This is a genomic window from Oceaniovalibus sp. ACAM 378 (assembly GCF_008085915.1).
Lineage (GTDB): Bacteria > Pseudomonadota > Alphaproteobacteria > Rhodobacterales > Rhodobacteraceae > Oceaniglobus.
In genome coordinates this window covers 1-57,671 of sequence record NZ_VSJK01000018.1, presented here as the reverse complement: position 1 = coordinate 57,671, position 57,671 = coordinate 1, and the positions used below count along the sequence as shown (strand labels likewise).

Annotated in this window: 19 protein-coding genes and 2 pseudogenes; 13 read left to right on the top strand and 8 right to left on the bottom strand. The window is 61.4% G+C overall.

The annotated features are described in order from the left end of the window. The first annotated feature begins 12 nt into the window (after positions 1 to 12). Positions 13 to 714 carry an NUDIX domain-containing protein gene (locus FQ320_RS20210; RefSeq protein WP_148475138.1) on the top strand — a complete coding sequence of 234 codons (702 nt, stop codon included), beginning with the start codon at positions 13 to 15 and terminating at the stop codon, positions 712 to 714. 400 nt (positions 715 to 1,114) lie between these two features. On the opposite strand, the gene FQ320_RS20205 is transcribed toward FQ320_RS20210, so the two are convergent. The 6 genes and pseudogenes from FQ320_RS20205 to FQ320_RS20185 all read right to left on the bottom strand — a co-directional run bounded on the left by FQ320_RS20205 (position 1,115) and on the right by FQ320_RS20185 (position 14,001). Continuing rightward, positions 1,115 to 2,002 carry an alpha/beta fold hydrolase gene (locus tag FQ320_RS20205; RefSeq protein WP_148475137.1) on the bottom strand — a complete coding sequence of 296 codons (888 nt, stop codon included), beginning with the start codon at positions 2,000 to 2,002 and terminating at the stop codon, positions 1,115 to 1,117. After that, positions 1,999 to 2,793 (bottom strand): alpha/beta fold hydrolase, encoded by a 795-nt coding sequence (locus FQ320_RS20200; protein ID WP_148475136.1) that lies wholly within the window; start codon positions 2,791 to 2,793, stop codon positions 1,999 to 2,001. The genes FQ320_RS20205 and FQ320_RS20200 overlap by 4 nt, the downstream gene beginning before the upstream one ends. A 15-nt stretch (positions 2,794 to 2,808) precedes the next feature. After that, on the bottom strand, positions 2,809 to 5,901 hold the full coding sequence (locus FQ320_RS20195; protein WP_187394001.1) for a non-ribosomal peptide synthetase: 3,093 nt from the start codon (positions 5,899 to 5,901) through the stop codon (positions 2,809 to 2,811). 39 nt (positions 5,902 to 5,940) lie between these two features. Further along, positions 5,941 to 6,087 (bottom strand): annotated as a pseudogene (locus FQ320_RS26925) (hypothetical protein); the annotation flags it as partial. Further along, on the bottom strand, positions 6,084 to 10,589 hold the full coding sequence (locus FQ320_RS20190; RefSeq protein ID WP_148475134.1) for a type I polyketide synthase: 4,506 nt from the start codon (positions 10,587 to 10,589) through the stop codon (positions 6,084 to 6,086). The pseudogene FQ320_RS26925 and the gene FQ320_RS20190, both read right to left, overlap by 4 nt. After that, a complete protein-coding gene (locus FQ320_RS20185; protein ID WP_148475133.1) occupies positions 10,582 to 14,001 on the bottom strand; it encodes a non-ribosomal peptide synthetase in 3,420 nt (1,139 codons plus the stop codon). Before FQ320_RS20185 ends, FQ320_RS20190 begins: the two co-directional genes overlap by 8 nt. A 285-nt stretch (positions 14,002 to 14,286) precedes the next feature. Between FQ320_RS20185 and FQ320_RS20180 the strand changes: the two genes are divergently transcribed. The 10 genes from FQ320_RS20180 to FQ320_RS20135 all read left to right on the top strand — a co-directional run bounded on the left by FQ320_RS20180 (position 14,287) and on the right by FQ320_RS20135 (position 54,012). Beyond that, positions 14,287 to 14,811: a hypothetical protein gene (locus tag FQ320_RS20180; protein ID WP_148475132.1), complete on the top strand. Its 525-nt coding sequence runs from the start codon at positions 14,287 to 14,289 to the stop codon at positions 14,809 to 14,811. Further along, positions 14,808 to 16,295: an oligosaccharide flippase family protein gene (locus FQ320_RS20175; RefSeq protein WP_148475131.1), complete on the top strand. Its 1,488-nt coding sequence runs from the start codon at positions 14,808 to 14,810 to the stop codon at positions 16,293 to 16,295. The genes FQ320_RS20180 and FQ320_RS20175 overlap by 4 nt, the downstream gene beginning before the upstream one ends. Before the next feature lie 310 nt (positions 16,296 to 16,605). Beyond that, entirely contained in the window at positions 16,606 to 17,475 is an 870-nt protein-coding gene (locus FQ320_RS20170; protein WP_255509639.1) for a thioesterase II family protein, read from the top strand. Then, positions 17,472 to 22,028 (top strand): type I polyketide synthase, encoded by a 4,557-nt coding sequence (locus FQ320_RS20165; RefSeq protein WP_148475129.1) that lies wholly within the window; start codon positions 17,472 to 17,474, stop codon positions 22,026 to 22,028. The genes FQ320_RS20170 and FQ320_RS20165 overlap by 4 nt, the downstream gene beginning before the upstream one ends. Beyond that, positions 22,025 to 28,378, top strand: coding sequence for a type I polyketide synthase (locus tag FQ320_RS20160; RefSeq protein ID WP_148475128.1), 6,354 nt, complete (start codon positions 22,025 to 22,027; stop codon positions 28,376 to 28,378). The genes FQ320_RS20165 and FQ320_RS20160 overlap by 4 nt, the downstream gene beginning before the upstream one ends. Then, positions 28,375 to 32,718: a type I polyketide synthase gene (locus tag FQ320_RS20155; protein WP_148475127.1), complete on the top strand. Its 4,344-nt coding sequence runs from the start codon at positions 28,375 to 28,377 to the stop codon at positions 32,716 to 32,718. Before FQ320_RS20160 ends, FQ320_RS20155 begins: the two co-directional genes overlap by 4 nt. Continuing rightward, positions 32,715 to 40,235, top strand: coding sequence for a type I polyketide synthase (locus FQ320_RS20150; protein WP_148475126.1), 7,521 nt, complete (start codon positions 32,715 to 32,717; stop codon positions 40,233 to 40,235). Before FQ320_RS20155 ends, FQ320_RS20150 begins: the two co-directional genes overlap by 4 nt. Beyond that, complete coding sequence (locus FQ320_RS20145) at positions 40,235 to 46,792, top strand: type I polyketide synthase (protein WP_148475125.1); 6,558 nt, start codon at positions 40,235 to 40,237, stop codon at positions 46,790 to 46,792. The genes FQ320_RS20150 and FQ320_RS20145 overlap by 1 nt, the downstream gene beginning before the upstream one ends. Beyond that, positions 46,789 to 53,142, top strand: a complete 6,354-nt coding sequence (locus tag FQ320_RS20140) for a type I polyketide synthase (protein ID WP_148475124.1) — start codon at positions 46,789 to 46,791, stop codon at positions 53,140 to 53,142. Before FQ320_RS20145 ends, FQ320_RS20140 begins: the two co-directional genes overlap by 4 nt. Continuing rightward, positions 53,143 to 54,012 (top strand): hypothetical protein, encoded by an 870-nt coding sequence (locus FQ320_RS20135; protein WP_148475123.1) that lies wholly within the window; start codon positions 53,143 to 53,145, stop codon positions 54,010 to 54,012. 171 nt (positions 54,013 to 54,183) lie between these two features. On the opposite strand, the gene FQ320_RS20130 is transcribed toward FQ320_RS20135, so the two are convergent. Next, positions 54,184 to 55,119, bottom strand: coding sequence for a LysR substrate-binding domain-containing protein (locus FQ320_RS20130; RefSeq protein ID WP_187393998.1), 936 nt, complete (start codon positions 55,117 to 55,119; stop codon positions 54,184 to 54,186). 109 nt (positions 55,120 to 55,228) lie between these two features. Between FQ320_RS20130 and FQ320_RS20125 the strand changes: the two genes are divergently transcribed. Both FQ320_RS20125 and FQ320_RS20120 read left to right on the top strand, forming a co-directional pair. Continuing rightward, entirely contained in the window at positions 55,229 to 56,131 is a 903-nt protein-coding gene (locus FQ320_RS20125) for a DMT family transporter (protein WP_148475121.1), read from the top strand. A gap of 126 nt (positions 56,132 to 56,257) precedes the next feature. Then, the gene (locus FQ320_RS20120; protein WP_148475120.1) at positions 56,258 to 57,448 is read left to right on the top strand and encodes an NADH:flavin oxidoreductase/NADH oxidase family protein; all 1,191 of its coding nucleotides are present in this window, start codon (positions 56,258 to 56,260) and stop codon (positions 57,446 to 57,448) included. A 26-nt stretch (positions 57,449 to 57,474) separates the two neighbouring features. Here the strand turns inward: FQ320_RS20120 and FQ320_RS20115 are convergent. Then, positions 57,475 to 57,671 (bottom strand): annotated as a pseudogene (locus FQ320_RS20115) (hypothetical protein); the annotation flags it as partial.

The following is a 57,671-nucleotide window of genomic DNA, read 5'->3' as shown; positions in this document are numbered from 1 at the left end:
GAAAGGACCGGCATGGACAAGAGCGCGCTGCGCGACGCAGCTACACTGATATTGGTGCGTGATCCCGGAACGAACCCCAAGGTGCTGATGGGTCAGCGGGGCGACAAGGCCGCCTTCATGCCCAGCAAGTTCGTGTTTCCCGGCGGCGCTGTCGATGGCACCGATGCGGGGATTCCGATGATCCGCGCGATGAACGGGCTGTGCCGCGCCCGCCTGGCAGAAGCCGCAGGCCGTACCGAGCCTCTGTCTCTGGTCGCCGCCGCCATCCGCGAGTTGTGGGAGGAAACCGGCCTGATCCTTGGCCAACCGCACCGCTGGCCCGGCACACCGCCTGAATCGTGGCGCGGCTTTGCCGAAACCGGCCACCTGCCCGCTCCCACCGGAATGCGGTTCGTGTTCCGGGCAATCACCCCACCGGGCCGTCCACGCCGTTTCGACGCGCGGTTCTTTCTGGCCGATGCTGCACGGCTCGCCAACGATCCCGACGATTTCTCGCGCGCCTCGGACGAGTTGTCGCATCTTCAGTGGATCCCATTGTCCAAGGCCCGCTCTTTCGACCTGCCGTTCATTACCGAGGTGGTTCTGGCCGAAGTCGCCGCGCGCCTACCCGCCCTTGACGCGCCGGAAAGCGTTCCGTTCTTCCGCAACAATGACGAGGAAAGCCTGTTCCTGCGGCTGGGTGGCCGCCCCGTCTCATCCCCGCTCCAGCCCTGAGCGTACCGTTGCCGGGTTTCTTCTTTGCCCAAAATACTCCCGCCGGAGGCGTATCCTCCTTATGTCGTGCGTTCTCATGATATCCTGACGCGCTTTAAAGTTCTTTAAACGTCAGTGGCTTGAGGTGTCACAGTGTTCTGGGAAATTTTAGGCAGTGTTAGGTGTTTAGCTCCGGTCTCTTTCGAGCAATGTTTGCTATGAAGGAGAAGAGATCCGTTTCTGGGTCCGCCTTTTGTTGATATGACCTAGACCCTCCAGCACGAAGAAAAAAGGCCGCCCAAAGCGACCCATTCAAAATCCAAGATGCATGATGGTGGCGAAAAGTATCTGTAACCCGCGCGCCAATGCTTTAAATTTCCCTTAAATATCCGTAATTTAATCTATTGAAGCGCTGTAGCTTTTAATCGGATGAGGGAAATTTCTTGTCCAGCCAATCGTCGATTAGAGAGAACAGCCGCTCACGGTGATGGACATACGTGAAGGTATGGTCGCTATCTTTGAAGTAGCGCAGATCCAATTGCTTGCCGAATTTTACATTCGGCAAGGCATCCCAGAGTTGCCGCCGGTAATTGTGTTGAAAACTGTGACCGCCCGTAAAGACAGCAAGCATCTCACCTCCGTTGGTGATTGCCTTCTGATAAGTCTGCTCGAGAAAAGCGATCGCCTCGGGCGATTCGAGCTGTGGTTGCGCAAACTGGCCGTCGCGCGGCTCTGCCGCGTGGCCTCCAAAGCGGTGTCTTAGACGGGCCCAAGTGCTTCCACGCGCCGTCAAGAGATTGAGATAGACCACAGGCCGCATCATTCGGCGGATCGTATCGCGCAGGAAAAATTGAAACGTTCTCGGGATTGTTGGATCGACCAAGACGACACCCGCTACCCGCTTATCCTGTCCAGCGTAAATAACCGAATGATCAGCGCCGGAACAAAGCCCGATCAACACAAACTGTGACTGACCAAGATTGCTCTCGAGCCAGTCGCAGACCTCACCGATACTGATCAGATTGGCATCAAGCGGCGGCAACTCGGCGCTCTGTACCGGGCTGTCGCCAATACCGCCAAAATCAAATCGCACGACGGGATGGCCTTGCGCGGCCCAGCGTCGCGCCAGCGTGACATACATCCGGTGATGCCCGACACGGTGGATGATCCCGGTGTTAAGAACAACGATAGGTATCCGCGGCACTTTGGTCGCCGAATGCGTGACGATACCGCAGAGCGAGTGTTTTGCACCAAACAGCACCACCTGCTCGCGAGGCGGTTTTGCGGTATCTTCCTGCCGCTCGTTCATGTCATCCACGCCCCAATGCGAGCAATAACGTCAGTGGGGACGTTGCCGGCATTCTGCGGCCAGTTCTCGTGCCAGGCGGCGCAGTCTTCAATCTGCTCAAAATGCGGATCGTCTCGGCATTCAGTGCCGCCAAGTGCAGACCGGAGCGCATCATGCGATCCCAGCGGTTGGGTGACAAGCGCGAACCACCGCTTTGGCAGCTTCGGGAGGAAGGGCAGAATGTCGATGCCAGCAATTTCTCTCCGCTGCACCTCGGTCAAAGGAAACCCGCAAATCTCGTGATCGCCGCCTCGCGCGGCGGAGATGGTGCGCGGGTCCGCCAGGCCGATGGGCATGTTCAACGCCGCCTTGAACAGGGCGGTGACGTATTCCGGACCAGTGATTACCGGATCCCAGAGCACAAGCTGGTCGATACGTCCGCGCTCGGTCGCCGCGACCTCAACCGCCAGAGCGGCGCCGAGGCGTAGCCCAATCAGGGACACACGTTCGGCACCGCTCATGTCGAGAAGTTCGTCGATCGCCATGCCGATATCCGCCCGGCAGCCGGCCAGGTCCACGTCGGTCGAATTTCCGCCTGAATCTCCGGTGCCATAATAGTCAAAGCGCAGCACGTGAAAGCCAGCCTCGGCGAGCGTGATGGCCAGCCTTGCCATGGACCGATGAGCATAGATGTACTCATGCCCCCAGGGCGCGCAGAGAACGACGGCCCGTTCGCCCCCCCGCGAGGCGCGCGGCGGGTGATACACACCGAACAGGCGGCGTTTCGACGTTCCGAAGAAAAACGGGCTCATCCTAATTGTTATCTCTCATTTCAATTGCTGCGACAACTCAAGAGCGATCTGCCGAAGGCTCTTGAAAAACAACAGCCGCGGATCCAGAGCAAGACCCAGTTCTGCCTTTACCCTTCTCGCCACTTGAAGTGTAACAATGGAATGGCCGCCGAGTTCAAAAAAATTATCCTCGGCGCCGATTTCGTCTACTCGAAGCACATCGGCCCAGATATCTGCGAGCGCCCTTTCCATTCCAGGGCGGGGCGGCACGGAAACCGCGCGGCTGGCGGCACCGTCGCGGAATGGCGCAGGCAGGGCGCGGCGGTCAAGTTTGCCATTGGGTGTGCGGGGCAGCGTTGTCAGTTCGATAAACACCGACGGGATCATATAACGTGGCAGCGTGGCGCGCAGGTTACGGCGCACTTCGCTGGCTGTCATACCCTCACCCTCCTCGAAGACCAGATAGGCGACGAGCCGAAGGTCGCCCTGCCCCGGATCATGCACAAGCACCACCGCCTGACGAATTTGCGGCGCGGCCAGCAGCGTGGCTTCGATCTCGCCAAGTTCTATGCGCACACCGCGAATTTTGACCTGATTATCGCGTCTCCCCAGATGATACAGCCGGCCATCAGGCGACCAGCGTCCGATATCACCGGTTCGATAGAGCCGCCCGCCTTCTGGCGCAGTGGGATCCCGCACGAGGCACTTTTCCGTTAGTTCGGCCATGCCGACATAGCCGCCAAAGACACCCGCCCCCCCGATACAGATCTCACCCTGCATGCCCACGGGCACAAGCTCACCCGCCTCGTCCAGCAGCAGGACGCGGGTGTTTGCGATGGGTCGCCCGATGCTGATGGCATCCGGACCCGGCGTGATCCATGCACCGGTAGAATAGATCGTCGTCTCGCTGGGCCCGTAGCCATTCCAAAGGCGACCGACGCGTTCAAGCAGGTTATCGGCCAGATCGCGCGTTAGCGGTTCGCCTCCGGTGATGGCGAGTATATCTGGCCCGCCGACCCATCCACCATCAATAAGCAGCCGCCACGCCGAGGGGGTCGCCTGTATGATCGTAGCGGCGCAGGCCACCAGAGCGGCCGAGAGTTCTTCGCCGTTTGTCGCGACCTCACGACTGAGCATTTCAATCGTTGCACCTACGGTCAGCGGCAACTGAAGTTCGACTGCCGCGATGTCGAACGAAACCGTGGTTGTGGCTGCGACGATGTCGTCAGCGCTTATTCCCGGTTCGTGTCGCAGGGATGCCAGAACGTTTGACATCGCGCGGTGGGAGATCTGCACGCCCTTTGGCCGCCCGGTCGAACCGGAGGTATAGATGAGATGCGCGGTCGAGGCCGGATCAATCGCAAAGTCCGAAACATCTGGAGCCAGTCGATCGATAATCTGATGGTCGGCCTGAAGATCTATTTCCATGACCCCGTCAGGCAGCGCAAGCGTTCCAGCCGTGCCCGCGCCGGTCAAAATAGCCGTCGCCTTGCTGTCGGTCAGAATATGATTCAATCGCTCTTCGGGAAATCCCGGATCAAGCGGCAGATGCGCCGCCCCGGTCTTTTGCACAGCGATCATGGACGCGATCAAATCCGGGGTCCGCTCGAGACAGAGCCCCACCACCTGATCCGGCCCGATCCCACGCGATTTCAGATGCTGCGCGATCTTGTTTATGCGTATTGCCAGAGCTCTATAGCTGAGCGAGTGGCCGTCATGCCGGATCGCCACAGCGTCCGGTGTCCGGTCCGCCACCCGCGAAAACTGATCGGGAAACGGTGTCTCGTCGAACGCGACGGTCGGCTGCACGAACTCTGCGGACAACATCCGCCGGTCGCTGTCGGAAAGCAGCGGAATATCTGCCACTTCCGTATCTGGATCATCGAGCATGCGGCGCAGGATGAGTTCCAGCCGCTCGAGCAGACGCTTGACCGTATCATCAAGATAAATGTCAGAACGGTATTCGATGGAACCCATGATCTGCCCGCCGACTTCGTGCACGAACCAGGTCATGTCGTGAATTGCGCCGCCGCCGTAAACCGGCTCGTCTTGAGCGCCCTCTGCGCTTTGCAGGACGACCGCAAACTGGAAGATTGGTGAACGGTTCAGGCGGCGCACCGGCTGAAGCCGGTCTACCACGATCTCGAAGGGCACATGGCGGTGCGGAAACGAGTCGAGCAACGATGCGCGTGCCGAGTCCAATACCTCTGCCACGGATTTGCGCGGCGAAAGTTCCATGCGTAACACTTGGGTGTTCACAAACGGGCCGATGATCCGCTCAAATTCGGCGCGCTCGCGAAGGGCAACGGGGCTGCCCAGCACGATGTCGTCAAGGCCGGTATGGCGATGCATCGCGATGGCTGCTGCCGCAACAAGGCAGATATATAAGCTCAGATTGCGTTCGGTCGCAAAGGCATGCAGCCTCGCCGCGAAATCTTTGTCCCAGATGAACGATCTGCTGGTCCCCTTGGGGTCACGTCCCGGCACGAGATCGGCGGTAAAGGTGCATATCTCGGGATGGCCTCGCAGCGCCGTTTCCCACCAATCCAGATGTTCCTTCAGGCTGGACGGATCAAGTCGCCGCCGTTGCCAGCTTGCATAGTCTGCATATTCCGGCTCGACAGGACGTTCAGAATAGGCCGTGGGCTGTGCCAGCGCCGCGTCCAGCTCGTTGCGCAAGATCGACAGAGACCAGTGATCCATGGCGATGTGATGCACCGCAATCAGCAGAGCTGCGCCATCGTCTGCCAGATCGAGAACCGTAAAGCGCGACGGGGGCGCTTTGTCCAAAACAAAAGGCTGGCGCGTCTCGCGCTCAACCAGTTCAGACACCGCCTGATGTCGCTGGGCGTCGGGCAAATCGGACAGGTCGACATGGACGACGGGTACGGTATCTGGTTCCAGGATAACCGCCTCGGGACCAGTCGGCGTTTCACGAAAGACCGTCCGCAATACGCTGTGCCGCGTCACGACGCAGCGCAAGGCGGCTTCAAGCGCCTCGGCTCTGGTTTGCAGCCCCAAAGGCCAGACCGTCACAATGTTATACTCTGTCGCCGAGGGGTCGAGCTGCTGAATGATCCAGAGCCGTTCTTGAAAATGAGATAGCTGCAGAGGCCCATCCTTGGGCAAGATTGTTGCGCCTTGGTCGCTCTCCAGCCGCAAGAGCTCGATAATTTCCGGCTTACACGCGAGGATTCGTCGGCGCAAATCTTCGCTTAGGCTGCCGACATGTCCAAACAGACGCAGATTTTCTCCCTCCAGCGCGATGCGACCGCCGCGTGCGCGGACTTCTCGCAAAAGCTCTGTCGCCGTCACAGGAGAAACTCCTCGCGATCCGCATCGTCACCTTGTTCGGCCGTTGCCCCGCACTTCATCTCGACTTGCTTGGCGATGGCGCGAATTGTCCGACCGTCAAAGACATCCCGCAGCGAGAGCCGGACCGATGCCGTCGCCTCCAGCCGCGTCAGGAACCGCGTGGCCATGAGTGAGTGACCACCCAGCTCGAAAAAATCCTCGTCCGGACCAGAAAGCTCGGTTTGAAGCAACTCGGCCCAAAGCAGGGCGACGGTAAATTCCTGGTCGCTGTCAAAGCGTTCACGGGAAGCGAAGTCACTGCCGACGGGCTCTGCCACAGCTGCCTCGGCTGACTGTTTGTCCCGATCTGGCGTGAGAAGAGCCCGCTTTGCCTCGACTGCAAGTTTTGCCAGATCATAGGGCGAAATGACAATCTGATGCGCGGAGCCGCCAGAAAGACGCAGAAAGAGGTCTGTCGCCGCCCTTACATCGATCATGCGCAGGTCAGGATCTGGCCGCTCAATCAGGCGGCGGGCGGCCATACCGACTTCAGCCCAGGCGTCCCAGTTGAAGACTGTGACGTTCGACCAGCCGACTGGGCGCTCAGAACTCTGCGGCCAAACGTCAAGAAAGGCATTCGCGGCGGCATAGTCGACCGCTCCGGCGAGCGGCACCACTGAATTGATCGAACTCATCAAAACAACGAGGTCGAGCGGATCTTTGCCAAAGACTCGCGCCAGTGCGCGCAGTCCATCGACCTTGGGCACAAGTGTGTTCGTTACGTCTTCAGGCGTCTGAAGCAACGCCAGGGCTCCGCCTCCGGGTTCACCTGCGGCATGGATGATGGCATCCAGGTTTCCCCAACGCTCGACTATGTCGTTCCGCAGCCTGGCAAGCCCCTCTTCGTCCCCCATGTCACAGGCGGCAAGCATAACTTCGGAGCCGCGCTGCTCGATCTCCAAAAGGTCCGCGAGAACGCCGGCGGTGGGATCCGCCTCGGCAATCAGTCGCGCCCATTCGGTTCGCGGCGGCAGAGTTTTGCGTGAGGTGAGGATCAGCCGGACAGAGCCGACCTCTGCCAAGGCCAAAGCCACCCGCCGTCCCAAAGCACCAAGCCCGCCGGTGATCAGACAGACCGCATTTTCGCGCAATGGTGGGCCTGCATCCGGGGCCGCCGCCGGGTCGAACCGGCGATGGAACCGGATTCCGGCGCGGCGCGCGCAGGTCAGTTCCACTTCCTTACAGCACGCTTCGTCTGCGATAACCTCTGCAAGACTTGCGGCACCCTTTTCTGTCTCGGTTGGCAACAAATCCAGATGGCGCATGCGAAAGCGCGGCTCTTCGGCCGAGAGCGCCAGCACCGGCCCGGTGATCAGTGCCATATCCGGCCGCTCCACCGGCTCGCCCAGAACCGATTGCGCGCCGGCAGTGACGCAGATCACCTGAACTGGCGCGGCGAGCGGCGTCTCCTGCGCCACATGCGCCAGAGAAAGTCCTGCATCAAACGCCGCGCGTCCGTCGATTGTGTGGTCCACCAACCCCCAAGCTGCGACAATACCGGCAATCGGCATCCCGCCGACACCGATGGCCGCCAACAGATCCTCGGGATGGCCGGGCCGTGCTTTGGCGACGGCGCCGGACTGCGGTGCGTCACCCGGCAACACTGCCACAACGTCCTGCGCGCCACGCCTCCTGAGCGCGTCGGTTAAAGCCTCGGCCAGTTCGATCGTATCGACCAAAACCAGCCAGCGACCGTCCAACTTGCTGCGCAGGGCAGCCGGTGCTGTCGTCCAGACGGGCAGGCTGAGGAATGGATCGGAGGTCACGCGCGGCGGCTGGACATCCGGACCGGCTGCAAAGCCCGGTGCGGTGCCAGGAGCGGGATCGACCCAGTGCCGTGATCGCTCGAAAGGATAAGTTGGCAGTGGCACCCGGCGTGGTGCCCGCGCCGCTCCCCCTTCGATCTCGGTCTGCGTGATCGGAACGCCAGCGGCCCAGAGCCTGCCGGTTGCCTCAAGCACCGCTGCGCTGTCAGGCTTGCGATCATTCGGATGCGACAGCGAAGCACAGATTCGCCCCCGCGAGGCGGGCAGCGTCATCTGCGCCAGCGTGGCCAATGTCGTGCCCGGTCCGACCTCGAGCAGGAAATTCCTTGCATCCTCACCCAATACGCGAACCCCTGGTTCGAATTTGACGGTATTACGCAGATGCCGCGCATAATAATCCGCCGATGTCGCTTCTTGCCGGGTGATCCAGGTGCCACTCACATTCGAAACATAGTCGATCGTCGGATCGGAAAGCCGCACCTTTTCGACCGCCGAGACAAACCGGTCGAGAGCGGGCTCCATCATGCAGGAGTGAAAAGCGTGCGATGTTCGCAGCAATCTGGCGGTCACTCCCTCGCGGCTCAGTTCCGCCACAAACTCGGCAATCACGTCGCTTTGTCCTGAGATGACATTGAGATCGAGAGCGTTTTCTGCTGCAATCTCGGCCCGGCCAGCCAGACGTCGACGCAGGTCGCCAACAGGCAGTGGCACGGCGGCCATGCTCCCCGGCACCATGTCTTGCATGAGCTGGCCGCGCAGCGCCACCAGGTTCAGAGCATCTTCAAGCGACATCACTCCGGCAAGATGGGCCGCGACATATTCACCGATGCTGTGCCCGATCATCGCAGCCGGGACAATGCCCCGGGCTATCCACAACCTTGCCAGCGCATATTCCACAGCGAAAAGCGCAGGCTGCGTCAGCCAGGTTTCGTCAAGGCGGGCGTCCTTGCCCTGCAGCACCACAGCACGAAGATCGCACCCCAGAGGCATTTCCAGTATCTCGGAACAGGTATCGAAAGCTTCCCGGAAGGCGGCATTCTCGGCGTAAAGCCCCGCGCCCATTTCAGCATGTTGGCTGCCTTGCCCGCTGAACATGAAAGCAACGCGGCGCGCGCCTCCGTCATGCACGCTGCTGCGGCTTTGCAGTCGCAGTTCAGCTGCAGCCTCGACCGCATCGGAAGCAACCACGAAACGTCTGTGGCGAAAAGCTCGGCGGCCATTAAGCAGCGTATGCGCGACATCGCCCAGCGCCGGCTCGTCGGGCCCGGTCAACCTGTCTGCAAGCCGCGTGGATGCGACGGTCAGGGCCGCTTGTGTCCGGGCGGACAAGACCAAGGCTTGCGGCCCGCTCGGGGGTGGTGCCACTTGGGCTGGTCCGGCCTCTTCAAGAATAAGATGTGCATTTGTTCCACCAATTCCGAACGAGCTAACCGCAGCGCGGCGCGGTCCATCGCTGACCCAATCCGTTCCTTCTGCCGAAATGGAAAACGGGCTCTCATCCAGCGCGAGCTTTGGATTGGCCTCGCGAAAATTAACCATTGGCGGGATATAGGCGTTCTTTAGGCAAAGGATCGCCTTGATCAGACCGGCAATCCCCGCGGCGGCATCAAGATGGCCGATGTTGGCCTTGAGCGCGCCGAGCCGACAGAACCCCGTGTCGCTGGTCCGGTCACGGAAGGCCCGTGTCAGTGCCGCGATTTCGATCGGATCGCCAAGCGGCGTGCCGGTGCCGTGTGCCTCCATGTAGCCGATCGTGCGCGGCTCGATCCCTGCGATGGTCTGAGCCATTGCAATCACCTCAGCCTGCCCATCAATGCTGGGCGCGGTATATCCCGCTTTGGCCGCGCCATCGTTGTTCACCGCCGCGCCTCGGATCACCGCGTGGATAGTATCTCCGTCGCGCAGGGCGTCTTCATGGCGCTTGAGCACCACGAGGCCACCACCTGCACCGACACGGGTTCCGCAGGCATCCACATCGAAGGGCCGACAATGACCATCCGGCGAAAAGATCATACCTTCCTGATAGAGATAACCTGACCGGTCCGGAAAATTGATCGACACGCCCCCGGCCAGTGCCATGCCGCATTCGCCGCGCGCCAAGGCCCGGCACGCCATCTCGACTGCAACGAGCGAGGTGGAGCAGGCCGTTTGCACTGTCACGCTCGGCCCCTTCAGGTCCAACTTGTACGAGGCACGAGTGCACAGAAAATCCTTATCGTTCCCCAACATAAGCTGGTATGCGCCCGCTGCCTCGGCCAGCTTCCGGTTGCTGAGGATGTGAAACATCAGATACGTGTTCATGCTGACGCCTGCGTACAGCCCCACTGGCCCGCCGGGCCCTCCAGGTGGGTAGCCAGCGTTCTCAAGCGCCTCCCAGGCACATTCGAGAAACAACCGCTGCTGGGGGTCCAGCATCTGTGCCTCGCCCGGCGAAATCTGGAAAAACTCTGCATCAAACATTTCAGAATCGTCCAAAACCGTACCCTTGCGCACGAAGCGTGGGTTCTTCTGTAGCGCCGCAGGAATACCGGCCGCGCTCATCTCGTCAGTGGTAAAAGTTCGCAGGGATTCGACACCGTCCCTGATATTGCTCCAAAACGTTTCAAGGTCAGGCGCGTCCGGAAACCGGCCGGCAAGGCCAATCACGGCAATCGAGTGAGCTGGCAAGGTGGACTTCTTGGCAGGGAATTCAAACATTGGCGAAACTTTCAGCCCGCCGGCGCGCCTGTGCGACGGATCCACTGTCGGCTACCACCCCGCCATACTCGAACGCCTCCGCCTGAAGCCCGACGGTCGTCAGCCGGAAGAACTCGATCAGCGGCACTGTGCTGCCGAACTCGGAGCAGAGCCGTTCTTGAAGCTTGACGAGTATCATCGAATGTCCACCCACATCGAAAAAGCTTTGCTGCAACCCTACCCCGGTAATCCCCAGCACATCGCACCAAATCCCTGCAACGCGGCGCTCGGCGTCGGACATGACAACATTGCCGGCCGGCAGCGTCCGTTGGATCGCGCCCGCGGTTTCGGGTATCGGAAGCGCCCTGCGGTCAACCTTTCGATTGGGCGTCAGAGGGATCTCGTCCAGCATGACAAAGCGCGTCGGGACCATGTATTCTGGCAGCACCGCGCGTAACTGCGCCTTTGCCGCCTCGATGTCGAAATCCGCGCCGCCGGACGGAACTACATAAGCAACCAGCGCCACCTGCCCGTCTTCAGTTCGATGGCTGTCTACCACGCAATTGACGACGCCGGTGACGGCTGCAAGCCGCGCCTCGATTTCACCCAACTCGATCCGGAAGCCGCGCAACTTTACCTGCGAGTCGTTCCGCCCGATGTAGATGACACTGCCGTCACTGCGTTGCCGGACCAAATCGCCGGTCCGGTAAGCCCGCACCGGTCCAGCACCAGGAAAATTCAAATATACGAAATGCTTGGCCGTCAGATCAGGCCGATTCCGGTATCCCCGTGCCACGCCGTCACCCGCTATACAGAGTTCGCCCACGACGCCCGGCGGCAGGGCGTTGCCGCTGTCATCCATGACGGCGATACGGGTATTTGCGATGGGCCGCCCAATGCAGACGGAATCCTCGTCTGCTTCGACACGCAGACATGTGGACCAGATCGTCGTCTCGGTCGGTCCATACATGTTCCACAGCGATCCGACTCGCGGTAGCAGCGCGCCTGGCAGCGTTCTGGGCATCGCCTCCCCGCCACAAAGCGCCTTGAGCCGCAGCATTCCGGCCCAGCCTGAATCGAGCAGCAATCTCCAGGTTGCCGGCGTCGCCTGCAACATTGTGATGCGCTCGCGGGTCAACAGCCCGGCCAGCGCCCGCCCGTCAAGCCGCTCTGACCTGTCCGCAAGCACGATGGTCGCGCCTGTCGTCAACGGCAGCCACAACTCAAGCCCGGCGATATCAAAAGAAGGGGTCGTGACCGAGAGCAGCCTGTCGTTTCGCGCAAGGCCCGGTTCTTGCCGCATCGCCGCGAGGAACGAGACCAGATTGCGGTGCTCGACTTCAACGCCTTTCGGCCGACCGGTCGAGCCCGACGTATAGATAACATAGGCAAGGTCGCCCGGCACGTTCAGACGGGGCGCCGTATCGCGTTCGACCACCTCTGTGTGGTCCAATTCAAGCCGCGCCGCGCCGATATCCGGCAACGCGGCAGCAAGGTCCGACGTGGTCACGACCATCGTTGGCTTGGCATCCTCCATGATCTCAACCAGCCGTTGCGCCGGGTGGTGCGGATCAAGCGGCACATAGGCCGCCCCGGCTTTCCAGACCGCCAGCAGCGCAACAACGAGGTCGCAGCCGGGCTCCAGCGCCACGGCCACCAGATCGCCTGACGCGACGCCTCTGTCGGCCAGCAGGTGGGCAAGGCCGTTTGCGCGGCGCACCAGACTGCCATAATCCAGCGACGCTTCACCGGCGACAACGGCCTGACGTTCAGGGTCGCTTGTAGCCGCGGCGTCGATCAATTGTTCGGTCGTGGCGTTCGGGTAACCCAGCTCAGAGACCCGAGACAGCTCCTGCATCTGGTCCCTGTCGGTGCTCGCGACGATGCACAGTTGGGAAATCATGCAATCCGGATCCTGAACAATCGAACGCAAAAGCGTCTCATAACGCTCGTGAAGCCTCGCGATGGTCTCAGCATCGAACAGGTCGGAGGAGTATTCATAACTGGTTTTCAGTACGCCGCGATATTCTGCCATCTCGACAGAAAGATCAAAGCGCGTGGCGCCCGTATCGATCGGGATAGGTGTCGTGGTGATGCCTTTCGGCGAACCGTCGTTGTCCGGAAAACTCATAAGTGTGAAAAGCACTTGGAACACCGCCGCGTGGCGGGGCGTGCGCTCGGGGCGCAGGGCTTCAACCACCAGATCGAACGGCGGGGCGCTGTGATCATGCGCTTCAAGCACCGTGCCCTTGACCTGCTTCAGATACTCGCGGAACGGCATGTCGCGTTCCAGAACGCCGCGCAGCACGACATTGTTGATGAGGCAGCCGACCGTATTCTCGAATTTCTGGTTCATCCGGTTGGCCAAGGGAGAACCGATCAGCACGTCTTCCTGCTGCGAGTGGCGATGCAAGAGGACTTGCAGCGCCGCCACCAGCACCATGTAGAGCGTCGCTCCTGAGGCCAATGCCGTCTTGTGCAACGCCGCACGCAACTCGCCCGGCAAGCTCGCCGTCATACGCGCACCGCGATAGCTGGGCCGTTCGGGATGTGGCCGGTCAGTTGGAAGTTCAGTCAGCGCCGACGCGCCGGACAACCGCGTGACCCAGTAGTCGAGATTGCCGCGCCACTCTCCCGACTCTGCCTGGTCGAGTTCCCAGAGCGCGTGATCGACCCAATGCGCCTCGACCTTTGCAAGTACCGGGTCGCGGCCCACACGCAGGGCCTCATAGATCTCCAGCATCTCCCGCGAGATAAGCGCAAGCGACCAGCCGTCAGAGACGATATGGTGAATGCGGCAGAGAAAGACGTGATCGTCCGGCGCAAATCGGATGACCGTTACGGACATCAGCGGTGCCTTCGACAGATCAAAAGGCTTCGGCATTCGAGCGTCGATCAGTCTGCCAATCTCGGCAGGCCGGTCCTCCCAGGCTATGTTCGACGCATCAACCAACTCGAAATCGGGCGTGACCTGCCCAAGTACTTCGGCATGGGGTACACCCGAAATCTCGTCGAAACGGGTACGCAGCGCTTCATGACGGGCCGTGAGAATCGCATGGGCCTTTTGCAACAGCGCCGCCTCAAACGGCCCCTCAAGCCGAGCTGCGCCACCGATCACATAGGCATTCGAGCCGACATTGACCTTATCAAGGAACCAGAGCCGCCTCTGCGCAAAAGAAAGCGGTAAATGCGCGCCTTCCTCACGGTTCTGACCCGGCTCAGCGGCACGTTTGTGCGCCGCCTCGCGCCGCGTAAGTATCTCGATCAGGAGCTCCTTGTGGTCGCGCAGTTGATTTTTAAGCGCATCATCCAGCGTGCCCGAGGGCGCAGAAATTCCTAAGTTGTTACCTCTCAAAGTGACTGTAATACGCCGCCTTTCGAGTTCTTCAAGAAACCGCTTGGCAACTGAAAGCTGCCGTTCATACACTTCCATAAAGGTTCCATCCAAACAACGATAATGAAAAGACTTTAATGGTGACGTTCTTACACAACCCGATTCTGATCAAGGAAAGAATCGCCATGGACCTTTTGGCGGCCGTTGATCTTTCATGACGTACCGACAAAGCCTTAAGCTTGGGAACACTGTTGAAACAATGCCGACGCAACAAGCCGCGACATGTGTTCAGGCCGTTGATCGAAGGCCATCACGCGCGGCGCGGGGCAAAATCAGATGTGTGGCGACCCTGTCATAGAGCATCTCAAAGCACTTCGGGACGGTTTGGCAGCCGATAAGCCAGCGGCGTCAAACAGTATCGCACTATCGCTTGGTATGGGTGAGGTTCATGTTTGGCTGATCAATCTTGATGCACCGGCGCTGCCGGAAGTGGCGATGAAGTCGATGCACTCGCCTGAGAAAACAGCGCGTTGCACAGCTTTTGCCTTGGCGCAATTCCGGTCACGCTACCTGGCCGGACATGGGCAAAGGCGCGTGATCTTGTCGACCTATGCCGCCTGCCCGGCCCGGGCGCTTGTCTTTGAAGTCAGCTCCGCTGCTAGTCTTGATTGCTTTGCTGTGTCGGTCGACCCCGACGCACTGCCAATCCTCACATTTGAACCCGGATGCGCAAAGAGCTCCACCGCAGATTATTCGAGCTGCCGGTCCCCGGAGGCTTTTGCGCCGCGCTTACCGCACCCGCGACGATTGACCCTCTCAGATTCTTTCACCTGCCGCCCCAAGGAGGCCATGATCATGATCGGAACTGATCGCGCAGGACGCGGGCGCATCATGCAGGCCCCGGCATGAGCAGCATCAGATCGGCCGTGCTATATTCCACAGCCGGGAAATACGCGACTACGGTAATCGGACTGGCCACAACGGCAGTCGTCGCGCGCCTTATCTCGCCCCATGAATACGGTATCGCAGTGCTCGGTATGGCCACGCTCGCCGTAGCCAATGCAGTGCGTGAACTTGGCTCTACAGCCTATCTCGTGCAGGTTGAAGAACTGACAGAGGACCGCCTTCGCGGCGTTTTCACCATCAACCTTTGCATTTCGGTCGCACTTGCGCTCGTGGTTGCGCTGGGCGCGCCACTGATCGCGAACCTGTTCGGGCAGCCCGGTCTGGCCCTGTTCCTGCATATATCGCTCGTCGGGTTTCTGACTGGATCGGTGGCCTTTCCCCTGTACGGGCTGCTCTCTCGCGACCTAGCCTATCGGAAACTGTCGGCGGTCGCCATTTGCAGCGCAATTGTCAACTCTGCGGCGCTCATCATCTTCGCCGCGCTGGAGTTCAGTTTCCAGAGCTTTGCTCTGGCCAATGTCATCTCGGGTTTAACCGGAGCGCTGCTGCTGTTCTGGCTCAAGCCCGCCCGGGCAATGTTCAGACCTGGCTTTGCGGCCTGGCGTGATATTTTGTCATTCAGCCTGTTCACCGGCGGCGCATCGTTGCTGCACCGGGCGTCGGACTATCTGGCGGTTGCGGTCCTGGGCGTCGTATTGACGCCCGGCGCAGTGGGCCTTTTGAACCGTGCCACGCAGATCTGCCAGTTCCCGGAACGCACGATTCTCGCTGGCGTCACTGAGGTTGCGCTCCCTGCCTTTTCAGACCTCGCCCGCCGCAAACAGGACCTCGCCGCAACCTATCTCGGCGCGATTGAGAAACTGACTGTCTTCATGTGGCCGTGCCTGGCGCTGACAATCCTTCTGGCGCATCCGCTGGTACGCGGTTTTCTGGGTTCGGACTGGCTGGAGGTAATACCGCTGGTCCAGATCATTGCCGGTGCCTTGATCCTGAACTTTCCGCCCGGCCTGAACTATCCCCTCATCGTCGCTATGGGCAAAACGCGGCGCCTGTTCGTGCTGGCCATCCTCCAGATCTCGATCGCACTTCCGATCGTGCTGATTGCCGCGCAGCTCGGCATGTTCGCAGTGGCCTGGAGTACATATCTCATCGTGCTCGCGGGCGTCATAACCTCGACCGTCGCAGTGCGCGGGCTGATCGACATCCCGCTTTCCAGCCTTTTCGCATCGATGTATCGCAGTCTGGGAGTAACCGCAGTTTCGATCCTGCCGGCAACCGGCCTCGTGATGCTGCTCGGCGGCCCGGTGAGTCTGGGCGCCGCAGACAGTTTGGCCGTTCTCGGCACCGCTGCACTGGGATGGCTGGCCGGAATTGTCGCGCTGTCTCATCCAATCCGTACGGAAATCAAGTCGCTGTTTGCAGGACTCCAACGCAGACTGCGCCGCATAAGAGTTGGAAGCCATCCAGAGGCTCCGAAATCCGACTGACCCGGCCGCACGACGTTGGGTGGTTGAGGGTCTGTAAAAGGGGTTTCCTGGAGGACCAATCCCGTCAAGGAATGCCACTTTGACCCACCGAGCGATCACCGCCCTCCTCGCATCGAGGCTTTCCTCATGGTCCCTGCGAAGGGCCCACGCCGCACGCGAGCACACTCCCGTATAGGATGAAATTCGCGACGTTTGCAGATTAAAATGGACAGGGCAAACCGGCTAAGCTAGCTTTTAATGAATTTAGAACAGCACTTTTTTATTTTTGATCGTTTACGAATTCGGTTTGGAAAAGCATTTCGACAGGAGGATGTCGGTGAGCGATACGCCCAAATCTGCATCCATTGCACAGGCGCGGCCACAAGCACCTGCAAGACGCACGGCACACGAAAAGTCAGATGCGACACATTCAAGGTGGTTTCTGCGCCCCGGCGCACGACCGGGCACAGGTGTGCGATTGTTTTGTTTTCCCTGCGCTGGATACGGTGCCGCAATGTACCGGCAATGGATCAATGCCCATCTGGGAGAACTCGACATTTACCCGGTGCAGACCCCAGGTCGCGGCACCCGACTTTCTGAACCAGCGGTGGCGTCGCTCCCGGATCTCGTCGCCAGATTGGTACCCGTCATCGCGCCGCTGACCGATCGCCCTTACGCCTTTTTCGGCCACAGCTTCGGTGCGGTATTGGCCGCCTTTACCTGCGCAGCGCTGATCCGATCTGGCCACCCGGCACCAGCGCATCTTTTCCTTTCCGCCCGCCAGCCGCCGAACCGTCGCGGCCCGGTGCCGCCGCTGTCGCATCTTTCCGATGCCGACTTCATCACCGAGATCAACAATCGTTATGGCGGCATACCGGCACAAATACTGGACGAGCCGGACATCCTCGCGCTGTTGCTCCCTGCTCTGCGGGCCGACATACGCGCACTTGAGGATCTCGAAGGTCATCAAATCTTGTCATTGCCAGTACCCATCACGGCCTATGGCGGCCAATCGGACGCCATCGTGTCGCCAGAACTGATGGACAGCTGGCAGCACTGGACTTCTGCTGGCTATCGCCGCCGGTTGTTTGAAGGCGGCCATTTTTTCATTGAATCGCAGCGCGACGCATTGCTGAAAGACATGTCCGAAACTCTTGCGCAATCGAAGACGGATTATCTCCGGTGGAGGCAACCCGCTTGACTGCTCATTGCGATCCGACCCGCTCGGCCGCAATCATCGGCATCGGGCTGCGGTTTCCAGGAGGTCTCTCTTCCCTTGGCGACTTCTGGAGTTTCCTTATCGAAGGCGGCGACGCGATCACCGAAATTCCAGCCGATCGTATGGATATGAAGCGGCTGTACGATCCCGAGCCGGCAACTTCCGGTCGCATCATGACCCGCTTTGGCGGCTTTTTGAACGACATTGATCGGTTTGACGCGCGTTTTTTCGGCATAGCCCCCCGCGAGGCCGAGTGCATGGACCCCAGTCAACGGCTCGTGCTTGAAACCGCTTGGGAAGCGATTGAGGATGCAGGCCTTGACGCCGCGCAGTTGCGTGGCCGCCCGATCGGCGTCTTCGTCGGGCAGTGGATCGCCGATTTCGAGTCACGTTTACTTCGCCATCCAGAGGCGCAGGATTTTCTCATGGCGGCGGGCAGTGGTCGCTATGCAACGCCTGGACGCCTGTCCTATTTCCTTGGTCTTCAGGGGCCGAGCCTGTCGCTTGATACGGCCTGCGCCTCGTCCCTGACAGCCGTGCATTTGGCGCTGCAAAGCCTGCGCAGTGGCGAAAGTGAGATGGCCTTCGCGGCAGGCGTCAACGTCATCCTGAGCCCTCATATCACAATCGGCTACTCGCAAAGCAGTATGATGGCGCCCGACGGACACTGCAAATTCGGCGACGCGAAGGGCGACGGTTATGTCCGCAGCGAAGGCGCAGCGATGCTGTTGCTTAAACGGCTTGACCGGGCCCTTGAAGCTGGTGATCAAATCCACGCGATCTTGCGCGGCAGCGCGGTCAACAACGATGGGCGCAGCGGATTGTCCTTTGGCACGCCGGGGCGCGACGGGCAGGAACGGCTGTTGCGCGCCGCACTTGCCGATGCCGGGGCCAAGGCTGAACAGATCGACTATGTCGAGGCGCATGGGACAGGGACGCGCAAGGGCGATCCGGTCGAACTGGGTAGCATCGGAAAAACCCTGGGACGCGGGCGCGAAGGCCTCCTGCCGGTGGGTTCGGTCAAGACCAATATCGGTCATACCGAAGGGGCTGCGGGAATGGCCGGGTTGATCAAGGCCGCGCTGATCCTGAAACACGGGGAAATTCCGCCAAGCTTGCATTTGCGTGACCCGAACCCAGAAGTGGATTGGGACGGGCTGCGCCTGACCATTCCTGCAATCTGCTCGGCTCTCCCGGCAAGGGACGATGGCTGGCTGGCTGGGGTCAATAACTTTGGCATCGCTGGATCGAACAGCCATGTGATCTTGCAATCGGCTCCTTCGCAGCCCGTTGCGCGGCCCGGAAAAATGCGCGCGCTGACTGGATTCGCACCCGTCCTGCCTATCTCGGCCCAGACCGGACCCGGACTACAGGCGCTGGCAGCCTGCTATCTCGAACGCGCAGAGCGCGCGTCTGCGGATGGCTTGTCCGATCTCTGTGCGGCGGCGGCACTGCGCCGTACCGGGCTGCGCGAGCGTGCTGTCCTTGGGGGGGCCCACCCGGACGATCTGCTGCGCCAGCTCCGCGCTCTCAGCTCTGGTGACGAAACCGTCCCCTGCGGAGTGGCACCCGAAGACACACCTAAAATCGTCTTTGTGGCCCCCGGACAGGGCGGACAATGGCAGGGCATGGCGCGGGAATTACTTCGGGACAGCCCGATCTTCCGCGACACGATCAAAGCCTGCTCCGAAGCTCTCTCCGAGGTGGTGGACTGGCGGCTAGAGGATCAATTGACCGCTGCCGACTCTCCGCTGAATGATCGGATCGACGTGATCCAGCCAACACTTGTGGCGCTGGCAATTTCCTATGCCGCACTTCTGCGGGCGATGGGGATTCGCCCGGATATGGTCATTGGTCACAGTATGGGTGAGGTTGCTGCGGCGGCAATTGCCGGGTCGCTTGGGCTGGCAGATGCGATGCGGATTGTCGCCCGGCGCAGCCTGCTGATGGCCGGGATGCGTGGAACCGGCGGTATGGCGTTGGTCGAATTGGCTGGCGATGTGCTTGAGGATCGTCTTCGCCAGATGCCCGGTCTCGGGCTTGCCGCGCGCAACGGACCACGCAGTTCGGTCGTCTCTGGCGAAACCAAAGCGCTGGACAGCTTTCTCGCGACGCTCGAGTCTGAGGGCGTGTTTTGTCGGCGGATCAAGGTCGATGTCGCCTCGCATAGCTCCCAGATGGCTCCGCTTGCGACGCAGCTGACCGCTGACATTGCCTACTTGACCCCGCAGGATGGTGACATCCCTATGATCTCGACCGTCCTTGGGCGTGAAGTGGCCGGGGCCGAACTGGATTGTACCTATTGGGGTCGAAACCTTACGCATCCTGTGCTGTTTGAATCGGCTGTGCGCTCTGCCATTGAGGCAGGCTGCTCCATTTTTGTTGAACTTGGCCCACACCCTGTTCTGCTGCCGTCGATAAAGGATATCGGCCTTGAAATGGGTGACACAGTCCATGCCGTTGCCTGCGGCAAGCGTGATGTCAGCGATTGCAACTCGTTTGTTGCTGCTGCCGCAAAGCTTTGGACCGTTGGCGCGCCACTGGATTGGCAGACACTTTATGAGCGAAGCGATGCGACACAGGACCTGCCCAGCTACCCTTGGCAACGTGAACGGCATTGGGTTCAGGAAGCAGAGATCGGTTTCGGCGCAGATACCGACCGGTCGAGTCAACCGGACAGGGAGGCGCAGAGTTGGCTCTATCATCTGGATTGGCAGACGATCGATCCGCCGGCGAATGGGTCGGGCTTGGATAAGTCCGACTGGCTGATCTTATGCGACGAGCCACAAGACCCACTCGCCGCGGCCATCCTCGACGCGCTTGAAGCTAGCGGTGCCAACGCCCGGATCGACAATTTTGATGCAGCACTCGCCGGTGGGCTGGACGGCGTCTCGATTATTGCTCTGGCACCTGTGTCCGGTACGGCGGCTTGGCTACCGGTGGCGCTGCACCAGAGTCTGTTGGCAAGCGGTGCCAAGCCGCGCCAGTTGGTGTTCGCGACCCGCGGCGCAATGACGCCGGAAGCGGGCGCGGCAACGCTTCAGGGTGATCCTGATCAGGCCGCGCTCTGGGGCGCGGCGCGCGTTGTCGCACAAGAACAGCCGGAACTACCCATTCGGCTTGTGGATCTTGAGGTGCCTGCGGAGCCGGAACTTTCGGCCACAAGGCTGTTGCGCGGTCTGTCTGTGTCCGCAGCCGAAGACGAAGTCGTGCTGCGCGGCACAGACTGCTTTGTGCCACGGCTGAAGCGCGGACCAGCCACGCCGGCGTCAGGCGCACTGCCTTGGCGCAGAGATTCTGCCTGCCTTATCACCGGCGGTCTCGGTGGCGTTGGTACGCGCATTGCGCGCCGACTAGCGGCCGAAGGTGCGTCCCATCTTGTGCTGCTCGGCAGGACCGAGCTGCCACCACGCGCGGGCTGGCGGGCCATCCCGATCGACTCGCCCGTTGGTCGAGCCATTGCAGCGCTCTGCTCCATCGAGGCGAGCGGCGCTTCGGTGCATTACATCAGCGCCGACGTTTCGAGCGAGACATCCATGCGCGCCGCTCTTGACGGCTACCGCGACGAAAAGCGGCCCCCGATCAAGGCGTTGATCCACGCGGCAGGAACTCTTCGCAACGGGCTGGCCGCGCAGATGACAGTCGCCAATTTCGACACCGTGCTTGCCGCCAAACTTGGTGGTGCCAAGGTCCTGGACAGGTTGCTGCCCGATCTCGACCTATTTGTAGTGTTCTCGTCCATCGCGGCGGCCCTCGCCCCCGTCGGCATGGCCAATTATGCCGCAGCCAACGTCGGGATCGAAGCCATCGCCGAACGTCGGCGCCAGCGAGGCAGCCCGTCGTTCAGTGTCGGATGGAGTGCTTGGGAAGGCACTGGAATGCACGAGCGGGTCGGCAATTTCACCGAGTCAGGAGAGCTTGAAAGAGCCGGTGCCCAGACCCTGCAACCGGACCGAGTGGAGCCACTGTTGAGCCTGATCTCTCGCAGCGGGCGCTCGGCCTGGGTGATGGACATGGACTGGGCGACCTATGCCGCCTCGGCCGATCGCAAGCGCGCCGCCTTTCGCGATCTGGCGGAAGCGGCGGGTCCGGCACCTGTGTTGCTGTCTGCGCTTCCGGACACTGCCACGCCGCAGGAACGCCGGGCACTTATCTTTGATCTGGTCCGCAGAGCGGCAGGTTCGGTCCTGCAGCTTGCACCCGAAACAATTGATCCGGACATGGCCCTTGGTGCGTTGGGGCTGAACTCCCTGATGGCGATAGAACTGCGCGCCGCGCTCGAACGCAACCTCGGGCGCCGCCTGCCTGCAACAATCGCCTGGAATTATCCGACCGTGACTGCACTTGTGCGCCACCTTGCCGAAGGCAGCAATGACGACAACGCAGCCCCGGCGACGCAGGATGCCAAGGGGACACACGACGCCATCGAGGACATCGGTTTTTCGATTGATGATCTGGCGGGTTTTCTTTCGGGCAGCAGCGACGACGACATCGCCAAGGCCTTGCTGCAGACCCGTAAAAGGGTACGGGAATGAGCGATCAGTCGGCAGAGCCTTCTGCGCTCAAACTCGCGATGCTGGCCAGAGACGTGCGTGCCCGCGCCGCCGGTATCCTCAACGCCGATCCGATCGCAGTGGTCGGTATGGCGTGCCGCGTGCCCGGCGCCGACTCTCTCGAGGCCTACTGGTCGGTGCTGGCAGAAGGGCGGGACACAACATCAGAAGTGCCTGCCGACCGCTGGGACAACGACCTGTGGTACGACCCTGAAGTCGCAGCCCCCGGCAAGGCCGCCACCCGCCGCGGCGGTTTTCTTGATCAGATTGACGGCTTCGACGCGAACTTCTTTAACATTCTGCCGCGCGAAGCCGATACGATGGACCCGCAGCAAAGGCTGTTTCTCGAATGTGCGATCGAAGCGCTGGATGATGCCGGGCAAGTCGGCGCCGGGCTGCGCGGCAGCCGCACAGGTGTCTTCATCGCAAGCTATCACAGTGACTATGCCGGCTTGTCCTACCGCGATCTTGCCAACGTCGATCTGCGCACACTCACCGGAACCGTGCACAGCGTCGTTCCGAACCGCCTGTCCTATCTGCTGGACCTGCGGGGGCCGAGTTTATCGATCGACACCGCCTGCTCGTCCTCGCTGGTCGCGATTCACATGGCCTGTCAGAGCCTGCGCAGCGGCGAAAGCGATCTGGCGCTGGCTGGCGGTGTCTCCCTGATGATCACACCGGATCTCATGGTTTCGCTTTCCAAGGTCGGCTTTATGGCGCCCGATGGGCGTTGCAAGGCCTTTGACGCCGCCGCAGACGGCTTTGGGCGCGGCGAAGGCTGCGGCGTGATGGTCCTGCGCCGCCTGTCGGACGCGATTGCCGAGGGTGACCGGATTCATGCGGTGATCCGTGGCTCTGCGGTGAATCAGGACGGTGAATCAACGCTTCTGACAGCGCCCAACGGACCCGCACAGGAGTCGCTGATCCGCGAAGCACTTGCCGCAGCACGGGTCAGCGCCGAAAGCATCAGTTTCATTGAGGCACATGGAACAGGCACCGCGCTTGGCGACCCGATTGAGGTAGGCGCGCTTGCCGCCACGGTCGGGCGTCCCGTCGCAGGCGGGTCCGTTTGCTATGTCGGTACTGCCAAGGCCAATATCGGCCACCTCGAAGCAGCCGCCGGTGTGGTCGGCGCGATAAAGAGCGCCCTTGCGTTGAAACATCGTGTACTGCCACCGCAGCCGCTGTTCCATGCGCTAAACCCAAATATTGACTTGCATGGAACGCGCCTGAGGATCTCGAAAGATCCGGTTGAATTTGATCAGGACATTATGCTGCGGTGCGGGGTCAGTGGCTTTGGCGTCGGCGGAACCAACGCCCATATCGTGCTTGAGGAGGCCCCGAGGCTCAGTCCCGCCGGATCTGCGGACCTTCCCGTTGGCCCCATCATCCTGCCACTTACCGTTAAGGACCCGGCGGCTCTTGCGGACCTCGCGCGCAACTGGGCGAGTTTCTTGCGGGCCACGACCGACCCGCTCGACGATATCACCTATACCGCCGCCCGGCGCCGCACTCATCATGCTCAACGTCTTGCCGTGGTCGGTCATAGCAAGGAAGATCTCGCAGATGCGCTGACTGAATTTTCGGAGACGGGATTCAGCCGCAGCGTCCAGCAGGGCACATCTGGCAGGCGCAAGCTGGCAATGGTCTTTTGTGGACAGGGACCGCAATGGTTCGGCATGGCTCAGGGGCTCGCCTCCGCCTCTGCGGTCTTCCGCGAGGCGCTTGACGCATGCGACGCGGCCCTGGCACCGCACTGGCGGACCCGTCTGACAACAGAGCTGTCGCGCAACAAGGATGACTCACGCCTGCATCAGACCGAGATCGCGCAGCCCGCACTGTTCGCCGTTCAGGTGGCGCTGGCGCGCATGTGGATGGCGCGCGGCATCCGGCCTGATGCCGTAACCGGTCACAGTGTCGGTGAAATCGCAGCGCTGCATGTCGCCGGGGTGATCGACCTGTCGACCGCCGCCCGAATTGTCGCCCATCGGGGCCGGATCATGCAGAAGGCCGAGGGCAACGGTGCCATGGCCTCGCTTGCTGTCACCGAGAAAGAGGCGCTGCGCCGGATTGAACGCTTTGGCGATCGGCTGAGCCTCGCGGCAGTCAATGCTCCGCGCAGCTGCGTTCTGTCAGGCGATAGCGCGGCGCTGGACACGGTGATCGACGATTTTGAACGCGATGGCATCGAGGCGCGGCGTCTGCCGATACGCTATGCCTTTCACAGCGCGCAGATGGAGCCTTTCGCACTGGAACTCCGCGCGGCGCTGCAAGGGATTGCGACAACGCCCCCGGCGATCCCGTTCGTATCAACGGTCACAGGCGGTGCGATGGAACGCGGGTTCACAGCCGACTACTTTGCGCGCAACATGTGTGAGCCAGTGCGTTTCGCCGCCGCCACCGAGCATCTTGTCGGCGGTGGCTACGATTGTTTTCTAGAGATCGGCCCCCATCCGGTTCTAGGGTCTGCCATAGCCGAGACGGCGCGCGCTACCGAGGTGACGGTGTTTGCCTCGCTGCGACGGAGCGTGCCTGACGCAGAAAGCATCGCGTTGGCCAGTGCCGGGCTTTTCGCCACGGGCGTCGATCCCGACTGGAGCGTTCTTGCACCGGATGGCGCGGTTGTGACCCTGCCGCCCTATCCTTGGCAACGCCGCCGACACTGGCTGCCTGAACCTTCAATTCGGGACGCAATCGGTCCACGAACCCAGCGGCTGCATCCCGTTCTTTCACGCAGGGTGACGCTAGCTCCGGGCGATACGCACCTTTTTGAGGGCGATGCCCGGGACATTCGTGGCTGGAGCGGTGATCACCAGATCTTTGGCCGTACCCTATTGCCAGGCGCTGCCATTGCCGAAGGGTTTCTGGCGGCCGCGCAGAACGTACTTGGCGGAACCGCGCGGCTCAAAAACCTCACGATCCTCAAGCCGGTCGAGATCACCGACACCGCAGACTGCTGGCAGATTGTCGCGCGGCAGACGGCGACTCTGGACTTGGCCCTTGAATGGCATGTCCAGTCCGAAAGCGTTTGGCGTCTGGCGGCCTCGGCGACCGGCAGCGCCGCCCAGACTATTCCTGAAGAGGACGAATGGCCGCGAGTCAGGCCGGGTGGGCCAGTGATGCATTCGCGCTTTACCCGCTCAAGTATCGCCTTCGGTCCTTGTTTCTCGCTATTGTCGGAGATCCGCATGGATCAGGGTATAGCCACGGCAGCGCTGTCGGTACCTCTGGATGGCGCGGCACATATCCTGCATCCGGCGCTGCTCGATGCGGCGTTTCAACTGGCTCTGATCGCCGCCGAAGGCGAGATCGACGCACCGGACCGTGTGCCTTCGATCCCCGTCGCCATCGCATCGATCGAACTGGCCCGCCCTGTCGAGGGCCCGCTCAAAGCCGAAGCACAGATAACAGAGCGCGGCGCGGCTTCTTGCTTGGCCAATGTGGCGTTGTTTGACTTATCCGGCGCGTGTTGCGCCCGCATCGAAGGACTTCGGTTGCTGAGGGCACAGAAGGAACTTGGCATCTTCTCTGCGGGCCAACTCTCGTTAGAGCGGGTGTGGCAGTCCCTGCCGGACGAGGAAGCATCGGTCCCCGATCGCGACTGGCTGGTGGTCGATGTTGGCGGCAGCGCGGAAACCGTCCGGGACTTGCGGCATGCAGCCGGGTCGGACTTCGACTTGGCGGTGACAGATCTGGGCAACCGCGACGAGGTGGCGGGCCGAATCCACGCCCTATATGGGCAAGCCCGCCCGCCCACTGGCGTCGTGCTTTGCCTGAACGTTGACCCGGCTCAATCCGAGGGTGCGACGGCTGCCGATGCCGTCATCGGGGCAGTCCATGTTGTTCAGGCGATCCTTGCGACCGCACCTGTCCCGCTTCCTGCGCTCCGGTTGCTGATCCGCCAGGCGCAGAGCGTTGCGGCGCACGAGCCCGTCAACCCCTCCTCGGCCAGCCTCTGGGGCGCTATGGGGGCGCTTGCCATTGAGCATCCCGACCTGGCATTCCGTGCGATTGACGCCGATCCTTCGATGTCGCCGGCTGCAATGCTGAACGAACTGATCCGGACCGGGCCACAATGGACGGCGTTTCGCAACGGGCTCCGGCTGTCGCCGAGGCTTGCGCAGCCCGCCCCGCAAAACGGGAAGAATGCGCTGCGGCGTTTGTCTCCGACAGGTCAAAACGCCATCGAAGCGATCGCCTTGTCGCCATTCACAAGGAGCGGCCCCGGTCCCGGTGAGGTCCGTATCGGGGTGCGCTGTTCCGGCTTGAACTTCCGCGATATTCTGGTGGCGCTCGGCGCTTATCCGGGTGCGCCCGCAACACTCGGAGCTGAATGTAGCGGTGTCGTACTTGAGACAGGGACCGGTGTGACGCGCTTCAAGACCGGCGACCGCGTCATGGGCATGGTGCCTTTGTCCCATGCCACCGAAGCCATCGCGTCAGAGGACCAACTGGTGCAAGTGCCGGATCTCCTTTCCGATGCCGTGGCGGCTGGGCAGCCGGTGGCCTATCTGACTGCATGCTATGGGCTTGAACGGCTGGCCGCGATCAAGCGAGGCGACAAGGTTCTTATTCATGCGGCCGCGGGCGGCGTTGGATTGGCTGCCTTGAGGATCGCAAAAAGCCATGGCGCCCAGATCTTTGCCACTGCCGGCTCGGATGAAAAGCGCGCCTTCCTGCGGGCAGAAGGCGCCGCGCATGTCTTTGATTCACGAGAAGCCAGTTTTGCCGAACAAATCCTAAAGCTGACGGAAGGCAAAGGGGTCGGCATCGTGCTCAACTCACTTGCGGGCGATTTCGTCTGCGAAAGCCTGCGTGCGACTGCGCCGGGCGGCTGCTTTCTGGAGCTTGGCAAGCGCGACATCCTATCACGCAAAAGGGCCGCCGAGCTGCGCGATGACGTGACCTACCTACCCTATGACCTTGGTGAAGAAGTGGGAAAGCAGACCGGTCTGTTGCCCGAACTGATGGACAGTATCCTCAAACGCTTTGAAACCGGCGACCTCGCTCCGCTGCCGGTGCGCGCATTTGACCTTGATAAGGCGCAGGCGGCTTTCCGGTTCGTCGCAGAGGCCAAGCATATCGGGAAGGTTGTCCTGCGCGCCACTCATCCGCCTTTCGCGATCGCACCGGACGGGGTTTACTGGATCACCGGCGGTCTCGGAGCAATCGGCCTTGATACCGCAGCCTGGCTAGCGGGACACGGCGCACGCAAACTGGTGCTGAGCGGCAGGCAACCGCCGAACGAACGTGCGGCAGCGGTGATTGCAGAATTGAAGGCTGATGGAGTCGAGGTGCATGTGCTGCAGGCCGATGCAAGCGACCGAAGCAGCATGGTAAAAGTCCGTGAACGCATCGCTGAAATAGGAACGCTGCGCGGCGTGGTCCACGCTGCAGGGGTCCTGCGCGACTCTGCCTTTCATCGGCTGAGCGCCGCGGATGTACGGACGGTGCTTTCCGGTAAATTTGTCGGCGCGCTCTTGCTGGATGAGATAACGCGGGACGCTCCGCTTGATTTCTTGATCCTGCTGTCAGGGGCGGGTCTGAGCCTTGGATCGCCGGGGCAGAGCGCCTATCTGGCGGCCAATGCAGGTCTCGACGCAGTGGCCCAGCGCCGCCGGGCCAGCGGCCTCACTGCACTCAGCGTTGCGCTTGGCCCTTGGCAAGGTGGCGGCATGGCCGCAGCGCTCAGCGAGGGTGGTCGCGATATATGGGCCGAACGCGGCGTTCCGGCGATATCGCCCGCCGACGCCTTTGCGGCGATAGAGGCGGCCATCACTCAGGGGCGAGCCACGATAACTGTGGCCCGAATTGATTGGCCGAAATTCTTGCGCAACGCACCGGCCGGGCTCGACATGGACATGTTCGAGAGGTTCAAACCAGGTAACACAGTGACCACCGACCATGCACCGAAGGTTGCAGCCGTACAGCAGTTGCCCGACCGCATCCGCGCACTGCCCGACGCGTTGCGTGCGCAAGCACTGGCCGATGCGCTGGCCGATCTCGCAAGGGTTGCGATCAACCTGCCGGATGGCACTTCGATTCTGCCCCACACGCCACTCAAGGATGTGGGACTGGATTCGCTGATGTCGGTCGAATTCCGCAACATGCTGGTGCGCGCGGGCGGCTTGCCATTGCCTGTGACGCTGCTTTTCGACCATCCCACGCTGGATGATCTGGTTCGGCATCTGGCAACAGCTTGGTCTGTCGATCTTGCCACGCCACAGAACGGTCTTGCCGATAGCGCGCAAGACGAGCTCAGCGATGACGATGCCTTGGCGCAGCTTGAGGCCGAGCTTGCCGGGACGACGACCAGAGGGGCGCGGTCATGACACAGAACAGGCCAACCGATCCGCAGGCTACGATCCGCAGGGCGTTGGTCGAAATCCGCGATCTCAAGGCGCGGCTCAGCCGGGCCGAAAGCGCCCGACGCGAGCCGATTGCCATCGTCGGAATGGGGTTGCGCCTGCCCGGCGGGGTCCGGGATATCGATAGTTTCGAAAAGCTGCTTTGGTCTGGGCAAGACGGGATCGTGCCAATTCCCGAAGTCCGCTGGCGTATCGCGGATTTCTACAGCGACGACCCCGACGCCGCTGGTTGCATGACCACGCGCCACGGCGGCTTTATCGAGGATGTTGATCTTTTCGACGCCGATTTCTTCGGTATCGCCCCGGAAGAAGCGCGCCATATGGATCCTCAGCAAAGGCTCGTGCTGGAGGTTGCCTGGGAAGCGTTGGAGCACGCAGGCATAGCGGCGACAGATCTGCGCGGATCACGCACCGGGGTCTATGTGGGCATCGCGAGCGGAGATTTCGGTCGTACGGCATTCACCGACCGCTCGGTCGTCGGACCGTATCACGGCACCGGCACGTCGCACAGTGTCGCAGCGGGCCGGATCTCATACGTGCTGGGATTGCGTGGTCCGGCGATCTCGATCGATACCGCCTGCTCGTCCTCACTGGTCGGATTGCATCTGGCAGCCCAGGCATTGCGCAATGGTGACTGCGACCTGGCACTCGCTGGTGGCGTCAACCTGATCCTGACGCCAGACCTGAACATTGCCTTCTCGCGAGGGCGAATGATGGCCCCCGACGGACACTGCAAGACCTTTGATGGTGCGGCCGATGGCTATGTCCGCAGCGAGGGCTGCGGCATGGTCGTGCTCCGGCGACTATCAGACGCGCTTGACGCACAGGATCCCATTTTGGCGGTGATGCGCGGCAGCGCGGTCAATCAGGACGGACACAGCGCCGGGTTGACCGCACCCAATGGCACCGCACAAGAGGAGTTGATCCGCGCCGCGCTCGCGGATGCCGCACTTGAGGGTCGCGATGTCGCCTTTGTCGAGACTCACGGGACGGGCACCCCGCTTGGCGATCCGATCGAGGCGCGCGCGCTGATCGCAGCCTATTGCCAGGATCGACCGTCGCAAACGCCACTTCTGTTGGGCGCGGGCAAGACCGTCATCGGCCATCTTGAGGCTGCGGCCGGGATCGCGGGGCTCGCCAAGGCGGTGATTGCCTTGCGCCGCAGAGAGCTTTCGGCCAACCTCAACTTCACGACGGGCAATCCCGAGATCGACTGGGCTGCGCCGATCGCCGTCCCGATCGTACACACACCATTGCGGGCCGACAGTGCGCCGCTGCGTGCCGGCGTCAGTTCTTTCGGGTTCAGCGGCACCAATGCGCATGTGATTCTCGAAGAGGCCGAAGCCCGCGCGCCTGTTTTTGCCAGCACCGCCCATCGCATCCTGCCGCTATCCGCCAAGCATCCGCAGGCGCTGCGCGATTTGGCTGAGGCCTATGCGGGACGCTTGGTGACCGAAAATGCGGCGGCAGATCTGTGTCGGACCGCTGCGCTTGGCCGGACGCATCACAAACACCGGTTGGCTGTGACTGCCGACGGCGCCGAGGGGCTTCGCGCCGGGCTTCTCGATTTTCTGGCGGGCCGTCCGAATGAATCCTGCCACCTTGGCCAGGGCGATGATGGTCACAAGCCACGCATTGCTTTTCTGTTTTCAGGTCAGGGCGGGCACTATCCGCAGATGGCGCAGCAATTGCTGGCAACCTCTGCCGTATTCCGCCGCACCTTTGAAGCGGCCGATGGCGCGCTTCGGGAGGCTATCGGGATGTCGCTGGCGGATGCATTGAATTCGGCCTCCGGTGAGCTTGATCGGACCGAGATCGTGCAACCGGCGATGGTTGCGGTGCAATGCGCGCTGACCGACCTCTGGCGGGCGCTCTGGGTCACCCCCTCGGCGGTTCTGGGGCATTCACTGGGCGAATATGCCGCCGCCTATGCGGCCGGCGTCATGACAATCGGCGATGCCGTGCGCGCCGCCGCGACACGCGGCAGGCTGCTCGCCTCGCTTCCTAAGGGCGGCGCGATGGGATCGGTTTCAGCCGCGCGCGACGTGATCGAGGCCGAACTTGCCAAACATGATGGGCAAGTGACCATTGCGGCTTACAACAGCGCGCAAAGCGTCACACTCAGCGGGCCTGAAGGGGCGCTTGAAACCTGCCTTTTGGCTTTGTCGCAAACTGGCGCGCGAACCCGCAGGCTGAACGTGCCCTTTGCCGCACATTCCGCCTTTGTGGAGCCGGTTCAGGACGAGATGCGCCGTAGCATGGAAAATCTGGCTCTGGGCACGGCACGCGTACCAGTCATATCGACCGTTACCGGCGGACCGGTCGCCGCGCATGCCATGGAGCATGCCGATTATTGGTCCGACAATCTGCGCAAGCCGGTACGCTTTGCCGATGCCATGTCGGCGCTCACTGAAACCGGCATCACCCATGCGATCGAGATCGGGCCACATCCGATGCTGCTGAGCCTGGCCGAAGAATGTGCCGGCGAAACAGGAATTGCGTTTCTTCCAAGCCTGCACAGCGACCGAACCGATTGGAGCGACATGGCAGCCAGTGCGGCCCGACTGTACGCGGACGGTGCCGAGATCAACTGGCACGGGCTTCTGGAAAACAGCGGTGCCTGCGGGCAGCGGATTGCCGCGCCCACCTATCCGTTCCAGCGCAAGCGCTTTGCGCTGAATACAGAGCGCCCTCCGCCGCGCACCTATTGGGAGACCGCCAGCGCTGCGCTTTCGCTTCAGGCCGAACGTGGTCCGCTTGATCTGAACGCCGGCAGCTATTCCGCAAAATGGGATTTCCTGTCGCGTGTCACCGCAGCGGTCGCCCAAAAGACGCTGCACGATGCAGGGCTCTTCACCACGACCTGCACCAAGCTGTCTTTGACCGCGGTCATCTCGGCTCTGGGTGCGGATGACATGTATCGCCATCTGCTTGGTCGATGGCTTGAGAGCCTGACCCGTCTGGGCCTGCTATGCCGCGACGATGGGGAATACACCGCGCCGGTGCCGCTAAGCGCCCCAGACATGACCGCGCTCTGGAACGAAGCCGGACCGCTTTTTGCCGACAATGCGCCGTTGCTGAATTATGTGCGCCATTGCGCCAGCCTTGCGCCAGACGTGATTGGCGGCAAGTGTTCGCCTCTTGAGACGCTGTTTCCGGGGGGCGAGTTCAAGCTGGCCCAGGCACTTTACGAGGACAGCGCGATGATGCGCTACGTCAACGGACTTGTCCGGTCGGCAGCCGCTTCGATGTCTGGCACGCTCGGGGCTGGTCAGGCGCTCGATATACTTGAGATCGGCGCCGGCACAGGCGGCACGACCTCGAGCATCCTTGCTGCTTTGCCCGAAGGCGCGGCGCGTTATGTCTTCACCGATGTGAGTGACGTCTTCCTCGATCGCGGCCGCGAACGGTTCGGCAACCGTCGGGGGATGAATTTCCGCAAGTTCGATATGGAGGCCCCTTTCGACACGCAGGGGTTCGTGACCGGTAGTTTCGACCTCATCCTGGCCGCCAATGTGGTCCATGCAGGCACCAACCTGCCAGACATCCTGTCGCGACTGCGGACATTGTTGCGTCCCGGCGGATTGCTGATGCTGGTTGAGTCAACGGTGCATATGGACTGGTTCGACATCACAACCGGGCTGATCGAGGGCTGGCAGCAATTCGACGATGGGCTGCGCGACGACAACCCTTTGCTGGATTCTGACACTTGGCTACGAACCTTGCACGAGGCGGGCTTTGCCGAGGCTTCGGGCTGGCCCAAAGCGGGTTCGGTGGCCGAGATATTGGGTCAGCATGTCATCCTCGCCCGACAGGCCGGACAGACGGCACCGGCGCAGGCTTTGATGCCCGAGGCACCGGTAGACAACCGCACACCGACGAGGCCCCGGTCAGGGTTCGTCGAAGCCTTCGCTGACGCACCTGAATCCGAATGGCTCGACATGGTGCGCGAAAGGGTCCGCCACACGGTCATCCGCGTTCTGGGACGCGAGGACGACGACCCCCCGGGTAGGTTCGAACGGCTGATGGATCTGGGAATGGATTCGCTGATGGCGTTGCGCCTGAGGAAACTTCTGGCGGAAGAGCTGGAACTGTTGCGCCCCCTTCCTGCGTCGATCGCCTTTGATCATCCTTCGATCGAGGCCCTTTCGGTATTCATTCTCAAGCAGTTAACCAAAATCAGTGCCGATAAACCCGAAGCCCCCGCTGCCACACTGGCGCAAAATACAACCACGCAAGACATCAGCGAAATGACGGATGAAGAGGTCGAGGCATTATTGCTCGAGAGGGTTTTACGACAATGACAAAGGCATCCACCATCTCCAGTGGAGAGCTCAGCCCGATCAAGCGTGCCTTCCTCGCGCTTGATGAAGCGCAATCCAAACTGGCGCGCATTGAAACCGCCGCGAGAGAGCCGATTGCGATCATCGGACTGGGATGTCGCGTTCCGGGTGGCGGTGACAGCCCGGGGCAGTTCTGGCAATTGCTGCGCGACGGTACCGATGCCATCAGCGAAGTGCCGGAAGGCCGTTGGAATCACAGCACACATTACAATCCCGATCCCGCCGCGGTGGGAAAGATCTCTACCCGCCATGGCGGTTTTCTGGCCTCGGTGGATGGTTTCGACCCCGAGTTCTTCGGCATTTCCCCGCGCGAGGCGCAGGGCCTTGATCCGCAACACCGCCTGATGCTCGAGGTTTGCTGGGAAACGCTTGAAAATGCCGGGCAGGCTCCCGACTCACTCGTCGGCAGCGCGACCGGCGTTTTTGTAGGCGCTGCGGGCAATGACTATAGCTATGAACAGCTGAAGACCCGCGATCCCGCCCTTCTGGATGCACATTTCGCCTCAGGGATCGCGCACAGCACGCTTAGTGGGCGGTTATCTTACATCCTCGGGCTGCAAGGCCCAAGCGTCACCATCGACACAGCCTGTTCCTCGTCACTGGTGGCAGTGCATATGGCCTGCCAGGCGCTGCGTACCGGTGATTGCCGCATGGCGCTGGCGGGCGGCGTCAATCTGATATTGGGGCCTGACATCTTCACCGCGCTGTCGCAGGCAAGGATGCTGGCGCCAGATGGGCGATGCAAGGCGTTCGGTGCCGACGCCGATGGTTTCGGGCGGGCCGAGGGCTGCGCCGTTGTCGCGCTCAAGCGTCTGTCAGACGCGCAACACGACGGCGACCGGATCATCGCGCAGATCCTCGGCAGCGCCGTCAATCAGGATGGAGCAAGCGGTGGGCTCACCGCACCCAACGGACCTGCGCAAGAGGCGGTGATCCGCTCGGCGCTTAAACGTGCCGGGGTGACACCTGAGGATGTCGGATATGTCGAGACCCACGGCACCGGCACATCCTTGGGTGATCCGATTGAAGCGAGTGCGCTGGCCGGAGTTTTTGCCAAACGACCCGGCACCGAGCCGCTTCTCATCGGCTCGGTGAAATCCAACCTGGGCCATCTGGAGGCAGCATCAGGTGCCATCGGCCTGATCAAGTTGGCTCTGTCCCTACAGCACGGCCATATTCCGGCCAGCCTGCACGCGGCGGAACCAAGCCCACTGATCGACTGGAGCAATATGCCGCTTGCCGTTACCAGCACGGCCTGCGGCTGGCCCACGCGCAACGGCCGACGGATTGGCGGGGTAAGCTCTTTTGGCTTCAGCGGCACCAATGCTCATTTGGTGCTCGAAGCTCCGACGCCGGACCCTGCCGAACGATCAGACACGACACGTCAGCCGATGATTCTGGCTCTTTCGGCAGCCGGATCGGGCGCGGCATTGACCGAATTGGCAGCCGCCTACGCACGCACACTGGCAGATCCTACCACCAACCCCGGCGATTTCTGCCACACGGCCACGGCGGGTCGGGCGCAGCTTGGAGCGCGGGCGACCGTGATCGGCGCGGATCGCGCCGCGCTCTGCAAAGGTCTGGAGGCGCTGGCCGAAGGATACAGTGCGCCCGGCATTGCCGGTCCTGCGTTTGTGCGGCGCGATCCGCCTCGAACCGCCTTTCTTTTCACGGGTCAGGGCGCGCAGTACGCCGGAATGGGCAAAGGCCTTTACGAAACCGAACCGGTGTTCCGCGAAGTGATCGACCGTTGCGCAGCAGAACTCGAAGGCGAGTTACAGGTACCGCTAACCGAGATCCTGTTTGATCAAACCGACGACGACCGCATCAACAGGACTGGAAATGCTCAACCGGCACTCTTTGCACTGGAATACGCGCTTGCCCAACTCTGGGGCGCGTATGGCGTCAGACCCGATATCGTGGCTGGCCATTCTCTGGGCGAAATCGTGGCGGCAACCTTGGCCGGAGTCTTTTCGCTGGAAGATGCGCTGCAATTGGTGAGCGCGCGGGGCCGGCTGATGCAAGCGCTGCCGGCGGGCGGCGCCATGGCCAGCATTTTTGCTCCGGAGAAGACCGTTCAGGACACCCTTCGCGCGCTCAACAGTGGGGCGGTTATCGCTGGCGTCAACAGCGCGGTACAAACCGTCATTTCCGGACCTGCGGAAGATATAGCCATCGCTTGCGACCGCTTCGACACGGCTGGCATAGCCTCACGTCCGCTGGCAGTTTCGCACGCCTTCCATTCCCCACTTATGGAGCCGGCGCTGGACGCATTTGAAGCTTTGATTGCCAAAATCCCCATGCAACGCCCCCGCATCCGACTGATGTCAAACGTGACCGGGAAGCCTTCCACGGACGAGATTGCAACCCCGCGGTATTGGCGGCAACACTTGCGAGAGGCCGTTCGCTTTGGCGATTGTCTGAACAGCATAGCGGCGCTCAAGCCGGGGTTGATCATCGAGATCGGTCCGCACGGGGCGCTGCTGCCTCTGGCGAAAGAGGTGTTTTCCGACGACAGCACCACGCTCACTGGCACGCTGCGCCGGGGGACCGATGATCGTGCCGCCCTGATGGCTGCGGTTTCGACAGTTTGGCGGGCCGGCGTGTCCATCGATTGGCGCGCGGTAAGCGGGCCTGACCGGCGCATTGCCGACGTACCCACCTATCCGTTCCAACGCGACCGCCACTGGTTCCGTGCAACGCGACCACGGACGAACGATGACACCGAACAAGTGCATCCGCTGCTTGGCACCAAGCTGCGCGTCGCCCTCGAAAACCATACCGTGTTCGAGCAACGGCTGCTGGCGGGGGATCGCGATCACATCGCGGATCACGTGGTTCAGGGGCGTTGCATTGTTCCGGGTGCCGCAATGATCGAGATGGCGATTTCGGCCGTGCGGCTTGTCCTCCCTGGTCTGCACAGCCTTGGCGATCTCACGCTGATCGACCCGCTCGTACTGGACGATCGGACAGAAACGCTGATTCAAACGATCGTAACGTGCAACAAGGACAGCGAGAGTGTCGAAATCCTATCTTGGGCAGGCGAAACAGGGCTGTGGCGGCGTCATGCGACAGCCTTGGTTTTGTCCGAAATTCCGACCGCGAAGGAAGATCTGAAACCAGAAGATTTCAGCGCGCAGACCGAATACAAGGACGCCGCGACGCATTACGCCGATCTGGCTGCGCGCGGTTTCAGGTTCGGACCAAGCCTGCAGCGGATCGAAAAAATCATCCGTGTCGGAGAAAACGAGGCCGTCGGACAGATCACCGCGCGCGAAACGCAAGACCGCTATTTTTTTGATCCCGCACAGCTTGACGGGTGCTTGCAGGTCATCGCCGCCGCCCTACCCGAGCAAACTGCAGAGGCTGTGGCCTATCTCCCGTTTGCCATGGGGAATGTAACGATCCTGCGCAGCCCCGGGCCTGGGCTTCGCGCCCGCGCAAAAACGGTGCCCGCAGGCTCGGCGGGCGACAGAACCCTGCGGGCATCGGTCACGATCACCGACGATGCGGGATTGGTCGCCGTGCTTTCCGACATCATCCTGCGTGAAGCGCGACAAACACCGCCCAACGCCTTTTACACCGTCGACTGGTCGACGATCCGTTCGCTCGCCCCGCTGCCTGCCCCAGATACGCTTGTTTTCGAGGCGCGGCAGACCCTTGATACCCTCGCAAAAGAATACGACCTTGTCGGCTACGACGCCGCCAATACCGCACTTGATGCCGTCACTGTCGAGTGGATTTCAAAATGCTTTCTGACGCTTGGCTGGACCAAAGTCATCGGAGATGCGGTCGAGGTGAACAGTCTCGCCCACCGGTTTGGCATACCCGAGCGGCTTTGGGGGCTTTTGACGCGCTTTCTGAATATTCTTGCCGAGGATGGTATTCTGAGCCGCGAGGGACAATCATGGACCGTCATCTCCGAGCTGCCGCAACCTGACCCGGTTCGGATGTCCAAAGCGGTCGCAGAGCGCCATCCGCAGGCCCGCGCCAAGCTGCAGTTGATGGACAAATGCGGCCCCAACCTGCCACAGATCCTGCGCGGCACCCGCAATCCGGTCGAGGATCTCTTTCCGGACGGCGACCTGTCAAATGCCCGTGCGCTCTATCGCGATAGTTCTGAATCCCGCACCTTCAACGGTGCCATCGCCGAGACGGTTCGGCGCCTGTGCAAGGCCCGCACCGATAGCGTCGGCCCGCTTCGCATTCTTGAGATCGGCGGCGGTTCTGGCGGGACAACCGCGACGGTTCTGTCCCGGCTTGACGGGCTGGATTTCAGCTATGTGTTCACCGATATCGGCACGGCGATGGTCCGCAACGCCGAAGCCGAGTTCGGCAACCGCGACGGCCTAAGCTTCCGCACACTTGATATCGAAAAGGATCCAACGGAGCAGGGGTTTGCGCGGCAAGGTTATGATCTGGTCATCGCTGCCAATGTGCTTCACGCGACGACCGATCTGCGCGCCACAGTGACACGGGTGCAGGAAATGTTGGCGCCCGGCGGTCTCATGCTGTTGCTTGAAGTCGTCGCACCCGAGCGTTGGGTAGATCTATCATTCGGCCTCACCAAGGGTTGGTGGCTGTTCGCGGACAAGGATTTGAGACCGGAATACCCGCTGATAGGACCGAGCGCCTGGATCGAACTTCTTCGGGGATGCGGACTGGAGGCGGAAAATCTGTCCGGAAACAATCCGCTATCAAGACAAGTCATTTTTGCGGCGCGCAAACCGACAGCCACGGACGGCGTCACAGAGGCGACCTGGATCGTAATTGCCGATGATGCCGAAACGGCGCGGGCCGCCGATGTTCTGACCGCTGCGGGCATCAATGTTGATCTGCGAACATCATCGGCAGAGTGGCTGGCTGATTTTTCCGGCGCTCCCGACGGCATCCTCGATCTGCGGCCACTCGGCGCGGATATGGCCCGCGGCGGTCCCGAGCCCGTTTTGTCTGCCCTGCGCGAGACCGTTCAGAATCTCCTGCGACAAAAGTTGGAAGGCGAAATGCCGCGCCTTGTCGTCGCAACCTGCCAATCCCAGAAGGTCGCGTGCGGCGATCGCCCAGACCCAGCGCAGGCGGCTGTATGGGGCATGATGCGTGCGCTGCGCGCGGAATTCCCGGACCTGCGCGCGACTTCGCTGGATCTGCCGCGCGGCGCCGACGGTCAGCCCGTGCTGGACGCCCTCGCATCCCTGCTGACTGGACCACAGAACGAAGCCGAGATCGCGCTGCGCGACGAAACCCGCTTTGCGGCGCGGCTTGCGGCAACTGATCTGGCCCAGCCAGAAACACACGCCGTGGCGCTTGAAAAATCCTCAGATGGTGTGCTTGGGAACCTGCGGCTGGTGCCCTTGAACGATCTGCAGCCCGGTCCAGACGAGGTTTTGATCGATGTGATCGCAGCCGGTCTGAACCTGCGGGATGTGATGAACGCGCTGAATATGAGAAACGATACCGAACCGCTCGGCGGCGAATGCGTCGGCATCGTGCGAGCCGTCGGTGCCGACGTACATGGTTTGCAGCCCGGTGACCGGGTTGTTGGCATTGCTACTGGCTGTTTCGCCACCCGCGCCATTGGACGCGACGCCGAACTGTTCCTGCTGCCGACAGGTATTTCACCGGCTGAAGCCGCGACCTTGCCTTTCGCCTTCATGACGGCGCAGCACGCGTTGATCGACATCGGCGAAATGCGCAGAGGCGAATGGGTACTGATCCACGCCGCTGCCGGTGGCGTAGGCTCGGCCGCCGTTCAGATAGCACAGGCGGCAGGCGCGCGGATCATAGCCACCGCTGGCAGCAAGGCCAAACGGCAACGATTGCGCGCTGCGGGCATTCAACATGTCTATTCTTCAAGGGACATTGAGTTTGCCGAAATGGCGATGACAGCCACGGGCGGCAAGGGCGTGGATCTTGCGCTCAACTCGCTGGCCGGCGAATTCATCGACGCGACAGTCGCCTGCCTCGCCCCGACGGGCCGTCTTGTCGAGATCGGCAAACGAGATTTATGGACACCGGCCCGATTTGCCGAACATCGTCCCGAGGGCTCCTATCAAATCGTTGATCTGGCAGCGATCCGCGCAGAGTCGCCTGAAGTCTCTGACGCGCTTTTCCTTCAGGTCATGGAAGCGGCGCGTGGCGGCAAGATCCGCCCCCTGCCCGTCACAACCTTTCCGCTGAACCATGCGAGCGAGGCGTTCGAGTTCATGGCGCAGGCGCGGCACATCGGCAAGATTGTGCTGCTACCGACGCCGACCGAAACCCATAGCTTTGCAAATCTGCGGGCCGATGCCAGCTATCTCATCACGGGTGGAACGCGCGGCCTGGGCCTGGAGACGGCGCGCGAAATGGTCCGCGGTGGGGCTCGGACGCTCGTGCTTGTGGCGCGCAGCGCGCCGGATGCGGCAACTGTTACCGTTTTGTCCGAGTTGCGCGCGCAGGGGGTTCGCATTGAGACTCGGCAGATCGACGTGTCTGACCGCGCTGCGGTGGCCGACCTGTTTGCACAGATTGTCCGCGACCTGCCGCCACTCAGGGGTATCGTCCATTCTGCCGGGCAACTTTCGGATGCCAGCATTCTGCGCATGTCCCGCGCCGAATTTGCTGTGCCGCTTGGGGCAAAAGTGGACGGCAGCTGGAACCTGCATCTGGAAAGCCTTTCGCTTGGATTGGACTTCTTCGTTCTCTATTCGTCGGTCGCCGGAACGCTGGGATCGGCGGGCCAAACCAACCACGCGGCGGCAAACGCCTTTATGGACGCGCTGGCGCAGCACCGGCAGGCGCTCGGTCTACCGGCCATCAGCATTGCCTGGGGCGCGTGGTCAGAAGCTGGCATCGCCGCAGAGACGGCGGCAGATGTGATGGCAGGCAACAAAGGGATCCGGCCCATCACGAACGCTGCCGGTCTTGCGATGGCGCAAAAGGCGATGGAGTCGCGGCAGGCGCACGTCGTGGCCTGCCCAATAGACTGGACCAGATTTCGGGCACAGCGCCCCGACATGATCGGTCACGCGTTTCTCGAACGGATGACCGAAACGACACCCGACACAGCCCGGACCGAACGCCGCCTGCCCCCCCCTCGGATCTTTGACACACTTGCCGCAGCGACAGGCACAGCCCGGAGAGCCATCATGTTGGATTTCGTGGCCGATCAAGTGGCATCAACGCTCGACCTTGCCACATCTGAGGATATCGATCTGGACCGGCCACTTCGGGATCTGGGCCTTGATTCGCTCATGGCAGTCGATCTGCGCAACAAGCTGTCGGCAGGGCTGGGTGGCAAACTCAACCTGCCGACCACGATGGTATTCGAACACCCTACGGTCGCTGCACTGACTGATGGCTTGTTAACCCGTATCACCACTGTCCTGGCAGACGAACCCGCGCCAGACCATTCCGAGGCCACCAATCTCGATACGCTGGAGACTCTCAGTGAAGACGAGATCGAGGCTCTTTTCGCCAGGGCAACAGGAGGCTCATAGTGAGCGATTTCCTCAAACGTATCAGTGCCTATTCGCCCAAACGGCTGGCGCTTCTTGCGGCGCAGCAAAAGGCCCGGCTCGACGCGTTAGAGGCGCGCACTCCGATTGCCATCGTCGGGCTCGGCTGTCGTTTTCCTGGCGGCTCTGACACACCTGCCGCCTATTGGTCCCTCATCACGCATGGGACCGAGGCGATCTCGGAGGTGCCTGCGGATCGCTGGGACGTGGATAGCCTCTATGATCCCGATCCGGATGCGCCCGGCAAAATCTCAACCCGTTGGGGCGGATGGATCAAGGGCATCGACCAATTTGATCCACAATTTTTTGGCATTGCCCCGCGTGAAGCCCAATCGCTCGACCCCCAGCAGCGCCTGTTGCTCGAAACCGCTTGGGCGGCCCTTGAGGATGCGGGAATCCCGGCGAAAAGGCTTTTCGGAACCCGAACCGGTATCTATTGCGGCATCTCCGGAAATGACTATCACGGCGTTTTGCGCGACGCTGGCCTTACCGACTATGACGCCTATACCGCCTCGGGAATTGCGCATTCCATGGCGTCGGGTCGGCTGTCTTACGTCCTTGGCACCACGGGGCCCAGCCTGTCGATCGATACAGCTTGCTCGTCCTCGCTGGTCGCGATCCATCTGGCGGTCCAAAGCCTCCGGCGTGGCGAAAGCGACGCGGCGCTGGCAGGCGGAGTGAACCTGATCCTGACGCCGGAAACGACGATCGCGTTATCGCGCGCCCACATGATGGCGCCGGACGGCCGCTGCAAGACATTTGATGCGCGGGCCGACGGTTTCGTTCGCGGTGAGGGGTGCGGAGTGCTGGTGCTTAAACGGCTCAGCGATGCAGAGGCCGACGGCGACCGGATCGTGGCCGTAATCGCTGGATCCGCGATGAATCAGGACGGCCGCAGCAACGGGCTGACCGCTCCGAACGGCGCGGCGCAGCAGGCAGTGATCACAGCCGCGCTTGACGACGCCGGTCTCGAACCCGGTGACGTCGGATTTGTCGAGACGCACGGCACCGGCACAGCGCTCGGCGACCCGATTGAGGTGCATGCCCTCTGTGCTGCGCTTTGCATGAAGGTTGACCGCAGCACGCCGCTGCGTCTCGGCTCGATCAAATCGCAAATCGGACATCTCGAATCCGCCGCTGGTGTCGCTGGTGTCATCAAGGCGGCGCTGGCCATCAGTCACCGCACGCTTCCGGGTCAAGTCAACCTGAAAGAACTTAACCCGTTGATAGGGTGGAACGATCACACCGTCGAACCACAGCGATCTTGCGAGGCTTGGCCCGACGATCTGCCACTGCGGGCCGGCGTCAGTTCGTTTGGGTTCAGCGGCACCAACGTGCATCTCATTCTTGAACCCGCACCCATCGCCGCTGCCACAAACGCAACACTGGCCGAGCGTCCGCTGCACGTCCTCACCGTCTCGGCACGAAGCGCCGACAGTCTCAGCCAACTGGTCGAGGCTCGACGGGCTGACTTGGCAAGCGCCGGCGCCTTGGCTGACATCGCCCACGTTTCCAATGCAGGCAGGGACCACTATCCGCACCGAATTGCCGTCGTCGCCGCCAGCGCCGCCGAAGCCGACGCATTGTTGCAGGCGGGCGACCGCACCGACAAACGCTATGCCAAAGACACGGTCGGGCAGCGGGCACCCAAGCTCGCCTTTGTATTCACCGGCCAAGGGGCGCAATATCCGGGGATGGCTGCAGGCCTCTATGACGCGCATCCGGTGTTTCGGACCGAGATCGAACGCTGCGCCGCATTTCTGGATGGCGTGATGCCCGTCCCGCTTCTGTCAGTAATCAAAGGCAACACAGATGAGGTGGACGAAACCGCTGTTGCACAGCCAGCCCTTTTTGCCGTGGAATGGGCCCTTGCCGCACTGTGGCGCAGTTGGGGGGTCGTGCCGGATATGGTACTCGGACACTCCCTTGGCGAATATGTAGCGGCCTGCGTCGCCGGAGTCTTTACCCTTGAGGAAGCGCTGACGCTGGTCGCGAAGCGCGGCGCGATGATGCAGTCTTTGGACGAACCGGGCGCCATGTCTGCGCTGCAGATAACGCCCGATGCGGCTCGGGATCTGATTGCACCATGGCGGGATCAACTTGACATCGCGTCGATCAACGGGCCGCAAAACGTTGTCATCTCTGGCGCGGTGGCGGCGATGGACGCAGCAGATGCCGCAGCAAGGGCGAACGGGTTTACACCGACCCGCCTGCGCGTCTCGCACGCGTTTCACTCGCCGCTGATGGAGCCGATGCTGAGCGCGTTTGAAGCAGCGGTGGCCAACTGCACTCTGACCGTCCCTGAGATATCGCTGATCTCCAATCTGACTGGCCAAGTCGAAAGCGGAAAACTGACCGAGCCGGGATACTGGCGCGAGCATGTTCGAGCACCCGTCCGGTTCGCCGACGGTCTTGGCACTGCCGCCAAGGCGGGGGCAAGCGTGTTTCTGGAAATCGGCCCGCATCCCGCTCTGTTGCCGGTCGCTCAGGCAAATCTCGACGCTGCCCACACGACCTGGCTGAGTTCGCTTCGGCGCGGTCATGATGACCTGCAAGAGATGCTGGAAAACCTGTCCCGGCTCTATGTGGGTGGCGTAAATGTGGATTGGCGAAGCTTCGACACCCCTTGGCCACGGCAACGTCCAAGACTATCGGGTTATCCGTTTTCGCGTGCGCGCTACTGGATCGAGCCGACGAAAAAAGCCAAAGTGCCGAGCACTGCGGGCAATCTACCTGGTCGCCAGATTATCCATTCACTTGGTGAAACCCGGTTGTTCGAGGTGGAACTCGATCCTTCGACGATGCCCTGGCTTCGCGAGCAGTCAGTCCACGGCCATTCAATGTTGTTGTCCACATATCAAATGGACTGGGCCTGGCAGGTGGCACAGCTGCATTTTGGCGACGGCACGGTTGAGATCCGCGATTTCGTGCTTCGACAACCGCTCGATCTTGTCGGTGATGCGATCCGACTGCTGCAACTTTCACTAACACCCGAGAGTGAGTCCGTAGCGCATTTCCGCGTATCGGCGCGGCAGGAGGATGGCTCTTGGGTCTGCCTCTGCGAGGGACTGCTTGCACGCGGAACGGCCATTCCGCCGCAACAGATGCTCTTCGACGATGCGACAAAGCCGGTTCCGGTCGAACAGTTCTATTCGAACCTTGCCGATCTGGGCATCAGCGTCGGTTCAGCCTTTCGCAACATCGATACGCTGCGGGCTGCCGAGGGATACGCCATTGGCGAAATTGTCACTTGCTCGGCCCGATCCGGTCATCATCTCGCCTCTCCAGTCGCAGTCGATACCGCGCTTCAGGTGATCGGCGGGGCGCTGGATTTGCCATCGCTCAAAGAACCTTACCTGATGTTTGGTGCCGCGCGTATTATCTGGCACGCGCCGTTACCTGACCGTTTCCTCTGCGAGGCGCGCGTTACGCAACCCGATGACAGCGAAAGCCTTCTGGCGGACGTGCGGCTGGTGTCGAAGGGCGGCGCGCCACTGATTACTTTCAACAATATAACCCTGCGCCGCATTCGGACCGAAGATCTGGTGGCTGAGCCAACTCTGGATGCTGTGAAGCGGATCGTGCAAAAGATCGTCTGGCGCCGAGATGCGGTTCCCGCGGAACCGGGGCAGTTGGTCAATGCCGGTGCTCCTGTGCTGGCAACACTGGCCGAAAATCTTGGGCTGGAAACCCGCTATGCGGACTTCATGGAGCGGCTCGACGCGCTATCCTCTGGCTATATTGTGCAGGCCCTGCGCGATCTGGGCCATCCGCTGTCCGTCGGCGACCGGCTGAGCTCGGAGGAGGTGGTGAATACCTCGGAGGTGCATCCGAGGCACCGCAGGCTTGTGGATCGGATGCTCGAAATCCTTGCCGAGGATGGCAATCTGAACCCGTCGGGCGCGGATTATTGTGTGGTGACGTCACCTGAACTCCACGACATGCAGGCAAAGGCCGTCGAGTTGCGCGATGCTTTCCCCGCGTGCGAAGCGGAAACCGAGATGACGCAACGCTGTGGCAGCGAATTGGCCAACGTGTTGCGCGGGCACATAGATCCTCTGGCGTTGCTTTTCCCTGAAGGCTCGCTCGAACTCGCGAAAAACCTCTATGAGTTGTCGCCGCCCGCGCGCGCCTATACCGCCGCTCTGGCCGAAATGGTCGGCACCATCGCGAAAAACTGGCCAGAGGGCCGCCGTCTGCGCATTCTTGAGATCGGCGCGGGCACAGGCAGCGCCACGGCGCGCATACTGGAGCAACTCGGCGGTCAGGCATTGGACTATGTCTTCACCGATATCTCGCCGCTCTTCCTGAACCGAGCACGCAGCCGTTTTGAGCAAAGTGCCGGAATGGAATTCAGAACGCTTGATATTTCGGTACCTCCGACAGAGCAGGGTTTTGACCTTTGTGACTTCGATGTCATTCTTGCAGGCAACGTCATCCATGCAACGCCGGATCTGGAAACCTCATTGGGTCATATCCGCGACCTGCTGGCGCCCGACGGCATCTTGCTTCTACTCGAAGCAACCAAGCCGCAAAGGTTCGGCGATCTGACGGTCGGATTGCTTGACGGCTGGTGGTCCTATGGGGACACCCAACGCCGGTCTTATGCGCTAATGCCGCAATCCGACTGGCTGGAGCTATTTGACGAAATGGGTTTTCGCGAGGTTTGTGCGCTGCCGTCCGATGGAGCGAAGGGCGCGTTGGCTGAACAAGTTATCTTTGTCGCGCGTCGTCCCACGCTGCAATACGCCAAGCGGCGCTGGCTGATTGTACCCGGTGGCAGCATGGAGTTCGCGTTGAAAACCGCGCTCGACGCGACGGGCGACGACGCATCTATCGTCGCGGACAGTGTCGCGCTGCAAGATGCCTTGCGGCAACGTGATGCAGATGGCGTCATCCATCTTGGCGCGCTTGATGTCAGAACAGATGACGGTATGAGCGCGAACGACGTGATGGCCGGACAACGCGCATTGTTCGAGGGATTGCTGGGCACGGTACATGCTATGGCGGCAGCCTCTGGCGAGGCGCCGCATCTTTGCATCGTCACACGTGGCGCACAGGCAACGCAGGACACAGACGACGCCGAACCGGCGCAGGCCGCCGTCTGGGGCTTTTCACATACTTTGGCCTTGGAACACCCCGAGATCGCCGTCCGGCGGATCGATCTTGACGTCGAAGGTGCCGATCACGCAGACGCACTCGCAGGTGAACTCCGCCGTTCGGGGGGCGAGGATCAATCAGCCCTGCGCGGCGGCACAAGGCTGGTTCGCCGACTGGCTCCCGGCGGGGCATTACTGCGCGCTGCTGCACTGGACTTCCCCAGGGATGCCACGTGCCTCGTGACCGGGGGGCTGGGTGGGCTGGGTTTGGCGGTGTCGGAATGGCTCGCCGGTGAGGGCGCGCAATATATCGCACTCCTTGGCCGATCGATTCCGGGTGAAGCGGCGCGGGAAGCCATCGACCGGATGAAAGCTTGCGGCGCGATAGTTTGCGTTTTGCAGGGCGATGTCTCGGACACACCCGATGTCGAGCGCTGCCTGAATGAACTCAGGGACCAACTCCCGCCGGTCGGACTGGCGATCCACGCCGCAGGCGAGTTGGCGGACGCTGTGATCGTCAACCTTGACTGGGCACAAATCGAAACCGTGATGAAGGCCAAGGTCGCCGGGACATGGAACCTCATGCAGGCCCTGCCAACCTCGGCACGTTTCGTCATGTTCTCGTCTGGCGCATCGGTCGCGGGATCGGCGGGGCAAGCCAACCATGCCGCGGCCAATGCCTTCGAAGATGCATTGGCCTACAGGATGTGCGCTGCGGGCCGCTCGGCGCTCACCATCAACTGGGGCCTTTGGGCCGAAATCGGCGCTGGTGCCCGCCAGCACAGCCGCGGATTTCAGGCTCTGCGCCCCATCGCTCCCTCGGTTGGACTGCGCGCGCTCGGTGCAATTCTGACCAACGCCGCGCAGATAGGCCCGCAGGTCGCTGTTATCGATGCCGACTGGAGGGCGGTCGCCGATCGCGACTCGGCAGTGCCGCTTTTTTCCGAGTTGCTCCCAAACAACATGCGGACGCCGAACGGCACCGAAAGAAAAACGGCCGGCGCAACCGGCATCGGCGTTCAGGCGGACCTTTCGAAGTTGATCGCATCGACGCCACGCAATCGTCGGCGCGCGGTGCTGGAAGGCGCTGTGCGCGACCTAGCGTTAAAGGTGCTGGGTGGGTCACCAGAGGACACGATTGACGTTACCGAGCCACTCCAACAGCGCGGTCTCGACAGCTTGATGGCCGTTGAGCTTCGCAACCTGCTCAACGTCGCCTCGGGGCTGTCGCTGCCAACAACGGTCACTTTCGATTACCCGTCCGTTACCGCGCTTGCTGATTTCATCGGCGAGCAATTCGCATCATCCACAGACCCGACGCGCGTCACCTCCCCCGCAGCAGAGCCGTACGACATGGCAAACGACACCATGTCAGAAGAAGAATTGGCGGAACAGCTCGCGAGCCAACTGGACCGAATGGACAGGGATTTCAGCACATGAGCAACAAGCCAGGCACAGACTATCACGGTCTTCTCCAGCGGTCGGTCGCCACGATCAATCGTCTCGAGAACGAGCTTATTCGGCTCAGAAATGCCCGATCTGAACCTGTCGCAATTGTTGGAATCGGCTGTCGTTTTCCCGGCTCGGCAAACACGCCCGAGGCGCTCTGGGAACTGCTGAAGCAGGGACGTGACGTCGTCACCGAGGTACCCCCCCACCGCTGGGAACTCGACCCGATCTACGACCCGGATCCTGACGCAGCCGGCAAGACCTATTCCCGCTGGGGCGCTTTTCTTGACGATGTCGAAGGCTTCGATCCGGCTTTTTTCGGCATTACGCCGCGCGAAGCGATCAGCCTTGATCCCCAGCAACGGCTTTTGCTCGAAGTCACATGGGAGGCACTGGAACATGCTGGCATCGCGCCCTCGTCGCTGTCGGGAAGCCAGACCGCCATATTTGTCGGCATGACCGCACATGATTTTGCAATGCGCTTGGCGAAATTCCAAGCCGATCGGACTGCTGACGCCTATGCTGCTTCCGGATCAACTCATTCCATTGCGGCGGGTCGACTGTCCTATTTCCTCGGCGTGCACGGCCCGAATTTTGCGCTCGACACCGCCTGCTCCTCATCGATGGTCGCCGTTCACGAAGCCGTCCGTGCGCTGCGCTCCGGCGATGCGGACATGGCACTTGCGGGGGGTGTCACGCTGACGTTGACGCCAGTCGGCGCAATCCTGACGTCGCGGGCGCGGATGATGTCCTTCACCGGGAAGTGCCACACTTTCGATGCGGCGGCCGACGGTTACGTGCGCGGAGAAGGCTGCGCCATGATCGCATTGAAGCGCCTTGGCGACGCACAGCGCGACGGCGACCGGATCATCGCGGTGATCAAGGGCAGCGCGATCAACCAAGACGGACGCAGCACCGGGGTCACCGCCCCCAACGGGCGCGCGCAGGTCGCCGTGCTGCGCGCCGCGCTCAAGGACGCCGGGCTTGAGCCCTCGGACATCTCATACGTCGAAGCGCATGGTACCGGGACCTCGCTTGGTGATCCGATCGAAATCAACGCCCTGGGTGAAGTCTTTGGCGACCGCCCACACGAGACGCCCCTGTTGGTTGGTTCGCTCAAAACCAATATCGGCCATACCGAGGGCGCGGCCGGCATCGCCGGAATCATCAAGGCGGCGCTCGCGCTCCAGCATCGTCAGATCCCGGCCCACCTGCATTTCGAAACCCCAAACCCGCTGATCTCCTGGGACACACTGCCGATCCATATACCCGTCAGGCTGACACCCTGGGAGGCGCCAGAGTCCGGCAAACTGAGGGCGGGAGCCAGTTCGTTCGGGTTCAGCGGCACCAACGCCCACATCATCCTCGAAGAGGCGCCGCCGCCGCCAGAGCACCTCCCATTGGTCGAACGCGCCTGCACGCTTCTGCCCCTGACAGGTCGCAGCGACAAGGCACTGGCGGCGCTGGCCGGGCAGTTAGCGAGCCATCTGCGCGCGACGCCAAATGCCAGCATCGCAGCAACCGCTGCCGAACTGGGGCTGGGCCGATCACATCTGAATCGGCGGGTCGCATGCGTGGTGACAAACCGCGATGACGCGCTCGCAAAGCTGGACGCGGTGGCGCAGGGCGAAACTCCCATCGGCGTGGTGCGAGGATCCGTGCCCGGCGGAAGCGCGCCCGAAGTCGTGATGATGTTCACCGGTCAGGGATCGCAATATCCTGGCATGACCCGGGATTTATATCAGACCGAACCGGTTTTTCGCGCTGCGCTGGAGACCTGCGCGGCGACCCTGGAAGGGCAGTTAGAGCATAAACTTATTGATGTGATGTTCGACAAGAACCCGGCAATGCTGAACGACACTGCCTATACGCAACCGGCGCTCTTCGCAGTGGAATGGGCACTCTTCAAGCTCTGGCAGAGCTGGGGGGTCGAACCTGCTGCCGTTGTCGGCCACAGCATCGGCGAATATGTCGCCGCCTGCGTCGCCGGGGTGTTCGGACTTGAGGATGCATTGCGCCTGATCGCGGCCCGTGGAAGCTTGATGAGCGCGCTGCCGCGGGATGGGACCATGGCAGCGATCTTTGCTGACGCCAAGACAGTAAGCACCGCGCTGAAGGACCTCGAAGCAACCTGCGGAATCGCAGCGATGAACACGCCTTCAAATACCGTCATCTCTGGTCGGCGCGATACGGTGGCAACGGTAATGGAACGGCTCGCCAAGGCTGGTATCTCGGGGCAAGAATTGACCGTCTCGCATGCCTTCCATTCGCCGTTGATGGATCCGATATTGGAGAGTTTCGCCGAGATCGCCTCGGGCATCCGGTTTGAAAATCCCCAGATTGCGCTGGTCTCAAACCTGAACGGGCAAATAGCTGGGCCCGAGATTGCCACGCCCGACTACTGGACCCGCCATATCAGCCAGCCGGTTCGCTTCGCCGACTCCGTCGCGACGCTATTGCAAACCGGTTTCCAGTCATTCCTTGAGGTCGGCCCCTCAGCCAGCCTGATTGGCATGGCCAGGCAATGTGACGGCGCCGAAAAGGCGCATTGGGTCGGCTCTCTGCGTAAGGGGCGCAATGACAGCGCAGCCATCACCGAGGCCGCAGCCACGCTTTATGTGCAGGGCCAACCGATGAACTGGGACGCTCTGCAGGGCGGCAAGCTGCCGGCCAGCCGGATCGCTCTGCCCACCTATCCCTTCCAGCGCGAGCGTTACTGGCCCGAATTTGATGACATCCCGGCACAGGTCAGGGCGTCGGGCGATCATCCACTGCTGGGCAAGTCCAACCCCGGCCCGGTTCAGGTCTTCCAGAGTGACATCGGGACCACGACAGTACCTTGGCTGGCCGATCACCGCATCTACGGCCACGCCCCCTTCCCCGCCGCCGGATTCATCGAAATGGCATTCGGGGCGGCAAAAGAGGCGCTTGGCACCGCAAGCGTGAGCCTGCGCGACATCGAGATCCGCGACGGTCTGATCCTGCCGGAAGACGGCAGTGTTGCGATGCAGGTCATCTTGAATAACGAAGGTGCGGCCCGCCGGGATATACGGATCTACAGCGCGCAGCCTGCTGTCGACAGCGCGGAACCGAATTGGCGGCTGCACATGCAGGCCGGACTGACCGAAGCAAGCCTGCCGCATTCAGAAGTCAGCTTGCCCGATGTGCCACAGACAGCGAGCCACCTCGATGCAGAGCACTTTTATGGCTGGATGGCCTCGCTCGGCGTCGAGTATGGCCCCGCCTTCCGCCCGCTCAGCGAAATCCGGTGCCACGGTGACGAGGCTTGGGCCCGTGTTTGCTTACCAGACAGCTTATCTGACAGTGGATTTATCGCCCATCCGTCCCTCATCGATGGTTGCGCGCAACTGCTTGGCGCCCTGCTGTTCGAAACCGAGGAAAGCGGCGACGCCTTCATGCCCGTCGCCATCGACGAATGTCGTGTGTTGGCGCCGGTGCCACGCGAAACGCTCTGCCATCTGACGCAACGCAAAACCGCCAAAGCGGACGAACTCGAATGCGACTTCAGCCTGTTTGACACAGATGGCCGCTTGGTCTTGAGCGCGCGCGGCTTTCGTTTCCAGCGGGTCAAGCGCAGCACGTTGCGCCGGATGATGGGCGCACAGGACCGCAGTGATTGGCTGTTCGATCTCACATGGAAAAGCGCGCCGTTGTCCGAGCCGCAGCCAGAATCGGCTGTCGGCAAATGGCTGATACTCGCCGACGAAACCGGCACCGCCGAGCAACTCGTCCAGCGCTTGCGTGCCGCCGGAGCCGAGGTCTGCATCGCTCGGCAAGGAAACACATTCACGGCCGGAGATGACGAAGTACAGCTCTGTGGCGGAGACATATCTCAGGTTCGCAGATTGCTCGACGAGATCGGCGCGGTGCGGGACATCGTCAATCTCTGGCCGCTTGACGCGACGGGACACGACGACCTTCTGGCCACCGCGCTTTGCCTCGCGCAGGGCGCGCCTGACGGTGCACGACTGTGGTTCGTGACCCGAGGCAGCCAGTCCATCGCTGGCGAGGCCCCGAACCTGGACCAGTCACCTGTCAATGCCTTTGCCGGCGTTGTCGCGACCGAGCGTCCTGAAACGCATTGTGTGCGGATCGACCTTGATCCCACGCTTTCGGACGGCGAAGCCGACCAGTTGTTTCGCGCGCTCACCAACCCCGACCGCGAAGACCAGACGGCCTTTCGCGGCGATGCCCGTTTTGCTGCGCGCCTGGCACCCGGGCGCATCGAACCTGTCGCGCAACAGACGCCAGTACTTCTCGACATCACCGAACGCGGCGTGCTGGAAAATCTGAAGTTTGTGCCGGTTGAGCGCGTCCCCCCCGGTTCGGGGCAAATAGAGTTGCGTGTGCGGGCAACCGGGGTCAATTTTCGCGACGTCCTGAACACGCTCGGCATGTATCCCGGCGATCCCGGTCCGCTCGGGAGCGAATGTGCCGGTGTCGTCACTGCTGTGGGCCCGGGCGTCACTGAATTTGTAATCGGCACCGAGGTGGTGGCGATGACCGACCGCAGTTTTGCTACGTTCGTCACTGTTGACACGACCCTGGTGGTCGCAAAGCCAAAACACTTGACCATGGCCGAAGCGGCAGCCGTACCGGTTGCCTGGCTGACGGCTGGCTATGCGCTCAAAACGCTTGGCAAGGTCAAGCCGGGCGATAAGGTGCTGATCCACGCCATCACCGGCGGTGTCGGAATGGCCGCAGCGCAAATCGCGCACAGCTTGGGGGCACGGGTTTTTGGCACGGCCGGTTCACCTGAAAAGCGTGCGCTCGCAATTCGGCTCGGCGCCGAAGCCGTGGGCGATTCCCGTTCGCTGTCATTTGTGCAAGATCTGATGGCAGCGACAGATGATACCGGTGTCGATTTCATTCTCAATTCACTCGCTGGCGAATTCATCCCCGCCAGTCTTGGCATGCTGGCCGAGCGCGGTCGTTTTGTCGAGATCGGCAAGACCGACGAATGGGATCAGGCGCGGATCGACAAGGATTATCCCGGCCGCATCTATCACCAACTCTATCTCGGCGAGATCACGGCGTCGGATTCCGGGCTGGTCCGGAACATGTTGCAGGACATCTACGACGCGATGGCGGAGGGAACACTCACGCCGATGAGCCATAGAGCTTGGCCCCTTGAACAGGCGGCGGATGCGTTCCGATTCATGGCGCAGGGGCACCACACTGGCAAGATCGTCTTGACCCAGACCCGGCCCGAAGGGATCCGCGCGGATGCGAGCTATCTCATTACTGGTGGGTTGCGCGGTATCGGCTTGCGGACCGCGCAGTGGCTGGTCGCTTCTGGCGCGCGCAATCTCATTCTGATCAGCCGCTCCGGCGAGACCGAGCCATTCGTGCCCGAAATCGAAGCTCTCAGAACTGCCGACGTCACGGTGCTGACTCGCGCAGTTGATGTGGCGGACCATGGCGCGATGGCGGATTTGCTAACCGAAGCAGAAGCCAAACTGCCGCCACTCCGAGGCATTATACATGCCGCCGGTATTCTCGATGATGCGATGATCCCCGACATGACACCAAGGCGGATTGCCAAGGTACTGGCTCCCAAGGTGAATGGGGCGCGGGTGTTGCACGCCCTGACTGCAAAGCAAAACCTCGACTTCTTCGTGGTTTTTGGCTCGGGCGCCGGCCTGATGGGGGCGGCTGGCCAGTCAAATTACGCCGCCGCCAACGGCTTTCTCGACGCCTTTGCCCATTGGCGACGCGCGCAGGGTCTTCATGCGCTGAGCATAGATTGGGGCAGTTGGGCCGAAATCGGCATGGCCGCCCACGTTGACGATCGCCACCAGAAACGCTGGGCGTCCATGGGTCTAAAGATGATTCATCCAGACGAGGGCGTCGAAATGTTGGCGGACGCGCTGTTTGGAAGCCCATCGCCACAGGTCGGGATCGTTCCCATGATCCGCAGCAAACTACCGGCGGAAGCAGGGCCGCTGTTTTCTGACATCCTGAAGCAGACGGCACAGGCCAGCACCGACACTGACGGCGATATCCTCGCACAGCTCACCTCGGTTGGCGCCGATGAGCATTTGAAATTGCTCGGCGATTGGCTCGCCGGTCAAATCGTGCGCGTTCTGGCGCTGGAGCCAGGAATGATTGACCAAAGGGACCGCCCGCTCATGGATCTGGGAATGGATTCGCTTATGGCGATGGAGCTTCACAACCGTTTGCGTGCCGGGCTCGGCAAAACAGTCCAGGTAAGCGACCTGCTAAAGGGTCCAACGGTGAACGACCTTACCGGGATTTTGCTGGCCGAGTTGGACGGCACAAAGATCGATGAAGGCCAATGGGAGGAGGCTGAGATCTGAATGCGCACCAACGAGGAAGGCACGCGGTCAGCAATTATCTTCATGTTGCTCTTCACGGCTGGCTGGTTCGTGGTCGAGGACGTGTTCGGCCATGCAATTCGAAATCCTCTGAACGTGCTCCAGATCATTTGGTGCCGCTATCTCGTGCACCTTTTCGTGGTGATACTGGTATTTCGTCGGCAACGGTTCTGGCACACGACGCGACCGCGCTATCAGCTGGCTCGTTCGGCGCTTATGCTGACCATGCCGCTCGGATTTGTCGGCGCCATTGTCGCCGGTGCGACCGCCGAACAGACTTGGGCGGGGTTCTGGATCGCACCAACGCTGATGCTGGTCTTCGGCTGGCTGCTGAACCGCGAGGCCCCCGGCCCCTTGACCGTTCTGCTTGTCTGCTTCAGTTCCGTTGCGGCAGTCGTCGTTGTCGGGAGCGGACCCTCTTGGGCGCCACTGCCTTTTACGGGATCGTTCATCATGGCCGCATCTTTCGCGATCTATGTTGCAATGACCCGTTCGCTGCAGACCGAGCCCGTCGCCGCCAACCTCTTCTACACAGCGCTGGTGCCCTTCCTCGCCCTTGCGCCGGTCATGCCTTTGGTCTGGCTGACCCCTGACTTGATGGATGGATTGGCGATCGCAGGGATTGGCGTTGTCGGCTTTGTCTCTCTGTTTTTTCTGGACCGTGCGGCGGCGGCGCGCATAGCGTCCACGGCCCCGATCCTGCCCGTACTGACAGTCTTTCCAACGCTCGCAGCACTGGCGAGCGGCCTTGGCTTCCCTGCCCTGCCAACGCTTGCGGGCGTGACGGTGATCGGTGCCGTCGCTTTTATGTCTCTTGCGACCAGCCACAATCAGGACAAACTCGTGGACTGATTGCGTTCACAGCGGGCAACATCGAACGCCTGCACAGCGCAATCGGATATCGCACGCCCCAAGAAGCAGAAAAGGCTTTCCATGAAAACATGAGGCGTGTGCTTCAAGATAGGAATCGTAATAGACTTTCGGCCATTCCTCCATCTTGGAATGGCCTCAGCCGTCCAACGGTCAAAAAATTACAGATTTCGTTTGGTTTGTTTCGCCCGTGACCCAGACAATGAAGTCTCGCACTTCCGGCCTTTCAATTGCTGCCGTGGTCGCCGTGAGATCATAGCCAATATCCGTTTCGACTTTCTCGCGAAAAGGGCGAACCAGAAGTCCAGATGCAACAAAATCCTGCATGACAGGCAGGCTGCCCAGCACGACACCCTGGCCCGCGATGGCCGCCTGAACGGCGAGGTTATAGTCCCTGAATTTGATGCCCCGGCTGCTGTCAATATGCCCAACCCCAAGCCGACTAAGCCAAAGCTCCCAACCCATCCAAGCCCGCGTCGCCTTGGCCCAGTCCAGCCCCGCTAAGTCCCAGTGAATAAGCGGAACCCGATCAAGGTCTTCCAGAGACCGGATCGCGCCCTCACCTTGGGTCAGGGAGGGGGCGCAAAAGGCGCAAAGCGCTTCATCAAACAGCCGCTGCGCAACCAAACCATCCTCAGGTTCCGAGCCAAACCGGATGGCAACATCCGCAGCACCCCTGTGGAGGTCGACAAGGGCGAGAGAGGAATCGATGAGCACATCAACCTCGGGGAACGCGCTGCGAAAGCGATCGAGCCGAGGAACAAGCCACGCCGTGGCGAAAGACGGCTCGACGGAAATGATCAGCCTTTTTCGATCGTCATGGGTTCGGATCTGCGACACCCCCCGAGCGATCTGGTCAAAACCTTGCCCAATGTCATGCAACCCTGCATGACCGGCCGTAGTCAGTCGCAAGCCACTTCCATGCCGTTCAATAAGCGGCGTGTTCAGGGCACTCTCCAATTTCCGGACAAGCTGTTTTACCGCCGAGGGCGTGACGCGCAATTCGTCCGCAGCCCGAACGAAGCTGAGGTGGCGTGCTGTCGCCTCAAAAGCACGCAGCGCGTTAAGGGAAGGCATCCAGTCAGTCATAAAGAAAGATAATCTAACCTTCAGAGAGAGATCAAATGATTTGAAGTATGCCCGAGCATAAAAGATGGTGACGCAAAATCTAACCCCCATGATGTGGTAAATTCAGTCCATGGCAGACAAACAAGCGCCGCTTCTGGCAACATTCATGGTCGCCGTCACCGGTGTTATCTGGGGGTTTTACTGGATACCCGTAAGGGCGCTGACCGAGCTTGGCTTGACGGGGGCTTGGGGGACGCTGGCAATCACCATCGCTGCTGCATCGCTGCTCTCTCCCGTGGCATATCGAAGGCGACAACAGCTGTCACAAGCCGATCCCGTTGCGCTGGCCTCGCTTGCTGTGGGCGGTGCTGCCTTCGCCCTTTACTCGATCGGCTTTGTTTATGGCCGTGTGGCCATCATCGCGCTTCTCTACTCCCTGACCCCGGTTTGGAGCACCCTCATCGGCCGTTACGTCATGGGCTGGCCCATTTCGCGCCTGCGACTGGCGGCAATTCTGGTGGGCTTGGCGGGGCTTGCTGTGATGCTCGGCGCAGAAGGCGAGCTCCCCTTTCCGCGCGGAGCGGGAGAGTGGATGGCACTGGTCGCTGGCATTCTCTGGTCGATCGGCACAACAGGTATGCGCGCTAAATCAGATCTGACACCAGGCCCCTCCGCATTCATCTTTGCCATTGGGGCGGCAACGACGGCGTTGATCCTCGCACCGATCTTCGGCCCACTGCCAAGCGGCATCGGCGATATCGCAAAAACGCTCGGCTGGGCTTTGGCAACAGGTGGCTTGTGGTGGGGCATCTCCATCGCAAGTTTGATGTGGGCGACGGTTCGGCTTGAACCTGCGCGCGTCGGGCTATTGTTGATGTCAGAGGTTATCGTCGGTGCCGCCTCGGCCGCAGTGTTCGCCGCTGAGCGCCTCTCCCCGTTGGAGCTTGTTGGCGGCGCATTGGTGCTTTGCGCAGGTGTCCTCGAAATCTGGCCTGCGCGGCGACGTTGCCCAGAAACTGCTATAAATGCGTGATCAAGGTGCTCTTTCAGTGCAGATCGAAGCATGACAGGACTGGTGCCCAACCCTGCCGTGATGTGCCGCCCTGCATGTTTACGCGGAAATGCAGGTATTCGATGAAATTCAAGAGGAGCCAACCGGATGCAAAATAATGGAATACTGTTCCAACCGCTCCACCTGCCTTGCGACGTGGTCTTGAAAAACCGGATTGCGAAATCTGCGATGTCGGACTCCTTAGGTGATGGCACTGGTCATCCGACCCCTGAGCAGAACAGGCTCTATCAGCGTTGGGCGCAAGGCGGGTTGGCGGTATCGATTATTGGCGAGGTGCAGCCTACGCCCGATTATGCCGAAAAGCCCGGCAATCTGGTGCTCAGCCCGGATTCAGATCTGTCAAAGTTTCGCGAACTTGCTGAGCATGGCGCTCAGAACGGCGCGCAACTTTGGCTGCAACTCGGACACGCGGGCGCGCTTGCCTATGCGCCCATCAGCACCCCCAAGGGGCCAAGCGCGCTCGACCTGCCGGGCCTGCGGTGTGAAGAAATGACGGCGGATGAAATCCAGCAATTGCCCTTAACCTTTGCCAAGACCGCCAAGCTGGCGCAGGAGGTCGGGTTCGGAGGTGTGCAAATTCATGCAGCCCACGGGTTTTTGCTCAGCCAGTTTCTGTCTCCCTTGTTCAACAAACGCAACGACGGCTATGGCGGCACAATCGCGAACCGCATGAAGCTGTTACTTGAATCAATTGATGCCACCCGTGCGGCGGTCGGCCCCGATTTTCCAATTGCGGTCAAGCTCAACTCTTCCGACCAGCTTGAAGACGGGCTTGACGAAGATGACGCGCTCCAAGTGGTGGCCGCGCTCGACAAATCATCGGTGGATCTGATCGACATCAGCGGCGGCACGTATTTCCCCGGCGCCAAATCTGCTTCTGACAGCGCCGGAGGTGGGCCCTATTTCATCGCATTTGCCAAACGCGCCCGAACGGTAACATCCAAGCCTCTGATGTTGACCGGGGGTTTCAAAACGCGCGCGCAAGCAGAGGAGGCAATCACAAGCGGTGCAGTTGACATAATCGGCCTGGCCCGTGCGCTCGTTCTTGAACCGGCCCTTCCCGAACTCTGGATGGAAAATCATACGCCAGAGCCGGCCTTTCCACGGTTTTCAGATGCGCCGGAGGGCGGGATAACGGCGTGGTATACGATGCGGCTGACGGAAATCGGAGCTGACAAAGAGACAGACGTCGTTGGCGACCTTGGGCAAGCCATCCAAAATTATCAAGCGCGTGACGATATCCGAACAGAAATCTGGTCGCGCCATTTTGAGAGTTAGACCATTCGCACGCTTAGGCTCTGGACTCATAACCAAAAAAACACTGCTGCGGCGAGAGCGATCGCTGAGAGGAACACTTTGGGGCTTCGGTCGTAGCGCGTGGCTACGCGCCTCCAGTCCTTCAATCGCCCGAACATGATCTCGATCTGTTACCTGGCAGCGCATGTTTACATGCGTGAGAAGGCGGTTGCGCTTTCTGTAACGGCGCTTGTCGTATTTGACG

Coding starts and splice junctions, on each gene's coding strand:
- FQ320_RS20135 (WP_148475123.1), top strand. CDS start 53,143: ATGCGCACCAACGAGGAAGGCACGCGGTCAGCAATTATCTTCATGTTG.
- FQ320_RS20200 (WP_148475136.1), bottom strand. CDS start 2,793: ATGAGCCCGTTTTTCTTCGGAACGTCGAAACGCCGCCTGTTCGGTGTG.
- FQ320_RS20185 (WP_148475133.1), bottom strand. CDS start 14,001: ATGGAAGTGTATGAACGGCAGCTTTCAGTTGCCAAGCGGTTTCTTGAA.
- FQ320_RS20175 (WP_148475131.1), top strand. CDS start 14,808: ATGAGCAGCATCAGATCGGCCGTGCTATATTCCACAGCCGGGAAATAC.
- FQ320_RS20140 (WP_148475124.1), top strand. CDS start 46,789: ATGAGCAACAAGCCAGGCACAGACTATCACGGTCTTCTCCAGCGGTCG.
- FQ320_RS20125 (WP_148475121.1), top strand. CDS start 55,229: ATGGCAGACAAACAAGCGCCGCTTCTGGCAACATTCATGGTCGCCGTC.
- FQ320_RS20160 (WP_148475128.1), top strand. CDS start 22,025: ATGAGCGATCAGTCGGCAGAGCCTTCTGCGCTCAAACTCGCGATGCTG.
- FQ320_RS20155 (WP_148475127.1), top strand. CDS start 28,375: ATGACACAGAACAGGCCAACCGATCCGCAGGCTACGATCCGCAGGGCG.
- FQ320_RS20150 (WP_148475126.1), top strand. CDS start 32,715: ATGACAAAGGCATCCACCATCTCCAGTGGAGAGCTCAGCCCGATCAAG.
- FQ320_RS20190 (WP_148475134.1), bottom strand. CDS start 10,589: ATGTTTGAATTCCCTGCCAAGAAGTCCACCTTGCCAGCTCACTCGATT.
- FQ320_RS20210 (WP_148475138.1), top strand. CDS start 13: ATGGACAAGAGCGCGCTGCGCGACGCAGCTACACTGATATTGGTGCGT.
- FQ320_RS20120 (WP_148475120.1), top strand. CDS start 56,258: ATGCAAAATAATGGAATACTGTTCCAACCGCTCCACCTGCCTTGCGAC.
- FQ320_RS20130 (WP_187393998.1), bottom strand. CDS start 55,119: ATGACTGACTGGATGCCTTCCCTTAACGCGCTGCGTGCTTTTGAGGCG.
- FQ320_RS20170 (WP_255509639.1), top strand. CDS start 16,606: ATGTCGGTGAGCGATACGCCCAAATCTGCATCCATTGCACAGGCGCGG.
- FQ320_RS20205 (WP_148475137.1), bottom strand. CDS start 2,002: ATGAACGAGCGGCAGGAAGATACCGCAAAACCGCCTCGCGAGCAGGTG.